The 57,146-nt window shown below is 60.4% G+C and carries 51 protein-coding genes, 2 rRNA genes and 2 pseudogenes (2 of these 55 cut by a window edge); 39 read left to right on the top strand and 16 right to left on the bottom strand.

Annotation, left to right across the window (positions count from 1 at the left end):
* From FXO12_RS23665 to FXO12_RS23700, 8 genes are all read left to right on the top strand, one after another.
* Window positions 1-479: ribosomal RNA gene (locus FXO12_RS23665) — 23S ribosomal RNA — on the top strand; it begins 2,413 nt to the left of the window's first position.
* Between the two features lie 151 nt (window positions 480-630).
* Window positions 631-746 (top strand): 5S ribosomal RNA (rrf, locus tag FXO12_RS23670).
* Window positions 747-906: 160 nt separating this feature from the next.
* Window positions 907-4,359, top strand: coding sequence for an exodeoxyribonuclease V subunit gamma (gene recC, locus FXO12_RS23675; protein WP_057975031.1), 3,453 nt, complete (start codon window positions 907-909; stop codon window positions 4,357-4,359).
* Complete coding sequence (gene recB / locus FXO12_RS23680; protein ID WP_060772713.1) at window positions 4,356-8,027, top strand: exodeoxyribonuclease V subunit beta; 3,672 nt, start codon at window positions 4,356-4,358, stop codon at window positions 8,025-8,027. The genes recC and recB overlap by 4 nt, the downstream gene beginning before the upstream one ends.
* Window positions 8,024-10,096: an exodeoxyribonuclease V subunit alpha gene (recD, locus tag FXO12_RS23685; RefSeq protein WP_057975033.1), complete on the top strand. Its 2,073-nt coding sequence runs from the start codon at window positions 8,024-8,026 to the stop codon at window positions 10,094-10,096. Before recB ends, recD begins: the two co-directional genes overlap by 4 nt.
* Before the next feature lie 139 nt (window positions 10,097-10,235).
* Window positions 10,236-10,802 (top strand): YfiR family protein, encoded by a 567-nt coding sequence (locus FXO12_RS23690; RefSeq protein WP_034128794.1) that lies wholly within the window; start codon window positions 10,236-10,238, stop codon window positions 10,800-10,802.
* On the top strand, window positions 10,799-12,061 hold the full coding sequence (locus FXO12_RS23695; protein ID WP_034128793.1) for a diguanylate cyclase domain-containing protein: 1,263 nt from the start codon (window positions 10,799-10,801) through the stop codon (window positions 12,059-12,061). The genes FXO12_RS23690 and FXO12_RS23695 overlap by 4 nt, the downstream gene beginning before the upstream one ends.
* A 5-nt stretch (window positions 12,062-12,066) precedes the next feature.
* The gene (locus FXO12_RS23700) at window positions 12,067-12,555 is read left to right on the top strand and encodes an OmpA family protein (protein ID WP_034128792.1); all 489 of its coding nucleotides are present in this window, start codon (window positions 12,067-12,069) and stop codon (window positions 12,553-12,555) included.
* A gap of 96 nt (window positions 12,556-12,651) precedes the next feature.
* Here FXO12_RS23700 and FXO12_RS23705 read toward each other — a convergent pair.
* Window positions 12,652-12,747, bottom strand: a pseudogene (locus FXO12_RS23705) (DUF3077 domain-containing protein); the annotation flags it as partial.
* Between the two features lie 148 nt (window positions 12,748-12,895).
* On the opposite strand from FXO12_RS23705, the gene FXO12_RS29160 reads away from it, so the two are divergent.
* The 4 genes from FXO12_RS29160 to FXO12_RS23720 are packed head-to-tail and all read left to right on the top strand — an operon-like array spanning window position 12,896 to window position 15,692.
* Complete coding sequence (locus tag FXO12_RS29160) at window positions 12,896-13,267, top strand: hypothetical protein (RefSeq protein ID WP_229999938.1); 372 nt, start codon at window positions 12,896-12,898, stop codon at window positions 13,265-13,267.
* Between the two features lie 51 nt (window positions 13,268-13,318).
* A complete protein-coding gene (locus FXO12_RS29165; protein WP_232458718.1) occupies window positions 13,319-13,843 on the top strand; it encodes a TauD/TfdA family dioxygenase in 525 nt (174 codons plus the stop codon).
* Between the two features lie 53 nt (window positions 13,844-13,896).
* Complete coding sequence (locus FXO12_RS23715; RefSeq protein ID WP_054897000.1) at window positions 13,897-14,745, top strand: EamA family transporter; 849 nt, start codon at window positions 13,897-13,899, stop codon at window positions 14,743-14,745.
* Complete coding sequence (locus FXO12_RS23720; protein ID WP_060764178.1) at window positions 14,745-15,692, top strand: LysR substrate-binding domain-containing protein; 948 nt, start codon at window positions 14,745-14,747, stop codon at window positions 15,690-15,692. The genes FXO12_RS23715 and FXO12_RS23720 overlap by 1 nt, the downstream gene beginning before the upstream one ends.
* 33 nt (window positions 15,693-15,725) lie before the next feature.
* Here the strand turns inward: FXO12_RS23720 and FXO12_RS23725 are convergent, their stop codons facing one another.
* Window positions 15,726-16,673: a LysR family transcriptional regulator gene (locus tag FXO12_RS23725; protein WP_034128788.1), complete on the bottom strand. Its 948-nt coding sequence runs from the start codon at window positions 16,671-16,673 to the stop codon at window positions 15,726-15,728.
* Between the two features lie 133 nt (window positions 16,674-16,806).
* Between FXO12_RS23725 and FXO12_RS23730 the strand changes: the two genes are divergently transcribed.
* Together FXO12_RS23730 and mmsB are read left to right on the top strand one after the other, a co-directional pair.
* Window positions 16,807-18,324 carry a CoA-acylating methylmalonate-semialdehyde dehydrogenase gene (locus FXO12_RS23730; protein ID WP_054921501.1) on the top strand — a complete coding sequence of 506 codons (1,518 nt, stop codon included), beginning with the start codon at window positions 16,807-16,809 and terminating at the stop codon, window positions 18,322-18,324.
* A gap of 15 nt (window positions 18,325-18,339) precedes the next feature.
* Complete coding sequence (mmsB, locus tag FXO12_RS23735; RefSeq protein ID WP_060772714.1) at window positions 18,340-19,224, top strand: 3-hydroxyisobutyrate dehydrogenase; 885 nt, start codon at window positions 18,340-18,342, stop codon at window positions 19,222-19,224.
* A 105-nt stretch (window positions 19,225-19,329) separates the two neighbouring features.
* Here the strand turns inward: mmsB and FXO12_RS23740 are convergent, their stop codons facing one another.
* On the bottom strand, window positions 19,330-19,674 hold the full coding sequence (locus tag FXO12_RS23740) for a cupin domain-containing protein (protein WP_003230905.1): 345 nt from the start codon (window positions 19,672-19,674) through the stop codon (window positions 19,330-19,332).
* A gap of 364 nt (window positions 19,675-20,038) precedes the next feature.
* Here FXO12_RS23740 and kynB point away from each other — a divergent pair, with 364 nt between their 5' ends.
* The gene (gene kynB / locus FXO12_RS23745) at window positions 20,039-20,689 is read left to right on the top strand and encodes an arylformamidase (protein ID WP_054896995.1); all 651 of its coding nucleotides are present in this window, start codon (window positions 20,039-20,041) and stop codon (window positions 20,687-20,689) included.
* Window positions 20,686-21,543: a tryptophan 2,3-dioxygenase gene (kynA, locus tag FXO12_RS23750; protein ID WP_014719914.1), complete on the top strand. Its 858-nt coding sequence runs from the start codon at window positions 20,686-20,688 to the stop codon at window positions 21,541-21,543. The genes kynB and kynA overlap by 4 nt, the downstream gene beginning before the upstream one ends.
* A 146-nt stretch (window positions 21,544-21,689) precedes the next feature.
* On the opposite strand, the gene FXO12_RS23755 is transcribed toward kynA, so the two are convergent.
* The 4 genes from FXO12_RS23755 to antA form a co-directional block, all read right to left on the bottom strand.
* Entirely contained in the window at window positions 21,690-23,090 is a 1,401-nt protein-coding gene (locus FXO12_RS23755) for an amino acid permease (RefSeq protein ID WP_034128783.1), read from the bottom strand.
* Between the two features lie 71 nt (window positions 23,091-23,161).
* Window positions 23,162-24,169: an anthranilate 1,2-dioxygenase electron transfer component AntC gene (gene antC, locus FXO12_RS23760; RefSeq protein ID WP_057975035.1), complete on the bottom strand. Its 1,008-nt coding sequence runs from the start codon at window positions 24,167-24,169 to the stop codon at window positions 23,162-23,164.
* Window positions 24,170-24,301: 132 nt separating this feature from the next.
* The gene (gene antB, locus FXO12_RS23765) at window positions 24,302-24,793 is read right to left on the bottom strand and encodes an anthranilate 1,2-dioxygenase small subunit (protein ID WP_057975036.1); all 492 of its coding nucleotides are present in this window, start codon (window positions 24,791-24,793) and stop codon (window positions 24,302-24,304) included.
* Window positions 24,793-26,184 carry an anthranilate 1,2-dioxygenase large subunit gene (gene antA, locus FXO12_RS23770; protein ID WP_054896991.1) on the bottom strand — a complete coding sequence of 464 codons (1,392 nt, stop codon included), beginning with the start codon at window positions 26,182-26,184 and terminating at the stop codon, window positions 24,793-24,795. The genes antB and antA overlap by 1 nt, the downstream gene beginning before the upstream one ends.
* Window positions 26,185-26,495: 311 nt before the next feature.
* On the opposite strand from antA, the gene FXO12_RS23775 reads away from it, so the two are divergent.
* On the top strand, window positions 26,496-27,488 hold the full coding sequence (locus tag FXO12_RS23775; protein WP_014719909.1) for an AraC family transcriptional regulator: 993 nt from the start codon (window positions 26,496-26,498) through the stop codon (window positions 27,486-27,488).
* Between the two features lie 133 nt (window positions 27,489-27,621).
* Here the strand turns inward: FXO12_RS23775 and FXO12_RS23780 are convergent, their stop codons facing one another.
* Window positions 27,622-28,497, bottom strand: a complete 876-nt coding sequence (locus FXO12_RS23780; RefSeq protein ID WP_057975037.1) for a LysR family transcriptional regulator — start codon at window positions 28,495-28,497, stop codon at window positions 27,622-27,624.
* A gap of 114 nt (window positions 28,498-28,611) precedes the next feature.
* Here FXO12_RS23780 and FXO12_RS23785 point away from each other — a divergent pair, with 114 nt between their 5' ends.
* The 3 genes from FXO12_RS23785 to catA are packed head-to-tail and all read left to right on the top strand — an operon-like array spanning window position 28,612 to window position 31,011.
* Window positions 28,612-29,739 carry a muconate cycloisomerase family protein gene (locus FXO12_RS23785; RefSeq protein WP_054897005.1) on the top strand — a complete coding sequence of 376 codons (1,128 nt, stop codon included), beginning with the start codon at window positions 28,612-28,614 and terminating at the stop codon, window positions 29,737-29,739.
* A gap of 12 nt (window positions 29,740-29,751) precedes the next feature.
* Window positions 29,752-30,042 (top strand): muconolactone Delta-isomerase, encoded by a 291-nt coding sequence (gene catC, locus FXO12_RS23790; protein WP_054921514.1) that lies wholly within the window; start codon window positions 29,752-29,754, stop codon window positions 30,040-30,042.
* 39 nt (window positions 30,043-30,081) lie between these two features.
* On the top strand, window positions 30,082-31,011 hold the full coding sequence (catA, locus tag FXO12_RS23795) for a catechol 1,2-dioxygenase (RefSeq protein ID WP_034128778.1): 930 nt from the start codon (window positions 30,082-30,084) through the stop codon (window positions 31,009-31,011).
* A 150-nt stretch (window positions 31,012-31,161) separates the two neighbouring features.
* On the opposite strand, the gene FXO12_RS23800 is transcribed toward catA, so the two are convergent.
* Window positions 31,162-31,635: an Lrp/AsnC family transcriptional regulator gene (locus tag FXO12_RS23800; RefSeq protein ID WP_003176072.1), complete on the bottom strand. Its 474-nt coding sequence runs from the start codon at window positions 31,633-31,635 to the stop codon at window positions 31,162-31,164.
* 144 nt (window positions 31,636-31,779) lie between these two features.
* On the opposite strand from FXO12_RS23800, the gene kynU reads away from it, so the two are divergent.
* Both kynU and FXO12_RS23810 read left to right on the top strand, forming a co-directional pair.
* Entirely contained in the window at window positions 31,780-33,030 is a 1,251-nt protein-coding gene (gene kynU, locus FXO12_RS23805; RefSeq protein WP_054896989.1) for a kynureninase, read from the top strand.
* A gap of 132 nt (window positions 33,031-33,162) precedes the next feature.
* Entirely contained in the window at window positions 33,163-34,590 is a 1,428-nt protein-coding gene (locus FXO12_RS23810; RefSeq protein ID WP_034128766.1) for an amino acid permease, read from the top strand.
* A 15-nt stretch (window positions 34,591-34,605) separates the two neighbouring features.
* Here FXO12_RS23810 and FXO12_RS23815 read toward each other — a convergent pair whose 3' ends face one another.
* On the bottom strand, window positions 34,606-35,520 hold the full coding sequence (locus FXO12_RS23815) for a LysR substrate-binding domain-containing protein (protein WP_054896988.1): 915 nt from the start codon (window positions 35,518-35,520) through the stop codon (window positions 34,606-34,608).
* Between the two features lie 185 nt (window positions 35,521-35,705).
* Here FXO12_RS23815 and FXO12_RS23820 point away from each other — a divergent pair, with 185 nt between their 5' ends.
* From FXO12_RS23820 to FXO12_RS23835, 4 genes are all read left to right on the top strand, one after another.
* Window positions 35,706-36,470, top strand: a complete 765-nt coding sequence (locus FXO12_RS23820; RefSeq protein ID WP_054896987.1) for a sulfite exporter TauE/SafE family protein — start codon at window positions 35,706-35,708, stop codon at window positions 36,468-36,470.
* Window positions 36,471-36,512: 42 nt separating this feature from the next.
* Complete coding sequence (locus tag FXO12_RS23825; protein ID WP_057975038.1) at window positions 36,513-37,409, top strand: LysR family transcriptional regulator; 897 nt, start codon at window positions 36,513-36,515, stop codon at window positions 37,407-37,409.
* A 103-nt stretch (window positions 37,410-37,512) separates the two neighbouring features.
* Window positions 37,513-38,406: an NAD-dependent epimerase/dehydratase family protein gene (locus FXO12_RS23830; protein ID WP_057975039.1), complete on the top strand. Its 894-nt coding sequence runs from the start codon at window positions 37,513-37,515 to the stop codon at window positions 38,404-38,406.
* Window positions 38,407-38,604: 198 nt separating this feature from the next.
* Complete coding sequence (locus FXO12_RS23835) at window positions 38,605-40,050, top strand: SulP family inorganic anion transporter (RefSeq protein WP_057975040.1); 1,446 nt, start codon at window positions 38,605-38,607, stop codon at window positions 40,048-40,050.
* A 121-nt stretch (window positions 40,051-40,171) separates the two neighbouring features.
* Here the strand turns inward: FXO12_RS23835 and FXO12_RS23840 are convergent, their stop codons facing one another.
* Window positions 40,172-40,546 (bottom strand): lysozyme inhibitor LprI family protein, encoded by a 375-nt coding sequence (locus FXO12_RS23840; protein WP_054896984.1) that lies wholly within the window; start codon window positions 40,544-40,546, stop codon window positions 40,172-40,174.
* Window positions 40,547-40,735: 189 nt separating this feature from the next.
* On the opposite strand from FXO12_RS23840, the gene FXO12_RS23845 reads away from it, so the two are divergent.
* From FXO12_RS23845 to FXO12_RS23865, 5 genes are all read left to right on the top strand, one after another.
* Entirely contained in the window at window positions 40,736-42,139 is a 1,404-nt protein-coding gene (locus FXO12_RS23845) for a gluconate:H+ symporter (RefSeq protein ID WP_057975041.1), read from the top strand.
* 20 nt (window positions 42,140-42,159) lie between these two features.
* Window positions 42,160-43,020, top strand: a complete 861-nt coding sequence (locus FXO12_RS23850) for a MurR/RpiR family transcriptional regulator (RefSeq protein WP_057975042.1) — start codon at window positions 42,160-42,162, stop codon at window positions 43,018-43,020.
* A gap of 1 nt (window position 43,021) precedes the next feature.
* A complete protein-coding gene (locus FXO12_RS23855; protein ID WP_160049771.1) occupies window positions 43,022-44,500 on the top strand; it encodes an amidohydrolase family protein in 1,479 nt (492 codons plus the stop codon).
* Between the two features lie 113 nt (window positions 44,501-44,613).
* Window positions 44,614-47,061, top strand: a complete 2,448-nt coding sequence (locus FXO12_RS23860; protein ID WP_057975043.1) for a dermonecrotic toxin domain-containing protein — start codon at window positions 44,614-44,616, stop codon at window positions 47,059-47,061.
* Between the two features lie 75 nt (window positions 47,062-47,136).
* Window positions 47,137-47,505: a glyoxalase superfamily protein gene (locus FXO12_RS23865; RefSeq protein ID WP_057975044.1), complete on the top strand. Its 369-nt coding sequence runs from the start codon at window positions 47,137-47,139 to the stop codon at window positions 47,503-47,505.
* Window positions 47,506-47,580: 75 nt separating this feature from the next.
* Here the strand turns inward: FXO12_RS23865 and FXO12_RS29465 are convergent, their stop codons facing one another.
* Together FXO12_RS29465 and FXO12_RS29470 are read right to left on the bottom strand one after the other, a co-directional pair.
* The gene (locus FXO12_RS29465) at window positions 47,581-48,444 is read right to left on the bottom strand and encodes a methyl-accepting chemotaxis protein (protein WP_370706066.1); all 864 of its coding nucleotides are present in this window, start codon (window positions 48,442-48,444) and stop codon (window positions 47,581-47,583) included.
* A 39-nt stretch (window positions 48,445-48,483) separates the two neighbouring features.
* A pseudogene (locus tag FXO12_RS29470) lies at window positions 48,484-49,500 on the bottom strand (methyl-accepting chemotaxis protein); the annotation flags it as partial.
* Window positions 49,501-49,755: 255 nt separating this feature from the next.
* Between FXO12_RS29470 and FXO12_RS23875 the strand changes: the two are divergent.
* Window positions 49,756-50,373 (top strand): FKBP-type peptidyl-prolyl cis-trans isomerase, encoded by a 618-nt coding sequence (locus FXO12_RS23875; protein ID WP_034128752.1) that lies wholly within the window; start codon window positions 49,756-49,758, stop codon window positions 50,371-50,373.
* Between the two features lie 60 nt (window positions 50,374-50,433).
* Here the strand turns inward: FXO12_RS23875 and FXO12_RS23880 are convergent, their stop codons facing one another.
* The 3 genes from FXO12_RS23880 to FXO12_RS23890 all read right to left on the bottom strand — a co-directional run bounded on the left by FXO12_RS23880 (window position 50,434) and on the right by FXO12_RS23890 (window position 52,332).
* Window positions 50,434-50,691, bottom strand: coding sequence for a hypothetical protein (locus FXO12_RS23880; RefSeq protein WP_005791321.1), 258 nt, complete (start codon window positions 50,689-50,691; stop codon window positions 50,434-50,436).
* 160 nt (window positions 50,692-50,851) lie between these two features.
* Window positions 50,852-51,193 carry a zinc ribbon domain-containing protein YjdM gene (locus FXO12_RS23885; protein WP_034128750.1) on the bottom strand — a complete coding sequence of 114 codons (342 nt, stop codon included), beginning with the start codon at window positions 51,191-51,193 and terminating at the stop codon, window positions 50,852-50,854.
* Between the two features lie 170 nt (window positions 51,194-51,363).
* Entirely contained in the window at window positions 51,364-52,332 is a 969-nt protein-coding gene (locus tag FXO12_RS23890) for a polyprenyl synthetase family protein (protein ID WP_003194086.1), read from the bottom strand.
* Window positions 52,333-52,571: 239 nt separating this feature from the next.
* Here FXO12_RS23890 and rplU point away from each other — a divergent pair, with 239 nt between their 5' ends.
* The 7 genes from rplU to FXO12_RS23925 form a co-directional block, all read left to right on the top strand.
* Window positions 52,572-52,886 carry a 50S ribosomal protein L21 gene (gene rplU / locus FXO12_RS23895; RefSeq protein ID WP_007950961.1) on the top strand — a complete coding sequence of 105 codons (315 nt, stop codon included), beginning with the start codon at window positions 52,572-52,574 and terminating at the stop codon, window positions 52,884-52,886.
* 34 nt (window positions 52,887-52,920) lie between these two features.
* Window positions 52,921-53,178, top strand: coding sequence for a 50S ribosomal protein L27 (gene rpmA / locus FXO12_RS23900; protein WP_003176049.1), 258 nt, complete (start codon window positions 52,921-52,923; stop codon window positions 53,176-53,178).
* Window positions 53,179-53,370: 192 nt separating this feature from the next.
* Window positions 53,371-54,594, top strand: a complete 1,224-nt coding sequence (gene cgtA, locus FXO12_RS23905; protein WP_003194084.1) for an Obg family GTPase CgtA — start codon at window positions 53,371-53,373, stop codon at window positions 54,592-54,594.
* 109 nt (window positions 54,595-54,703) lie between these two features.
* Window positions 54,704-55,822: a glutamate 5-kinase gene (gene proB / locus FXO12_RS23910; protein WP_057975045.1), complete on the top strand. Its 1,119-nt coding sequence runs from the start codon at window positions 54,704-54,706 to the stop codon at window positions 55,820-55,822.
* A gap of 16 nt (window positions 55,823-55,838) precedes the next feature.
* Entirely contained in the window at window positions 55,839-56,303 is a 465-nt protein-coding gene (locus tag FXO12_RS23915; RefSeq protein WP_003194082.1) for a CreA family protein, read from the top strand.
* A gap of 102 nt (window positions 56,304-56,405) precedes the next feature.
* Window positions 56,406-56,888 carry a glutathione peroxidase gene (locus tag FXO12_RS23920; protein WP_054896977.1) on the top strand — a complete coding sequence of 161 codons (483 nt, stop codon included), beginning with the start codon at window positions 56,406-56,408 and terminating at the stop codon, window positions 56,886-56,888.
* 193 nt (window positions 56,889-57,081) lie between these two features.
* Window positions 57,082-57,146: the 5' end (the start) of an NADH:flavin oxidoreductase gene (locus FXO12_RS23925; protein WP_034128747.1), read on the top strand. It continues 1,039 nt past the right edge of the window; only the first 65 of its 1,104 coding nucleotides appear in the window; it begins with the start codon at window positions 57,082-57,084; the stop codon falls past the right edge of the window.

Genomic DNA, 57,146 nt, shown 5'->3' on the forward strand with positions numbered 1-57,146 from the left:
ACGGATAAAAGGTACTCCGGGGATAACAGGCTGATACCGCCCAAGAGTTCATATCGACGGCGGTGTTTGGCACCTCGATGTCGGCTCATCACATCCTGGGGCTGAAGCCGGTCCCAAGGGTATGGCTGTTCGCCATTTAAAGTGGTACGCGAGCTGGGTTTAGAACGTCGTGAGACAGTTCGGTCCCTATCTGCCGTGGACGTTTGAGATTTGAGAGGGGCTGCTCCTAGTACGAGAGGACCGGAGTGGACGAACCTCTGGTGTTCCGGTTGTCACGCCAGTGGCATTGCCGGGTAGCTATGTTCGGAATAGATAACCGCTGAAAGCATCTAAGCGGGAAACTAGCCTCAAGATGAGATCTCACTGGAACCTTGAGTTCCCTGAAGGGCCGTCGAAGACTACGACGTTGATAGGTTGGGTGTGTAAGCGCTGTGAGGCGTTGAGCTAACCAATACTAATTGCCCGTGAGGCTTGACCATATAACACCCAAGCAATTTGAGTCGAAAGGCCAGATTGCGGTGTGTGAAGACGCAATGAACCGAAAGTTCGACGCTCACAAAACACCACGATCTATCACATACCCAATTTGCTGAAGCGAGGCCAGCTGGCCACGACTCAGTACCCGAATTTCTTGACGACCATAGAGCATTGGAACCACCTGATCCCATCCCGAACTCAGCAGTGAAACGATGCATCGCCGATGGTAGTGTGGGGTTTCCCCATGTGAGAGTAGGTCATCGTCAAGATTAAATTCCGAAACCCCAATTGCGAAAGCAGTTGGGGTTTTGTTTTGGGCGCTCGAAAAGTGTCCGCCTTGTCGCCGTACACTTGTTCGCCTTGTGTTCGCCCCGTGCACCACAGTGCTAAAGTCCATCCCTCGATTTTGCTTTTCCCAAGGAAGCCGTTATGCCGGACGCGACGTCCCTCAGTCCTGGATTCATGGTGGTTCATGGCAACCGCCTGGACGAGCTGCGAAGCCTGGTGGTCAGTTGGATGCGCCGTTACCCACTGGCGCCTTTGGAAAACGAAATCGCCCTGGTACAAAGCAACGGCATCGCCCAATGGCTCAAGCTGGCCTTGGCCGAAGACCCGCAAGCCGATGATATGGGCGGCTGTGGCATTGCCGCAGCCATCGACGTGCAACTGCCTGGCAGCTTTATGTGGCAGCTTTATCGTATGGTTTTGGGCCGTGACGAAATCCCGCCCAAGTCCCTGCTTGATAAAGCCCCGCTGACCTGGCGCCTCATGCGGCTGTTACCCGAGCTGATCGACCAACCGCACTTCGAGCCTCTGCAACGCTTCCTGACGCAAGACACCGACCTGCGCAAACGCTACCAACTCGCCGAGCGCCTGGCTGACCTCTTCGACCAATACCAGGTCTACCGTGCCGACTGGCTGGAAGATTGGGCCGCAGGCCGGCACCAACTGCGCAATGGTCGAGGCGAGTCCAAACCGCTCAACCCAGCCAACTGCTGGCAAGCCGAGCTGTGGCGCGCGCTCCTGCTGGATGTAGGTGAAGCAGGCATGGCCGAAAGCCGGGCCGGCGTACATCAGCGCTTCATCGAGCGCATCAACAGCCTTGAACAAGCACCGCCCGGCTTGCCTCCCCGGGTGATCGTCTTCGGCATCTCATCGCTGCCGGCCCAGGCGCTGGAAGCCTTGGCGGGTCTGGCCCGTTTCAGCCAGGTCCTGCTCTGCGTGCATAACCCCTGCCGCCATCATTGGTCGGACATCGTCGCCGACAAGGACTTGCTGCGTAACGAATACAAACGCCAGGCGCGCAAAACGGGCATGCCCGTCACTATCGACCCTCAAACTTTGCACCAGCACGCCCATCCGCTGCTCGCTGCCTGGGGCAAGCAGGGCCGTGATTACATCAGTCTGCTGGACATCTACGATGACCCCAACAGCTACCGCGCCGCATTTCGCGACGGCCGTATTGACCTGTTCAGCGACAGCGAACCCACCACGCTCCTCAACCAACTCCAGGACGATATCCTCGAACTGCGCCCGTTGAATGAAACCCGTGAGCTCTGGCCCGCTGTCGACTTGCAACGCGATACGTCGATCCGTTTCCATATCGCCCACAGCGCCCAACGCGAAGTGGAAATCCTCCACGACCAATTACTTCATCGCTTCAGCGCTGACCCCTCCCTGCGCCCTCGGGACATCATCGTCATGGTCCCCGACGTCGACAGCTATGCACCGCATATTCGCGCGGTCTTCGGCCAGCTCGAACGGCATGACCCACGCTTCATCCCCTTCACCCTTACAGACCAAGGCCAACGTGGTCGCGACCCGCTGTTGATCGCCGTCGAGCACTTGCTCAAACTTCCCGACAGCCGCTTCCCTGTCAGCGAAATCCTCGACATGCTCGACGTCCCGGCCCTGCGCGAACGCTTCGCCATCAAAGAGCGTGATCTGCCCACCTTGCATCGCTGGATCGAAGGCGCCGGCATCCGCTGGGGCTTGAATGCCGAGCAACGCGCCGGTTTGGGCCTGCCCGCGGAACTGGAGCAAAACAGTTGGCGATTCGGCCTGCGCCGTATGCTGCTGGGCTATGCCGTCGGTACCGGCACGGCCTGCGACGGTATTGAACCTTATGACGAAATCGGTGGCCTCGATGCGGCCTTGATTGGCCCACTGGTCGCCTTGCTTGACGCCTTGAACGATGCCCATCAAGCGCTATCGGAACCCGCGTCCCCACAAACCTGGGGCGAGCGTCTACAACGGTTGATGCAGCTGTTTTTCCTACCCAGCAGCGAGCACGATGACTACCTGCTGGGCCAGCTCGAACAATTAAGAGAAACCTGGCTGGAAACCTGCGAATCCGTCGGCTTGCAAGACGAGTTACCTCTTACGGTAGTACGTGAGGCATGGCTGGCCGGATTGGATCAGGGGCGCCTGTCCCAGCGCTTCCTGGCGGGAGCGGTCAATTTCTGTACGCTGATGCCCATGCGTGCGATCCCGTTCAAGCTGGTCTGCCTGCTCGGCATGAACGACGGCGATTACCCGCGGGCCCAGCCACCCCTGGATTTTGACCTGATGGGCAGCGATTACCGCCCCGGCGACCGTTCTCGCCGCGAAGACGACCGCTACTTACTGCTCGAAGCGCTGCTGTCAGCCCGTGACCAGCTGTACATCAGCTGGGTAGGCCGCAGCATCCGTGACAACAGCGATCGCCCGGCCTCGGTGCTGATCGGCCAACTACGCGACCACCTCGCCAGCGGCTGGCAGCACGCCAGCAACGATCTGCCGCTGATCGACGCAATGACCCAGGAGCACCCGCTGCAACCCTTCAGCGCCCGCTATTTCCACGAAGGCGATTCGTTGTTCAGCTATGCGCGCGAATGGCAATTGCTGCATCAGGCACCGGCGGTCATCACCCAAGAGCAAGGCTTGACGCCTCACCAACAGGAAGAACCCCTGAGCCTTGGCCAGTTACAGGACTTCCTGCGCAATCCGGTCAAACACTTCTTCAGCCAGCGCCTGAAAGTATTCTTCGAAGCCGCTGAAGTGCCCCTGGCTGATGAAGAACCCTTCGTGCTGGACGCATTGCAACGCTACAGCTTGAGCGACAGCCTGCTGAACGCGGCACTCACCCAACCCGACCAACTCGATCAGGCTCTCACCGCCCAGGCCCTGCGGCTGCAAGGCAGCGGCCTGCTGCCGATGGTGGGTTTCGGTGAATGCCTGCGTAACGAACTGATCGAGCCGCTGCCGGACCTGGTGCAACGCTATCAACAGCTTCTGGCGTTGTGGCCCACCCCGCATACTGGCGCTGAACCGGTCAGCTTTGCGTACCAAGGCATCCAGCTGGAAGGTTGGATCAGCGGTCTGCACCGACGCAGTGATGGCGGACTTTTAAGCGTCACCACCATCCCCAACAGTATTGGTTCGATCAAGACACGTAAGTGGCACCGCCTCATCCGCCCCTGGGTCAATCACGTGGTGGCCTGCGCCTGTGGCCTGCCCTTGAGCACCGGCCTGGTAGCCAGTGACGACACCTTGTTGTTGGCCCCACTGGACAAGGCCGGCGCCGAGGACATTCTCGGTAACCTGCTGTTGGCCTGGCACACGGGAATGAGCGCGCCGCTTCCGGTCGCAGTGAAAACCGCGTTCGCCTGGCTCGGCCAGGCTGATCCCGCCAAGGCCCAAGCGGCTGCGAGCAAAGCCTATGAAGGCGATGGCATCACCACTGACGGCGAACGCCGCGAAACGCCTGCCCTTACGCGGCAATTTCCCGACTACGCAGCCCTGGTCGCCAGTGAAGAGTTCGAAGGCTGGTGCGAAACCCTGTATCGCCCGCTGATCAACGCCCCCTGGCGATCGCTTTCCAGCACGGAGGCTGACGCATGATCGGCAAACCCTTGGCCCTGGCGTTCCCGCTCAAAGGCAGCCAGTTGATTGAAGCCAGTGCTGGCACCGGCAAGACCTTCACCATCTCCGCCCTGTACCTGCGTCTGGTGCTCGGCCACGGCGGTGATGAATCCGGTTTCGGCCGCGAACTGCTGCCACCGCAAATTCTCGTGGTGACGTTCACCGACGCCGCCACCAAGGAACTGCGTGAACGTATCCGCATCCGCCTGGCCGAAGCCGCGCGCTTCTTCCGTGACGAAATCGAACAGCCTGATGCGCTGATTGCCGACCTGCGCGAGCAATATGATCCGCAGCAATGGCCCGCCTGTGCCAATCGCCTGGACATCGCCGCGCAATGGATGGATGAAGCCGCAGTCTCCACGATCCACAGTTGGTGCCAGCGCATGCTGCGCGAACATGCGTTCGACAGCGGCAGCCTGTTCACACAAACCCTGGAAACCGACCATAGCGACCTGCTGGGCGAAGTGCTGCGCGACTACTGGCGATTGTTCTGCTACCCAATGCACGACGATGCGCTCAACTGGGTGCGCAATAATTGGGGTGGCCCCGCGGCGCTGATGCCACGGGTGCGTGCGTTGTTCGGCAGCGAGCGGCCCACCGACGAAACCCGCGAGCCAGCCGAACTGATCAGTGCCTGCCTGCAAGAACGCCGCGCCGCGCTGGTTGCCCTCAAGGCACCCTGGCAACAATGGGCTGCCGAGCTGCGGGATATCTGCCTGCAAGCCGTCGCTGCCAAAGCGGTCGATGGGCGCAAGATGCAAGCACGTTACTTCGAGCCCTGGTTCGAAAAGATCAGCGCCTGGGCCGCTGACGAAACCCTGGAACAACTGGACATCGGCACCGGCTTCACCCGCCTGACGCCCGACGGAATGGCCGAAGCCTGGAAAGGCGAGCCGCCGCAGCACCCTGGCATCGAGGCTATGGCCAGCCTCAAAGCCAGCCTCGACGCCTTGCCAACGCCTGACGCGGCGGTGCTGCAACACGCTGCCGGCTGGGTCGGCAAACGTTTCGAGGAAGAGAAACGTCGCCGCGCCGAGATGGGGTTTGACGACATGCTGATCCGCCTCAACGCCGCCCTCCAGGCAGACGGTGGCGAGCGCCTGGCCAGTGTGATCCGCGAGCAATTCCCGGTGGCCCTGATCGATGAATTCCAGGACACCGACCCGGTGCAATACAGCATCTTCGACAGCATCTACCGCATCGAAGAAAACCACCTCGACAGCGGCCTGTTCCTGATCGGCGACCCCAAGCAGGCGATCTACGCCTTTCGCGGCGCCGACATCTACACCTACCTGCGCGCCCGGCAGGCCACCACCGGCCGCCATCACACCCTGGGCACCAACTTCCGCTCCAGCCATGCGATGGTCGAGGCGGTGAACCATGTGTTCCAGCGTGCGGAAACCGGCCGTGGTGCGTTCCTGTTTCGCCAGCCTGATGGCGATAACCCGGTGCCGTTCCATTCGGTACTGTCCCAAGGCCGCAGCGAGCAGTTGCAGGTCGACGGTCACACGCTACCGGCCATGAACCTTTGGCACCTGCCCACCGACCAGCCGATTTCCAACGCGGTTTATCGTCAACACCTGGCCGCCGCCTGCGCCACGCAAATCGTTGCGCTGCTCAATGGTGGGCAGCAAGGCACCGCGGGCTTTGTAAAAGAGGGCACCCTAAAGGGCGTGTTGCCGTCAGACATCGCCATCCTCGTGCGTGATGGCAAGGAAGCCCAAACCGTACGTGCCGAACTGGCCCGCCGTGGCGTGCGCAGTGTGTACCTGTCGGATAAAGACTCCGTGTTTGCCGCCCAGGAAGCCCATGACCTGTTGGCCTGGTTGAAGGCTTGCGCGGAACCGGATGTCGAACGCCCGCTGCGTGCAGCCCTGGCCTGCGTCACCCTGAACCTGTCCCTGTCGGAGCTGGAGCGTCTGAATCAGGACGAACTGGCGTGGGAATCGCGGGTGATGCAGTTCCGTGGCTACCGTGCCATCTGGCGTACCCAAGGCGTGTTGCCGATGCTGCGTCGTCTGCTCCACGACTTCAAGCTGCCGCAAACCCTCATCGCCCGCAGTGATGGCGAGCGTGTGCTGACCAACCTGTTGCACCTCAGTGAATTGTTGCAACAGGCCGCCTCGGAACTGGATGGCGAGCAGGCGTTGATCCGTCATTTGGCCGAGCATCTGGCGCTGTCGGGGCAGGCCGGTGAAGAACAGATCCTGCGCCTGGAAAGTGACGAGCAACTGGTCAAAGTGGTGACCATCCACAAATCCAAGGGCCTGGAATACGACTTGGTGTTCCTGCCGTTCATCTGTTCGGCCAAGCCCGTGGATGGCAGTCGCTTGCCGTTGCATTACCACGATGAACACGGCAAGTCCCACGTCAACCTGCGACCCACGGCCGAGTTGATCGCCCAAGCCGACGATGAGCGCCTGGCCGAAGACCTGCGTTTGTTGTACGTGGCCTTGACCCGCGCCAAACACGCCTGCTGGCTGGGCATCGCCGATCTCAAACGCGGCAATAACAGCAGCTCGGTCTTGCACCTTTCTGCATTGGGCTATTTGCTCGGTGCCGGCGCGTCGTTGAGCGAATCAGCGGGTCTGGCGCGCTGGTTGCTGGACTTGCAGCAAGGCTGCGCGGCCATCGGTTATGACCTTGTGCCGGACGCCCAAGACATCTTGTTCCACCCGCCGCGCAACCAAGCGACCCTGCTCGCGCCGTTGCTGCCTGCACGCAAGGCCGCAGAAAACTGGTGGATTGCCTCCTATAGCGCCTTGCGCATTGGCGACAGCATGAGCGCCGCCAACCTCGAAGCCCCCGAAAGCCCACAGGCCCAGAAGCTGTTCGATGACGAACGCCTCGACCCCGATGCCCCTCGGGAAACGGTCGCGGCCGGCGGGGATATTCACCGTTTCCCACGCGGTCCCAACCCAGGCACCTTCCTTCACGGCTTGTTGGAATGGGCCGGTGAAGAAGGTTTCAACGTGACCCCGGAGGCGATCGAAAAAGCCGTGGGCGCGCGCTGTAACCGCCGCAACTGGGAAGGCTGGATCGTCACCCTCAGCGGCTGGCTGGAGCACCTGCTGCACACGCCACTGCCCCTGTACAACGAGCGCTTCACCCTCAGTGGCCTGCAGCAGTACCAGATCGAGATGGAATTCTGGTTTGCCAGTCACACCGTCGACGTACTCGCCCTCGACAAACTGGTGTGCCAGCACACCCATGGCGGCGTGTCCCGTGTGGCCGCCGAACCGGTGCTGCTCAACGGCATGTTCAAAGGCTTTATCGATCTGACGTTTGAGCACGATGGCCGTTACTACGTGGCCGACTACAAATCCAATTGGCTCGGCCCTGACGACTCTGCCTACACCCATGACGCCATGGAACACTCGATCCTCGAGCATCGGTACGACCTGCAATACGTACTTTACCTGCTGGCCCTGCACCGCCAACTCAAGGCGCGCCTGCCGCATTACGATTATGACCAGCACGTCGGCGGTGCCCTGTACCTGTTCCTGCGCGGTAGCCAGTCGGTGAGCCAGGGCGCGTATTTTACCCGACCGCCTCGTGAGTTGATCGAGAGCCTGGACCTGTTGTTCCAGGGCAAGCCCATCCCACCCAAGGTTGAGCCCGCCTGGGAACAAGGAGTGCTCTTATGAGCCTGTCGCCGTTACCGCTGGAGGCGCTTTTGCCCCTCGATCGTGCCGCCGACCTGCTGCAGTTGCTTGCACGTTGGGTCGAGCGGGGTTGGCTGCGCGCCTTGGACAAAGCCTTTGTCGGTTTCCTGTACGAGCTGGACCCAAAGGCCGATCCCCTGGTGCTGCTGGCGGCGGCCTTGACCAGCCATCAACTGGGCCATGGCCACGTCTGCCTGGATGTGTTCGAAACCCTCAAGGCGCCGGATTTCGCCCTGTCATTGCCGCCCGAAGGCGACCTGCACACCGGCGCCATGCTGCTACCCTCACAGTTGCTGCACGGCCTGGATGGCGCGCATTGGTGCCATGCCCTGGCTTCAAGCCCGTTGGTTGCGCTGGCCGTCGATGGCAGCGAGGAGGCTCGTAGCCGCCCGTTGGTGTTGTCCGGCAAGCGCCTGTACCTGCGCCGCTACTGGGCCTACGAGCGGCGTATCGACCGCGCCCTGCGCCTGCGCCTTGCCAGCGTGGAAGACGCCGCCGCCGATCTGCCGCAACGGCTCAATCGCCTGTTCGACCAACCGGCGCCCGATGGGGTGATTGACTGGCAAAAGCTCGCCTGCGCCCTGGCGACCCGCGGCGCCTTCAGCATCGTCACCGGCGGCCCCGGTACCGGTAAAACCACCACCGTCGTGCGCCTGCTCGCGCTATTGCAGGCGCCCGCCGTGGAGTCCGGCAGCCCGTTGCGTATTCGCCTGGCTGCGCCCACCGGTAAAGCCGCTGCGCGCCTGACCGAATCCATCAGCCAGCAAGTGCTGTCACTGACAGTGCCCGACAACGTGCGGGAAAAAATCCCCACCCAGGTCACCACGGTCCACCGCTTGTTGGGCAGCCGTCCGGGCACCCGTCACTTCCGTCACCACCCGGGCAACCCGCTGCCTTTGGATGTGCTGGTGGTGGACGAAGCCTCGATGATCGACCTGGAAATGATGGCCAACCTGCTCGACGCCCTGCCGCCCCATGCACGCCTGGTATTGCTGGGCGACAAAGACCAACTGGCCTCGGTAGAAGCGGGGGCCGTACTCGGCGACTTGTGCCGCGATGCCGAAGCCGGCTGGTACAGCCCGCAGACTCGCCACTGGCTGCAAGCCGTTAGCGGTGAAGACCTCAGCAGCAGCGGCTTGCAAGAAGACCTCGATGGCAGCCATCCCCTGGCCCAGCAAGTGGTGATGCTGCGCTATTCGCGCCGCTTCGGCGAGGGCAGCGGTATTGGTCAACTGGCGCGTTGGGTCAACCAGCAAAACGCCGAAGAGGCCCGCCAGCTGTTAGCTGCAGGCCGTCACGACGACCTGTTCTGCGTCAGCCTCAAGGGTGAGCATGACCACGCCCTTGAGCGCCTGGTACTGGACGGGCAGGGCGATGGCGCCCAAGGTTATCGCTACTACCTGAACCTGCTGCAATCGGCGCGCCCCTCTGCGGACACACCGCGTGACGGTCCAGCCTGGACTGCTTGGGCGCAACAACTGCTGCACGCCTTCGACGCGTTTCAACTGCTTTGCGCCGTGCGGAAGGGCCCGTGGGGCGTCGAAGGGCTCAACCTGCGCATCACCGCGGCGTTGCGCAAGGTACGCCTGATCGAAGGTGACGAGCAGTGGTACGAAGGCCGACCGGTGCTGATGACCCGCAACGATTACGGGCTCGGCCTGATGAACGGCGACATCGGCATCGCCCTGAAATTGCCCGAAAGCGACGGTGGCCCCCACGTCCTGCGGGTGGCCTTTCCACGTAACGATGGCCAGGGCGGCGTGCGCTTTGTATTGCCCAGCCGCTTGAATGATGTGGAAACCGTGTACGCCATGACCGTGCACAAATCCCAGGGCTCGGAGTTCACTCACACCGCGCTGATCCTGCCGGATGCCCTTAACCCGGTGCTGACCAAAGAGCTGATCTATACCGGTATCACCCGTGCCAAACGTTGGTTCAGCCTGGTTGAGCCGCGCGGCGGCGTGTTTGAGGAAGCGGTGCGGCGCAAGGTCAAGCGTCTGAGCGGATTGATGTTGGAGTTGGACCTTCCGTCTGAAAAAAATGACTGGTAGGTCAGGCGATATTTCTTATTCAGATGTCTGATTTTTCTGAAAAAATAGCGAACCCCTCGAATGCTGTGCTTCGTGGGGATGTCCGCCGCTGTGCTATCGTTGCGGCATCATCCTGGAAAACACTTGAGAGTATCGCTGCATGAACGTGGCTGTCTCGCCCAAAGCGCGCAGTTTGAGTTGGAGACGCCTGTTACTGGTGACGGTGCTGTGCCTGCTTGCGCCGCGCCTATTTGCGCAGACGCCCAGCCTGGCCGAGCACCGTGCGCAGGCGGTCACCCAAGTGGTGCTCGGTATCCTCAGCTACGCCCGTTGGCCGGTTGAGCCTGCGCAATTGCGGCTGTGCATTGTCGGGCCGACTCAGTACACCGATGACCTGGTCAAAGGCACCACCCAGGCCACCGGTCGTCCGGTGCTGGTGCGGCGCCTGCTGGTCGATCATCCGGATATCGTCAATGCCTGTGATGCCGTCTACATCGGCAAAATCACCCCCGACGAACGCAACCGCCTGTTTACCTCATTGATCGGCCATCCCGTACTCAGCATCAGCGAAGGGGGCGACCAATGCACGGTGGGCAGCCTGTTCTGCCTGCGCGTCAGCGATGAGCAGGTGTCGTTCGAGGTCAACCTGGATTCCGTCGCCCGTAGCGGCGTGCGCATCCATCCCAGTGTGTTGCAGTTGTCCCGTCGTCGAGCGCCTGGCTCATGAGTCGCGATAAAGTGCGGCCGACCCTGCGCTCGGTAATTGCCCGCGGGCATATGATCCTGGCGCTGGTAGCCGTGACCCTGGCCAGTGTGTCCCTGACCCTGCTGGGCGTACTTGCCCTGCGGGTTTACGCCGAGCACAACCTGCACCTGATCGCCCGCTCGATCAACTACACCGTGGAAGCAGCCGTGGTGTTCAACGACAGTGCGGCGGCCACCGAAGCCCTGAGCCTGATTGCCTCTACCGAAGAAGTGGCCCAGGCAGAAGTATTCGATATCAACGGCAAGCTGCTGGCGCGCTGGGTTCGCCCGGAAACCGGCATGTTGTCACGGGTCGAGCTGCAAATAGCGCACGCCCTGCTCGAACAGCCCATCAGCCAGCCGATCCTGCGCCAGGGGCAAACCGTCGGCAGCATCCATCTGGTCGGCCACGGTGGCAGCCTGTTGCGCTTCTTGCTCAGTGGCTTGATCGGGATTCTGATCTGCACCGCCCTCAGCGCCTGGGTGGCGTTGCATCTGTCACGGCGTCTGTTAAATGGTATCACCGTGCCATTGCAACGCCTGGCTGCCGTCGCCCACGCCGCCCGCAGCGAGCGAGACTTCGACCGCCGCGTACCCTCGGCGCAGATCGCCGAACTCGACAGCCTGGGCAGCGACTTCAACGCCCTGCTCGGTGAGATGGAGGCCTGGCAAAGCCACCTGCAAAGCGAAAACGAAACCCTGGCCCACCAGGCCAGCCACGACAGCCTCACCGGCCTGCCCAACCGCGCGTTCTTCGAAGGCCGGCTGATCCGTGCCCTGCGCAGCGCGGCCAAGGTCAACGAGCGGGTGGCAGTGCTGTTCCTCGACAGCGATCGTTTCAAAGACATCAACGACAGCTTCGGTCACGCCGCTGGCGATGCCGTGCTGGTGGCCGTTGCCGACCGCGTGCGGGCGCAACTGCGCGAGGACGACCTGGTGGCGCGCCTGGGCGGTGATGAATTCGCGGTATTGCTGGCGCCCCTGCACAAGGCCGAAGACGCCCAGCGCATCGCCGACAAAATCATTGCCAGCATGGACATGCCGATTCCACTGCCTGGAGACACCCAGGTGTTGACCTCCCTCAGTATCGGCATTGCGATTTATCCCGAGCATGGTGCCACGCCAGGGACCTTGCTCAACGCTGCCGACGCGGCGATGTACCAGGCCAAACGATTGTCTTCGGGCGGCCAGCAAACGGCGGAGTCGGAGCACCCCGTCGCCAACGTTCAACACAGGAGTTGATTCCCTTGTTCGCTAACACACGCGTTTTATTTATTTCTTTGCTCGTGGCCTTCCTGGCCCTCAGCGGCTGCCAGACGCCACCCAAAGGCCTGACCCCGGCGCAAGTCGCCGTGCTCAAGCAGCAAGGCTTCGAGCTGACCGATGAAGGCTGGGCCTTCGGCCTGTCCGGCAAAGTGCTGTTTGGCAGCGACGTCGAAACCCTCAACAAACCCAGCACCGACATCGTCGAACGCATCGGCCAGGCCCTGGTAGGCGCGGGTATCGAGCGTGTGCGTGTCGACGGCCACACCGACGCCTCGGGCAAAGAGCCCTACAATGTTGCCCTGTCCCTGCGCCGCGCCAAAAGCGTGGGCAAGGTGCTGACCCGCGTGGGCATGAAAGAAGAAAACATCCAACTGCGCGGCCTGGGCAGCAGCGAGCCGGTAGCGCCGAATACGACCACAGCAGGCCGCACCGAGAATCGCCGGGTGTCGATCGTAGTGATCGCAGACTAAGCGGGTTCACCTTTCCCAAGCTGAAATGCAATCCAATGTGGGAGGGGGCAAGCCCCTCTCACAGTTGTTCTGCGATGTGCTAGCAAGAATGTTCGCTCAACGGCTCGGTGTCATCGCCCGCGTCAAGTCATCCACCACGGCCTTGCCCCTCTCATACATATAATGCGCGGCCCATGCGTATTGGTCGCCGCGAAAACCTACCAACGACCATTAGGAGTTTTCTCTGTAGGAAAGACCTGTCATGACGAATTTTAATGGCTGGGCTGATGAAGTTTCGCTTTTTCGCAAATGGTGGGCTTAGTTAAATGGACGCTATAAGTAACTACCGTAAAGGATTGCGATGACTATAAATGTCAGTCATTTTCGCCAGGAAGTATCTAAAGTCAGGCTTTCAAAAGATGCATTTGCTGAGCTATTGACGATAAGAGAGTTGTTCGAGACGGTAAGTCAAGGTGTTAGATTCGATACCAAGGTCGCTTACATTAATCCTTTACAGTCAAGCGTGCTGAGAGAGGAGCTGAATAGAATACGAAATATGATCGATCATGAAAGTCATGTCTTGATTCTCGATGGCTTTAAGGTGGATAAACTTTCAACGTTCAAATCTCTGGTGTGGACATTCGGTTCCTTACTCGGTGTCCCAATGGTACAGAATCATCTTGGTCATAAAGTGATTGAGGTTTATGACCGAGGTGGCAAAAGCATTGAGTAAGGTGCGAGATACCATCAGACCCGTCAAGGCGCCTATGTACATAACGATGGTGTGAGCGACCCGTTGCCTATCGATTACTTGATCCTGGCCTGTGGACAGAAAGCACTTTTAGGAGGTGAGAGCATTCTCATCGATGCAAGCGCGGTATACGCCGAGCTGATTGCGTTCCCAGAAGTATTGGAAGCGCTCAAATGCGACTTCTTTTTTGAGAATCGCGGCATGTCAGAGGATGAAAAACTGTTTAAAGCCCCCATCCTCAGCTTTTCCAGTGAAGGTATTCCACTGATCAGATACTTTCGAGTCTACATTGAGTCAGCTCACCTTAAGGCAGGAGTGCCTTTAACAGCAGCTCAAACCCAGGCACTGGACTTTCTGGATACCGTTCTCGATCAGTCATCGGTTCAGCATCGAGTACTGCTGGAGCCAGGGCAAGTGCTTATTTCAGCCGATAACAAGTTTCTGCATACGCGCACGCACTTCATTGATATGAACGCTCCACGTTCCGAAATCAATGATGCTGAGCCTTTGAGTGATCTTAATCGTTATATGCTACGGCTGTGGTTACGCAAACGATGATGCATCGGTATTCATAACGTAAGTCCTCCCATATCCGCCATAAGCCGAGCCCCATGGACAACTCCGATATCGCGATCACGTTGGTCTTGATTTCTGCCTTTATGCACGCCACTTGGAATGCCGTAGTTCGCGCCGGTAGCAGTCGCTTCATGACCTTGGCCATGGTCGACGGCACCGCGCTAGTGATATGCCTGCTGGCGTTGCCGTTTGTAAGTGTGCCTAGCCTGGAGGTATGGGGCTATATACTCGTCTCTGTGGTGCTCAATACGGTCTACCGGCTATTTTTGATTAAAGCGTACGAAACGGGTGACTTCGGTCAGGTTTACCCGGTGATGCGTGGGGTGCCGCCCGTATTGGTCGTGCTGTTTTCTTACTTTCTGCTGCATGAACAGTTGTCCTCCCAGGCGTTGACGGGAGTGTTGCTGATTTGTGTGGGGATTATCAGCTTGACCTTTGTGCGCAGGATGACGGCGCAGATGTTCAAGCCGATCCTGATGGCGGTGTGCGCCGGTGCGTTTATTGCGTCTTACACGGTGGTGGATGCTAAAGGTGTAAGAGCCAGTGAGACGGTGCTGCAGTACATTATTTACCTGACAGTATTCCAAAGTATCCCGATCCCGATGCTGGCGTTTTCCAAAGAACGTTCAACCTTGGCTCGTGCGATACGTGGGCACTGGCGAGTTGGGCTATTAGGCGGTGTTTTTTACCTGGCGTCTTACGGATTGGTGTTGTTTGCCTTGTCGCTGGACGCGGTGGCCAAGGTCTCAGCTCTGCGGGAAACCAGTGTTATTATCGGCGCCATTATTGCTGCGCTGTTCTTTCACGAACGGTTCGGTTGGCGACGGATGCTTTCGGCGTTCGTCATTGTTTGCGGGATCATTTTGATCAAAGTGAGCACCTGATGGCCCAGCGTCCGCCCCCCACACCTATGCTTCAGGCGTTCGTCAGCGCAGCGCAAACCGGTAGTTTCGCCCGTGCAGCGTCTGAGCTTAACCTCACCGCCAGTGCCATTAGCCATCAAATCGCGGGCTTGGAGGAATGGTGGGGCGTGTCGTTGTTTGAGCGGCACTCACGCGGCGTCAAGCTGACTGCAGCAGGGCAGGCTCTGTTGCCAGTTACCGATGAGTTTTTCAAGGCGCTGGATGGGGTATTGCATTCACTCAATCCCGGTAAGTCCCAACCGTTATACCTATCATGCACGTCTTCCCTCTGTTCGACGTGGCTAATCCCCAGGATGCACGGCTCTCACACGCAGGCTTCATTCAACCTGGATCTGGTGTTGACCAGCGCCGACATGAGCAGCACCAGCCTGGAGGCCCATCAATACGATGTCGCCGTGGTGATGGGGTACGGTGACTATCCGGATCATTATGTCGAACTGTTGATGCGCGACGCCGTATTCCCCGTGTGTTCGCCCGATTTTCTGCGGTTGAAGGGCGGCATTGTTCTGGAGGATGTCGCCCGCTATCCGCTGATTCATCGGGTGGACGATCAGGTATGTCCGGGGTGGGAAAGCTGGTTTGCGTTTCAGGGGCTGGCGCCGCCGCCTTATCACCACGGGCCGAGATTTCCGGATTCGAGCCTGGCGATCAGCTTGGCGGTGAAGGGCGGAGGGATTGCGCTGGGCAGGACTGCGTTGGTGTATGACCAACTGGAAGACGGTGCGTTAGTTGCGTTGAATAGCCCTGTGATGATGTCCCCTGCGGCCTACTACATCATTTGTCGAAACGGACGTCAGTCGGAGCCGGAGATTGCTCGGCTGATTGAATGGCTCAAGAACAGCGCGGGTGAGTTTCTGCGCGAAGTTCGGCTTCGGCATCCGCAAATTGCTGCAGCAGGAGCGGTCTAAATGTAGGAAGCCTCCGTTGCTCCTTTTAGCACCTCACTTCGCAAACCTGATCTCCCGCGTCTGCCCCATTAACAACCCCTGATTCTGCTCCGTCACTTCCCGAATGTAATCCCACAACAACGTAATCCGCTTCAACTTCCTCAAATCCTCTCGGCAATACATCCAGAACTGCCGCGTAATCGCAATCTGCTCTCCCAGCACCGGCAGCAAGCGCGGGTCCTGCGCGGCCAGAAAGCACGGCAATATCGCCATCGACCGGCCTTGCTGGGCCGCCACGTACTGTGCGATCACGCTGGTACTGCGCAGGCTGGCGCTGGCGCCGGGCACCACATTGGCCAGGTACAGCAACTCTGAGCTGAAGGCCAAGTCATCCACATAGCTGATAAACGGATGTTCGGCCAGATCCGCAGGTTTGCGGATTGGCGGGTGTTGGTCGAGGTAGTCCTGGGTGGCGTACAACTGCAATTTGTAGTCGCACAGTTTGCAGCACACATACGGCCCGTGTTCAGGGCGTTCCAGGGCGATGACGATGTCGGCTTCGCGCTTGGACAGGCTGATGAAGTGGGGCAGGGGCAGGATATCCACCGAGATCGCAGGATAAGTGTCGACGAAATGGCTCAGTTGCGGGGTGACGAAGAAGCTGCCGAAGCCTTCGGTGCAACCCATGCGCACATGGCCGGAAAGTGCCACGCCGGACCCGGACACCTGTTCGCAGGCCATGTGCAGCGTGCTTTCGATGGATTCGGCATAACCCAGCAACCGCTGGCCTTCGCTGGTGAGCACGAAGCCGTTGGTCCGTGATTTTTCGAACAGCAGCGTGCCGAGGGACACTTCCAGAGAGCTGATGCGCCGCGACACGGTGGTGTAGTCCACCGCCAGGCGCTTGGCGGCCACGCTAGCCTTGCGGGTGCGGGCTACTTCGAGGAAAAACTTCAGGTCATCCCAGTTCAGGGCGCCCAGGGAGGTGATGTTTTTTTGCATATTGGACCGGCTTTTATGTGCGTTCTTATTAGAGATTTGCACATCTATACTCCAAAAACAGTCCGAACGCCTCATTCTTCAAGGCGATTCAACGCCTTGGTTCTCTGCATAACTACAAGATTCTGGAGACCACATGAACGCATCTGCCGATATTTCCGTGCAACAGGTCAAGTTGCTGATCAACGGCGAGTGGGTCGAGTCCAAGACCACCGAGTGGCAAGACATCGTCAACCCGGCCACCCAGCAAGTGCTGGCCAAAGTCCCGTTTGCCACCGCCGATGAAGTCAACGCGGCCATCGACGCTGCCCATCAAGCGTTCCAGACCTGGAAACTCACGCCGATCGGCGCGCGCATGCGCATCATGCTTAAGCTGCAAGCCTTGATCCGCGAACATTCCAAGCGCATTGCTGTAGTCCTCAGCGCCGAGCAGGGCAAGACCATTGCCGATGCCGAGGGCGATATTTTTCGTGGCCTGGAAGTGGTGGAGCACGCTTGTTCCATTGGCACCCTGCAAATGGGTGAGTTCGCCGAGAACGTGGCCGGCGGCGTGGACACCTACACCCTGCGCCAGCCTATCGGCGTGTGCGCCGGCATCACCCCGTTCAACTTCCCGGCGATGATTCCGCTGTGGATGTTCCCGATGGCGATTGCCTGCGGGAACACCTTTGTACTCAAGCCTTCCGAGCAAGACCCGTTGTCGACCATGCTGCTGGTGGAGCTGGCGCTGGAAGCCGGTGTGCCAGCCGGCGTGCTCAACGTGGTGCATGGTGGCAAGGACGTGGTGGATGCACTCTGTACTCACAAAGACATCAAGGCAGTGTCCTTCGTCGGTTCGACGGCTGTGGGCACGCATGTCTACGACCTGGCCGGCAAACACGGCAAGCGTGTGCAGTCGATGATGGGCGCCAAGAACCACGCGGTGGTGCTGCCGGATGCTAACCGAGAACACACCCTCAACGCCCTGGTCGGTGCCGGTTTCGGCGCGGCTGGCCAGCGTTGCATGGCCACCTCGGTGGTGGTGCTGGTGGGCGCGGCCAAGCAGTGGCTGCCAGACCTCAAGGCCCTGGCACAAAAGCTCAAGGTCAACGCCGGCAGCGAAGCGGGCACGGATGTCGGCCCGGTGATCTCCAAGCGCGCCAAGGCACGCATCCTGGAGCTGATCGAAAGCGGCGTGAAACAAGGCGCCAAGCTGGAGCTGGACGGCCGCGACATCAAAGTGCCGGGCTTTGAGCAAGGCAACTTTGTCGGCCCCACCCTGTTCTCAGGCGTGACCACCGACATGCGCATCTACACCGAGGAAATCTTCGGCCCGGTGCTGGTGGTACTGGAAGTCGAGACACTCGATCAAGCCATCGCCCTGGTCAACGCCAATCCGTTTGGCAACGGTACAGGCCTGTTCACCCAGAGCGGCGCGGCGGCGCGTAAATTCCAGAGCGAAATCGATGTGGGCCAGGTCGGCATCAACATCCCCATCCCGGTGCCAGTGCCGTTCTTCAGCTTCACCGGCTCCCGCGGTTCCAAGCTCGGCGACCTGGGCCCTTACGGCAAGCAAGTGGTGCAGTTCTACACTCAGACCAAAACCGTCACCAGCCGCTGGTTTGATGACGACACGGTCAACGATGGCGTCAACACCACCATCAACCTGCGCTGAACTCGGGAGACGACCATGAAAATTGCATTCATCGGCCTGGGCAACATGGGTGCGCCCATGGCCCGCAACCTGATCAAGGCTGGGCACGCGCTTAACCTGTTCGACCTGAACCAGGCGGTACTCAAGGAACTTGCCGAACTGGGCGGCACCATCAGCAGCTCGCCGCGTGATGCGGCCCAAGGTGCCGAACTGGTGATTACCATGCTGCCGGCAGCCGCCCATGTGCGCAGCGTGTGGCTGAATGAAGACGGTGTACTCGCCGGCATCGGCGAAGGCATCCCCGCCGTGGATTGCAGCACCATTGACCCGCAAACCATCCGTGAAGTAGCGGCTGCGGCAGCCAAACAAGGCGTGGACGTGGCCGATGCGCCGGTCTCCGGTGGCACCGGCGGTGCCCAGGCCGGGACGCTGACCTTCATGGTCGGCGCCAACCCGGAATTGTTCGCCACCCTGCAACCGGTGCTGGCGCAGATGGGCCGCAACATCGTGCACTGCGGTGATGTCGGCACTGGGCAAATCGCCAAGATCTGCAACAACCTGCTGCTGGGTATCAGCATGGTCGGCGTCAGTGAAGCCATGGCCCTGGGCGATGCACTTGGCATTGATACACAAGTGCTGGCCGGCATCATCAACAGCTCCACGGGGCGCTGCTGGAGTTCCGATACCTACAATCCTTGGCCAGGCGTGATCGAGACCGCGCCATCATCGCGTGGCTATACCGGTGGTTTTGGTGCCGACCTGATGCTCAAGGATCTGGGCCTTGCGACTGAGGCTGCGCGCCAGGCGCATCAGCCGGTGATTCTCGGCGCAGTGGCCCAGCAGTTGTATCAATCCATGAGCCAGCGTGGGGAAGGGGGCAAGGACTTCTCGGCGATCATCAACAGCTATCGCAAGCTGTAGGAGCGAGCTTGCTCGCGAAAAATGTGAGAGCAACGCGTTCATCCTGGATGAGCGCGTTTTCGTTGACGATCTTCGCGAGCTCGCTCCTACAGGGACGGGGATGGGTCAGGCAAACACAAAATACTTACGCACAGTCTCGACCACTTCCCACGTCCCCTTCATCCCTGGCTCCACCACGAAGATATCCCCAGCGCGCAGATGGATCGGCTCCATGCCTTCAGGCGTGATCACGCAGTAGCCTTCCTGGAAATGGCAGTATTCCCACTTCACGTATTCCACGTACCACTTGCCCGGTGTGCAGATCCAGGTGCCCATGATCTTGCTGCCGTCTTCGCTGGTGTAGGCGTTGAGGTTGACAGTGTGCGGGTCACCTTCGAGCTTTTCCCATTTGCAGGCATCCAGGACCGGCAGTGGGTGGGTGTCGCGCAGTACGGTGATGGGCTTGGACATGATGACTCCGAGGCAGGGAAGGGAAAGCTCAACCCTAAGGCCTCGGGCGTTGCGCCAGTGGTCTGAACTCGACATTGGGATGCCCAGAAGCGCAGTCACCTGAACACCGCGGTCCCCTGTTGGAGCCGGGCTTGCCCGCGATGGCGGTGGCACAGCGAGCATCTCGATTGCCTGACACTCCGCTATCGTTGGCAAGCCAGGCTCCCACGAGAGGTCGTGGCGTATCTGAGCGACAGATCTGTGCATCAAACCGATGTTTCCTCGCAGTAACTGCGAAAGATTTCCCGTGTCGCGCCAGAATTCGCAAGAAAATTCACATCCCTCCCTCGTATCATTCACCTCAGTAACGAGTGAGAGCCTTGCAATGAACCCAATAAAAACGTGGTGGGATATCAGCCCGCCCTTGAGCACGGCCACCCCGACCTGGCCGGGTGATACGCCGTTCCAGGAGGAGCGCGTGTGGCAGTTCGGCCCCGAGTGTCCGGTAAATGTGGGGCGCGTCACCCTGTCGCCGCACACCGGTGCCCATGTGGATGCGCCGCTGCATTACAGCGCTGATGGCGCGCCGATTGGCGAGGTATCGCTGGATGTGTACATGGGCCCTTGCCGGGTATTGCATTGCCTGGGCAGCGGCGCGTTGGTTGAGCCCCATCAGTTGCAAGGGCGTTTGGATAACCTGCCCGAGCGCGTGCTGCTGCGTACTTATCCACAAGCGCCACTGACTGAATGGGATTCGAATTTCACTGCCATCGCCCCGCGAACCATTGAGCTGCTCGCCGGCCTGGGTGTGCGTCTGATCGGTATCGATACGCCGTCCCTGGACCCGCAGCAATCCAAGACCATGGATTCGCACAACGCCGTGGCGCGCCATGGCATGGCGATCCTCGAAGGCATCGTGCTCGATGACGTACCGGAGGGCGACTATGAACTGATCGCGCTGCCGCTGCGCTTCGCCAACCTGGACGCGAGCCCCGTGCGCGCCATTCTCCGCCCGCTCAAGGAGCCCACGCGATGAGCCAATGTCCTTTCTCAGCTGATTACCAACCGCCGGAAGAATGGCATAACGCCGAACTGAATTTTTCCGAGTCCATGAGCTATGGCGATTACCTGGACCTGGGCAAAGTCCTCAGCGCCCAGCACCCCCTGTCGCCAGACCACAACGAAATGCTCTTTATCATCCAGCACCAGACCTCTGAGCTGTGGATGAAACTGATGCTTCACGAACTCAAGGCCGCCCGCGAACATGTGCGCCTGGGTGAGCTGCCGCCGGCGTTCAAGATGCTGGCGCGGGTGTCGCGGATCTTCGATCAACTGGTGCACGCCTGGGCGGTGCTGGCGACCATGACACCGTCGGAGTACAAGGCGATTCGCCCGTTCCTGGGGCAGTCGTCGGGGTTCCAGTCGTTCCAGTACCGCGAGATCGAATTCATCCTCGGCAACAAAAGCCCGGCGCTGCTGCGGCCCCATGCTCATCGCCCGGAGTTGCTGCAGCAATTGCAGGTGGCGATTGCCACGCCGTCGTTGTATGACGAGGCCGTAAACCTGATGGTCAAGGCGGGGTTGGCGATTGACCCCAAACGCGCCGAGCGCGACCCGACCGCCGCCACGGTGCACGATGACTCGGTGGAAGCTGCCTGGCGCGAGGTATATCGCGACCCGAGCCGTTACTGGGATTTGTACCAGTTGGCCGAGAAGTTTATCGACCTGGAAGATTCGTTCCGCCAGTGGCGCTTCCGGCATGTCACCACGGTGGAACGCATCATCGGCTTCCAGCCGGGTACTGGTGGTACTGAAGGCGTGGGTTATCTGCGCAAGATGCTCGATACGGTACTGTTCCCTGAACTCTGGCGAGTACGTTCCACGCTCTAAACAAAAAAGCCCCGGATTACCGGGGCTTTTTTTATGTGAAATACAGTCAACTGTGGGAGCTGGCTTGCCAGCGATGGCGGTGTATCAGCCGGCCCACCCGTTGGCTGACACGCCGCCATCGCGGGCAAGCCCGGCTCCCACAGGTGTTACTGCGCCACAGCTACTTTCCCGTTTCTGATCCGAAACCGATAGGCAACGTAGATAATCCCCACCCACACCGGCATCGCGTACACCGACTCACGAATTCCCGGAATCGCCAGCATCACCCCGATGATCATCACCATGAAGGCCAGACACAGGTAGTTGCTGAACGGGAACCAGAAGGTCTTGAACGACGGCGTCACGCCTTGCTCGCCCATGGCCTTGCGGAACTTGATGTGGGTCAGGCTGATCAGCGCCCAGTTGATCATCAGCGAAGCAACCACCAAGGCAAACAGCAACTCCAGCGCACTGTGCGGCGCGACGTAGTTGACCACCACGCACAGCATCGTCACCAACGCCGAAATCGCCAACGCCCGTAGCGGCACGCCTTGCTTGTTGAGCTTCATCAGCGCCTTGGGCGCGTCACCTTGCTCGGCCAGGCCGAACAGCATGCGGCTGTTGCAGTACACGCCGCTGTTGTACACCGACAACGCCGCGGTCAGCACCACGAAGTTGAGGATGTGGGCGGCGGTGTCGTTGCCGATCAGCGAGAAGATCTGCACAAACGGGCTGCCGCTGTAGGCATCGCCTGACGCGCCGAGGGTTTGCAGCAGTTGATCCCACGGGTACAGCGACAACAGCACGGTCAGCGCACCGACATAGAAAATCAGGATGCGGTACACCACCTGATTGATTGCCTTGGGGATCACCTTGCGTGGTTCGCTGGCCTCGGCGGCGGTGATGCCGACCAGTTCCAGGCCACCGAACGAGAACATGATGAAGGCCATCGACATCAACAGCCCCATGCCGCCATTGGGGAAGAAACCACCGTGGCTCCACAGGTTGCTGACCGAGGCCTGGGGGCCGCCGGTGCCGCTGAACAGCAGGTAGCAGCCGAGCACGATCATGCCGACAATCGCCACCACCTTGATGATCGCAAACCAGAATTCGGCTTCACCGAAGAACTTCACGTTCAGGGTGTTGATCAGGTTCACCGCGACGAAGAACACCAGCGCGCTGACCCAGGTTGGGATCTCCGGCCACCAGAACTGGATGTACTTGCCCACCGCCGTCAACTCGGCCATGCCCACCAGCACGTAGAGCACCCAGTAGTTCCAGCCCGCCAGGAAGCCTGCGTAACCGCCCCAGTATTTATGTGCGAAGTGGCTGAAGGAACCGGCCACCGGCTCTTCGACGATCATCTCGCCTAGCTGGCGCATGATCAGGAACGCGATAAACCCGGCCACCGCATAGCCCAGGATCATCGACGGCCCCGCCGACTTGAGTACCCCGGCCGAGCCGAGGAACAAGCCTGTACCAATCGCACCTCCCAAGGCGATCAGCTGAATGTGCCGGTTCTTCAGGCCTCGCTTGAGGCCCACCGGGTTAACCATGTCATCCGCCATTAACATTCCCTTCTACTTGTTTTTCTCAAGGGTGATTGCACGCCGCATCGGCCCCTCAGAACTGCTGAGGGTCAGATATTACTCTGCGTAAACTTTTCGTAATACAGCTGAACGCCATCAAGTGCCTGATCCGCCAGCCATTGCTGGATGGATTCGACCATCGGAGGGGGGCCGCACACGTACATATCCGCCGATCTGTCCCGCAGTTCGGCCAGGTCGAAATGCTCGGTGAGGTAGCCGCGTTTGCCCGTCCACTCGGCTGAGGCGTCGCTCAGCACTTCGGTGTAGCGAAAGTTCGGGATTTTTGCCGCGTAGGCGTGGATACGCGCCGCTTCACATAAATCTTCGGCGCCGCGCACGCCGTAGTACAGGTGCACAGGTTGCGTGCAGCCGTTGACGGCCAGCTCATCAAGCATACCCAGCAACGCCGACAACCCGGTGCCGCCCGCCACCAGTACCAACGGTTGGGTGACGTGCCGCAGATAAAACGCACCCAAGGGCGCCTCCATCAACATTTCATCACCTACCTGGCAGCGTTCACGCAGGTAGTTGCTCATGACTCCATCGGGCAGCAGGCGTACCAGGAACTGCAACTGATTACCCGGCCGGTTGGCGAAGGAGTAGGAGCGCCAGCTATCGGTGCCGGGCACCGACAGACGCGCATATTGGCCCGGCAAAAAATCCAGTGGCTGGTCCAGTTGCACCTGCAAGATGGCGGTGCTGGTCGAGACCTGCTGCACCGCGCTCACCGTGCCGCGTACCTGCACGGGCCCGGGGGCGTTGCACAGGCTCGAATCGAAGTCGAAATAGAAGGTGGCGTCGGACTTCACCCGGGTCTGGCAACTGAGCATCTTGCGCTGTTGCAGGTCGAGGCTGGAAAGGGCTTCGTCGTCGACATAGTCCTGGGTGTACTCGCCGGATTCGCAACGCCCCTGGCAGGTTCCGCACACGCCTTCGCGGCAATCGAGCGGGATCTTGATGCCGTTGCGCAGGGCCGCGTCCAACAGGATTTCATGGGCGCCCACCGGGAAGAACAGGGTCTTGCCATCGGCAAAGCTGAAGGCCACTTTGTGATTCATTGATGAAACTCCAAGCGTGCCCCTGTGGCGAGGGAGCTTGCTCCCGCTGGGCTGCGAAGCTGCCCCAAAAAACTGGGAGCGCTGCGCACTCCAGCGGGAGCAAGCTCCCTCGCCACAGGGGGGGGCTGGTTTTTAAAGGTGATAGAAATCCAGCACCGAGTTGATGGTGTCGTTGAGCAGCAGGGCGTGCTTGCGCGTGATCAGCCAGCTGTCGCCCTCGGGCTTGAGGCGATAGGTTACGTGCCCATAGAACTGCTCGGAAGTAGCCAGCCGATAAAACAGCGTGTGCCAGTTCAAACGCACCTCCAACGTGCCGTCGGCCTGCTCGGCAATGCGCACGTTGTTGATCAGGTGCAAGGTGCGCGGCATCGGCGTGGCGGAGGCGGCTTTGCCGGTGCGCAGGCGGAACACGCGGTCTTCCAGGCCCGAGCGGTTGGCGTAGTAGATCAACGACATCTCGCGCTTGGGGTCTTGGGTGTAGACGTGTTCGGAATCCCATTGCGGCAGGTGGAATTCGCTCTGCGGGTCGAACAACTGCACGTAGGCGTCCCAGTCCTGGGCGTCGCACAGTTCGGACTTGCGGTAGAAGAACTGCTCGATCTGGTACTGCAATTGCGCATTCATCACTTCACCTCCCGCAGGCTCAGGGCCCGCTGGTCCAAACCCTTGAGCAGAAACCGTTGCCAATTGCGGTGCTGGTTGACGTACAAGCCTTCGTGGGTGAACTCAGTGCCGGTCATGGCTGGTTGAATGCCGATGGCCTCGCTGTTGGGCGTCGGCCCGGTCTCCCAGCGATGGCTGCCGCGAGAAATATCGCTCCAGCGCTCCAGGCGGCCCTGGAAACCGCGCTGGGCTTCGCGAAATTCCACCAGGTCGTCGGGCGTGCCCATGCCCGAGACGTTGAAGAAGTCCTCGAACTGGCGGATCCGGTTTTCGCGATCGGCGTCGGACTCACCTTTCACGCCCAGGCACTGGCTGATGATTTCGGTCTTGTTCCAGGCCACCGGGCGGATGATGCGCAGCTGCGAGCTGATCTGGTCGAGAAAGAACAGGCTGGGGTAGATGTTCAGGTTGCGCAGGCGGTGCATCATCCACTCGGCCTTCTGCTGGCCGTGTTCTTCTACCAGGCGCGGCATGATGGTGGCGTAGCCGGAGCGCACGCTGGGGTTGGGCATGTCGCTGAACAACACACTGTGGCCGTTATTGAAGGCGAACCAGCCGTCATCGGTATTCGCGTCGCCGGCGCCGAGCTTGCTGTAGTCCAGCGTCGTGCTGGAACCTGCGCCGTTCTCGGTGTTGACCTGCTGGCGATGCTGCACGGTGGCCACGTAGTTGTAGTGCACGGTGCTGACGTGATAACCGTCCAGGCCGTTTTCGTTTTGCAGCTTCCAGTTGCCGTCGTAGGTGTAGGCAGACTTGCCCGCAAGCACCTCCAACTCTCCGGTGGCCGATTGCGCCACCATCATGTCGAAGAACACTTTGGCGTCGCCGAGGAAATCTTCCAGGCTGTCGGTGCCGTTCACGTCCAGGCTGATAAACACAAAGCCCTTGTAGCTGTCGATGCGCGCTTTTTTCAGGCCGCGGGTGGCCTTGTCGAAACCTTCCGGGTATTCCCCTGGCGCCTTGACCTTCACCAGTCGGCCATCGCTCTTGTAGCACCAGGCGTGGAACGGGCAGGTGAAAGTGGATTGGTTGCCCTTGCCCACGCGGGTGAGGGTAGTGCCGCGATGCTGGCAGGCGTTGATCAGCGCGTTGAGCCGGCCTTCGCCGTCACGGGTGATGATCATCGGTTGGCGCCCGGCGCGCATCGTCACGAAGTCGTGGTTATTGGCCAGTTCGCTTTCGTGGCAGGCGTAGATCCAGTTTTTTTCGAAGATCAGCTCCATCTCCAGGTCGAACAGTTCGGGCTCGGTGAACATGTCGCGGGCGATGCGGAACACTTCATCTGCCGGGCGAAAGTCCAGGCAGCTTTCGATAAAGGTTTTCCACTGCTCGACGGTTCTTGCACCACTCATGGGAGGCACCTTTTGATCATGGCTAAACGGTGAGCCATTAAGCGGCTGCAATGCGGTAGCGGGCTATCCGCTTAATGGGGGAACGCAGGCCGCAAAGTTGGGCAACAAATACCCATGGCGGTGCGCGCAGGTGACGGCATGCGCTACTGTGATGGTGGGCGATGGTCGTAGAACCCTGGGATTTATCCACATAGTCGGCCCTTACTATCCACCCAGTGGCCACGCTGCTGGCGTGGCCTGGAACTTGCTGTCGAGGTTCAACGACGCGCCGCCAGAGCGCGCAAATGCCTAACCGCCGTGGGTGCACCCTGATGAGTAGCCAGACACGCGATATTCATATTCAACGCTTCGACCTGGAAGGCGCGCGCAGCTGGATGTCCGGCATCTGCGGGCCCCATCGCCTGGCGACGGCCACCCCCGAACGCCTGCGCTTTCACCACAGCGCCAACGTGTTCAAATCCCGCGCCACCACCCTGGGCGTGATCGAGTACGGTACCGATGTGACCATCGACATCGAAGACGCCGAGCACTTTCGCAGCTACAGCTTGAGCCTGCCGCTGGTGGGCGAGCAGGAGCTGAGCAAGAACGGTGAGCGCCTCAGTTCCAACCGCGATCAGGGCGTGATCATTTCACCCAATGAGCATCAGGTGCTGGCGATTTCCGGTGACTGCCGCAAGTTGCAGGTGGTGATCACCCGCGCGGCGATGAGCGAGTCACTGGAAGGTTTGCTGCAACGGCCCATCGATGCACCGCTGCGGTTTGAGTCGGTGATGGATGCTGTGGACGGAGCACCGGCCTCGTGGTGGCGCATGGCGCGATACTTCATCGCCGAACTGGAATGCAGCAGCGAGTTGTACGAGCAGGCGGCGTTTACCCGTGACCTGGAAAGCTCGCTGATCAAGGGGCTGATCCTGGCCCAACCCAATAACTACTCTGAAGAACTGCGCGAGGTTCTGGGGGTGAAACTGCCGCACTACTTGATCCGTGCGCGGCAATTCATCCACGACAACGCCCGTGAAGTGCTGCACCTGGAAGACCTGGAAGCGGCAGCGGGCGTGTCGCGGTTCAAACTGTTCGATGCGTTTCGCAAGTACTTCGCACTGTCGCCCATGGCGTATCTGAAGAAGCATCGGTTGGGGGCGGTGCGCCAGGAGATTCTGGAGCAGGGCTCAATGCGCACTATTTCTGAAATCGCCCTGGGCTGGGGGTTTACGCACCTGGGGCGGTTTTCGGCGGAATACCGCAAGCTGTTCGATGAGTCGCCCAGCCAGACATTACAACGCAAGCGCCTGCGCATTACTTGAACTCGGGTGAGGATCAACAGGTGGGAGCTGGCTTGCCTGCGATAGCGGCCGGCCGATCAACACGATGCCAACTGATCCGCCGCCATCGCAGGCAAGCCAGCTCCCACATGGAGTATGGGGTGCCTGGAGGATCTCAGATCAACTCCTCAACCAGTTGTAGGCAATGAGTCAGCCCCGGCGACCGGTCATTCACCCGCCGGCTGAGGATGATCGGCGAACTCGCCGTCGCCTCCACCACCGGCGTATAGCCAATATCCGCCCGATGCAGCACCTGCACCGACGCCGGCACCAGCGTCACCCCCATACCTGCGCCCACCAGGCCAATAGCGGTCTGCAATTCGTTGGTCCACTGCGCCACCTTCAGGCTCAAGCCATGGGCGTCGAACAGCGCGATCACATGGTCGGCATAACTGGGGCGCGGGTTGCCGGGGTAGAGCACAAAGGGTTCGCCGGCCAACTGGGCGAGGGTGGCCGGGGCGCCCAGCAACGGGTGACCACTGGGCAGCACTGCTACCAGGCGGTCCTCCACCAGTACGCGCTGGACGATGGCCGGATCGTCGATGCGAATCCGCCCGAAGCCTACGTCAATGCGGCCAGCCTTGAGCGCTTCGACCTGCTGCAAAGTGGTCATCTCCGACAAACCCAGCTCCAGCTCCAAGGCCTCGTGAGTGCGCAGGCGCCGAATCAGCTCCGGCAGCACGCCATACAAGGTCGACGGCGCAAAGCCGATGCCCAGCCAGGTTTTCTCGCCTTGGCCGATGCGCCGGGTGGTGTCGCAGACCTTGCCCAGTTGTTCGAGCAGCACACTGGCATGCTCATAGAAAAACCGTCCGGCCTCTGTCAGCCGCAAGGGCCGGCTGCGCTCCAGCAGCACCACCCCCAGTTGGTCCTCCAGTTGCTGGATCTGCCGGCTCAAAGGCGGCTGGGCGATATGCAAGCGTTCGGCAGCTCGGGTGAAGTTGAGGGTCTCGCCCAGCACCTGGAAATAGCGCAAGTGACGCAGTTCCATATCGACTCCTTTCATACCTTGAGGGTATCGCACGAGACCAATTCTATATTGGAAGCCCAAAAAAATGCGGAACAGAATCGACGTAAATTTATAAAGAACCCAATGGGTATTGCCATGCCGATTTGCACCATCGAGTCGATTGAAACTGTCATCGTCGACCTGCCCACCCTTCGCCCGCACAAGCTGGCGATGCACACGATGCAAAACCAGACCCTTGTCATCATTCGCCTGCGTTGCACCGACGGCATCGAAGGCATCGGTGAAGCCACCACCATCGGCGGCCTGAGCTACGGCAACGAGAGCCCCGACAGCATCAAGGTCAACATCGACTGTCACTTCGCGCCGCTGTTGATCGGCCAGGACGCGAGTAACGTCAACGCGGCGATGTTGCGCCTGGAGCGCAGTATTCGCGGCAACACCTTTGCCAAGTCCGGTATCGAAAGCGCCTTGCTCGACGCCCTTGGCAAACGCCTCGGGCTCCCGGTCAGCGAGCTGCTGGGCGGGCGTGTGCGTGATGCGTTGCCGGTGGCCTGGACCCTGGCCAGCGGTAATACCGAACAGGACATCAACGAGGCCGAGAAAATGCTCGACCTGCGCCGCCACCGTCTCTTCAAATTGAAGATCGGCGCGGGGGAGGTCAACCGCGACCTGGCCCATGTGATCGCGATCAAAAAAGCCCTGGGCGAGCGCGCCAGTGTGCGCGTCGACGTCAACCAGGCCTGGGATGAAGCCGTGGCCCTGCGGGCGTGCAAGGTGCTCGGCGACAACGGTATCGACCTGATCGAACAACCGATCTCGCGCAACAACCGTGGTGGTATGACTCGGCTCAACCTGTCGAGCCCGGTGCCGATCATGGCCGATGAGTCCATCGAGTGTGTCGAGGATGCATTCAACCTGGCCCGTGAAGGCTCGGCCACAGTGTTCGCCCTCAAGATCGCCAAGAATGGCGGCCCTCGCGCTGTATTGCGCACGGCGGCGATTGCCGAAGCGGCTGGCATCGGCCTGTACGGCGGCACCATGCTCGAAGGCGGCATTGGCACCCTGGCTTCGGCCCATGCCTTTCTCACGCTGAACACCCTGGCGTGGGGCACCGAATTGTTCGGCCCGCTGTTGCTCACCGAAGACATCCTCACCGAGCCACCGGTGTACCGCGATTTCCAGCTGCACGTTGCCAGCGCGCCGGGCCTGGGCCTGGCGCTCGATGAAGAGCGCCTGGCGTTCTTTCGCCGTGACAAACACTAAGAGGCCTCTGCCATGTTGTTCCACGTAAAAATGACCGTGAACCTTCCCCTCGATATGCACCCCGAGCGTGCCGCCAGCCTCAAGGCCGAGGAGAAAGCCTTGGCTCAGCGCCTGCAAGAGGAGGGCAAATGGCGCCACCTGTGGCGCATCGCCGGGCATTACGCCAACTACAGCGTGTTCGATGTCGACAGCGTGCAGGAGCTGCACGACCTGCTGATGCAACTGCCGTTGTTCCCCTACATGGCCATCGAAGTGAACGCGCTGTGCCGCCATCCGTCGTCGATCCATGCGGACGACCGCTGAGCCGGCTTCCACCTATAACTACAAGATGAGGAATGCACCATGTCCATCCGCCTGTCCCAGACTGCCCACGCCCAACAGTTTCTCGAAGAAGCCAGCGGTAACCTCAATGACGCGGGCAACCCGCGCACCAAGGCGCTGATTTACCGAATCCTGCGCGACACCGTGAACATCATCGAAGACTTGGAAGTGACCCCGGAAGAATTCTGGAAGGCGGTCAACTACCTCAATGAACTGGGCAAAAATCAAGAGGCCGGCCTGCTCGCCGCCGGTTTGGGCCTGGAGCATTACCTGGACCTGTTGATGGACGCCGCCGACGAGGAGGCCGGCAAGTCGGGCGGCACCCCGCGCACCATCGAAGGCCCGTTGTACGTGGCCGGTGCGCCGTTGTCCAAGTACGAGGCACGGCTGGATGACGGCAAGGACGACGCGGTGCCGTTGTTCATGCGCGGGCAAGTACGCGACACCGAGGGCAAGCCGTTGGCAGGGGCGATTGTCGATGTGTGGCAGGCCAACACGGGCGGGACCTATTCGTGGTTCGACCCGGCGCAATCGGAATTCAACCTGCGTCGGCGCATCGAGACCGACGCCCAGGGCAACTACCGTTTTCGCAGCATCGTGCCTTCAGGCTACGGCTGCCCACCGAGTGGGCCGACGCAACAGTTGCTCGACCAACTGGGGCGCCACGGGCAACGGCCGGCGCATATCCACTTCTTCATCTCGGCGCCGGGGCACCGGCACCTGACCACGCAGATCAACCTGTCGGATGACCCGTACCTGCATGATGACTTTGCCTATGCCACCCGGGATGAACTGATTGCCGAGATTCGCTTCAGCGACGATCCGCAACTGGCGCGCGAATTTGGCGTGCAAGGGCGGTTTGCGCAGATTGATTTTGACTTTGAGTTGCAGGTGGCGGATGCGCCAATAGAGCAGCAGCGCATGCAACGAGTCCGCGCCCTCGAAGACTGATCTGTGGGAGCTGGCTTGCTGTGGCGAGGGAGCTTGCTCCCGCTCGACAGCGAAGCTGGAGCCGGCTTTTGGGGGCGCTGCGCACCCCAGCGGGAGCAAGCTCCCTCGCCACAGCAAGCCAGCTTCCACATTGGTTTTTTGGTGATCTAGTTATTTGCGCACGACCAGGTCCAACACCTCATCCCGGTCTTTGATTTTCTGCAGCACAATCTCCGAGCGGATATCCATCACCCCCGCCGTGCGGTTCAGGTGGTTCACGATAAAGTCCGAAAAGTGCTTGAGGTTGCGCGCCTGCACCCGCAGCACATAGTTGCTGGCGCCAGTGATCACATAGGCGCTCGCCACCTCTGGCCAGCCTTGCACCTTCTTGATGAACGTCTCATGCCAGTCCTCCACATCCTGGCGCAGCGACAGGTGCACGATGGCTTCCAGCTCGATTCCCAGCTGTTCGGCGTTCAATACCGCGCGGTAACCGCTGATGATTCCCTCGCTCTCCAGCAGGCGCAAACGGCGCAGGCATGCAGACGGCGACAGCGCGACTTTTTCCGCCAATTCCTGGTTGCTGATGCGGCCATCCTGTTGCAGGAAATGCAGGAGGCGCAGGTCGGTAGCGTCGAGAATCATGCTTGGAAGATATCCGCGTGTTTGGAGGTTAAATTCGAATTTTCTACAGCTTAAATAGACGTTTGCCCACCACTTTGCACGAAAATTCTCTAAAAGTTCGTTCATTATTTGGTCCATCCTCACTTATAAAAACCAGGACGACCCATGACCACTCGAAGCCATTGCCAAGCCCTCGACGCCCAGGACCCGTTGGCCCACCTGCGTGCCCAATTCGCCTTGCCCGAAGGCGTGATCTACCTCGATGGCAACTCCCTTGGCGCTCGCCCGGTGGCGGCGCTGGAGCGGGCACAACAGGTGATCGCCGAGGAGTGGGGCAATGGCTTGATTCGTAGCTGGAACAGCGCCGGCTGGGCGGATTTGTCCCAGCGCCTGGGCAATCGCCTGGCGCCATTGATTGGTGCGCGTGAGGGCGAGGTGGTGATCACCGATACCACCTCGATCAACCTGTTCAAAGTGCTCAGCGCCGCCTTGAGTGTGCAGCGCCAACGTACACCTGCGCGCAAGGTCATCGTCAGCGAAGCGAGCAACTTTCCCACCGACTTGTACATCGCCGAAGGCTTGGCCGAATTGCTGCAACAAGGCTATTCCTTGCGCCTGGTGAACAGCCCGGCGGAACTTCCCCAGGCTATCGATGCGGACGTGGCGGTGGTGATGCTCACCCACGTCAACTACAAGACCGGCTATATGTACGACATGGCGGCCCTGACCGCGCTGAGCCACGAGTGCGGCGCGCTGAGCATCTGGGACCTGGCGCATTCGGCGGGCGCGGTGCCTGTCGACCTGCATCAGGCCAATGCGGATTATGCGATTGGCTGCACCTACAAATACCTCAACGGCGGACCGGGCTCCCAGGCGTTTGTGTGGGTCAACCCGGCGTTGGTGGATGTGGTGCGCCAGCCGTTATCGGGTTGGTTCGGGCATACCCGGCAGTTCGCCATGGAGTCCACCTACGCCCCCAGCGCCGGCATTGCCCGCTACCTCTGTGGTACGCAGCCGATTACCTCGTTGGCCATGGTGGAATGTGGCCTGGAGATTTTTGCCCAGACCGACATGGTGCGCCTGCGGACTAAGTCCCTGGCCTTGACTGACCTGTTCATTGCGTTGGTCGAAAGTCGTTGCGCCGCCCACGGCCTGGAGCTGATCACCCCGCGTGAACACACCCGGCGCGGCAGCCACGTCAGCTTTGAACACCCCGAAGGTTACGCGGTGATCCAGGCCTTGATCGCCCGAGACGTGATCGGCGATTACCGTGAGCCGCGGATCATGCGTTTTGGTTTCACGCCGTTGTACACCAGCTTTACCGAAGTGTGGGACGCCGTGGAAATTCTCGGTGAAATTCTCGATAACGCTACGTGGGACCAAGCGCAATTCAAAGTGCGCAACAGCGTTACTTAAGGGCAACACAGATCAAATGTGGGAGCTGGCTTGCCTGCGATAGCGTCGGTGCATTCACTACCGTTATCGCAGGCAAGCCAGCTCCCACAGGTTCAGCGTCAGCCACTATCACAATAATAAAGGGGCACACCAGTGACCACGCCAGACAACGGCTTTGCAGAAATTACCCACCGTGAACTGGGCCTGAGGCGCCAGCTCACTTCCGGCCAGATGAGCATGATCGCCATCGGTGGCGCCATCGGCACCGGGCTGTTCATGGGCAGCGCCTACGCCATCGGTTATGCCGGGCCGAGCGTGCTGGTGAGCTACGCCATCGGCGCGTTGATTACCTTGCTGCTGATGGGCTGCCTGGCGGAGATGACGGTGGCCCATTCCACCTCCGGCTCCTTTGGCGCTTACGCCGAGTTCTACATCAGCCCGTTGGCCGGGTTCCTGGTGCGCTATGCCTACTGGGCGGCGATTGTGCTGGCGGTGGGGGCCGAGGTCACGGCGGTGGCGATGTACATGAAGTACTGGTTCGCCAACGTGCCGGAGTGGGTGTGGATCGTGTCGTTTTCCAGTGTGCTGATCCTGCTCAATGCGATCAGCGTGAAGACCTTCGGCAACTTCGAATACTGGTTCTCGACGATCAAGATCAGCGCCATTGTCGGTTTCATCATCCTGGCGGTGTATGTGGTGTTCGGCTCCGGTAACCCTGACTACGGGGTGCAGAACTACACGGCCCACGACGGCTTTTTCCCCCATGGCTTGAGTGGCATGTGGATCGCGGTGATCGTGTCGATCTTCAGCTACCTCAGTGTCGAGATGATCGCCGTGGCCGCCGGTGAAGCCGCCGACCCGGAGCAGGCAGTGAAGAAAGCCTTCCGCGCTACCATCGTGCGGCTGGTGGTGTTCTATCTGCTGACCCTGGCGCTGATGCTCGCCATCGTGCCGTGGAACCAGGCCGGCCAGGCCCAGAGCCCGTTTGTCACAGTGATGCAGACCATCGGCATTCCCGGTGCCACCGGGGTGATGAATTTCGTGATCCTGATCGCGGCGCTGTCGGCCATGAACAGTCAGCTCTACATCACCACGCGCATGATGTTCAGCCTGTCGCGCGCTGGTTTTGCGCCCAAGTCCATGGGCGCGCTGAGCAAGAACGGCATCCCGCTCAACGCATTGCTGCTGTCCAGTTCGGGCATTGCCCTGGCGACGTTGCTCAACGTGGTGTACCCGGAAAGCTCGTTCACCCTGATGATGGCGATCTCGATGTTTGGCGCAATCTTCACCTGGTTCATGATCTTCCTCACTCACCTGTTTTTCCGCCGCTATCGCAAGCGTCATGGCGGGGCGAAGTTGTCGTTCCAGTTGCGCCTGTTTCCCTACAGCACGTTGCTGGGGTTGGTGCTGATGGGGGCGGTGATGATCACCACCTATTTCACCGACGCCTTCAAGATGACGTTGGTGTTTGGCGTGCCGTTCCTGCTGATCTTGTCGGCGGTTTACTACACCTTCTTCCACAAACGCGCATCATCTGTAGGAGCGAGCTTGCTCGCGAAGAACCCGAGAGCGCCGCGTTAAACCTGATAGCTCGCGTTATCGTTGGCGATCTTCGCGAGCGAGCTCGCTCCTACAAGGGGGGGCGGTGAGCGCAGCGAGTAATGTGCTGACGTAACCGGGCAGTTGCTCGAACGAGCGTGCGCATAACAACAGTTTGCGGCAGGCCCATTCTTCTTGCAGGGGGTGGGCTTTGAAGCGCCGTGCAGGTGGCCAACGGTCCAAGGCGGCCTGAGGCACGATGCCCAGGCCCGCGCCGCCGGCGACCATGCGAATCACCCCATCAAAACCGTCGGCGCGAATGCGCGTCTGCAAGCGAAAGCCCGCGTGCAGTGCCTGTTCTTCCAGGTAAACCGCCAACGCGCTGTTGGCCGCCAGGCCCACGTAGTCGTATTGCAAGCTCTCGATAAAACTCGCGCTGGTCAACGGGTGGTCCAGGGGCATGATCAGCACCAGCGGGTCGTCGCGAAACGCCAGGGTCTGCAAGCCGTGGGTGTCTACCGCATCGGAAATAATCCCCAGCTCGGCGGTGCCCTGGCGCAAGGCGTGGGTGATGCGCAGGCTGGGCAATTCTTGCAGGTCGATATCGAGGTTGGGGTGCTCGCGCAAAAACTGAGCGAGCAGTTCAGGCAGGTACTCGCTTAGAGCGGTGGTATTGCACAGCAGGCGTACCTGGCCTTTGACGCCATTGGCGTATTCGGCCAGGTCTTGCTGCAGATGGTCGGCCTGCTGCAACAGCAGGCGAGCATGCCGCGCCAGGGCTTTGCCCGCGGGTGTTGGGGTTACGCCACGGCGGCCGCGCTCGAGAAACGCGATGCCCAGTGAAGACTCCATGGCTCGGATGCGTGCGCTGGCGGCAGCCAGGGACAGGTGGCTGCGGGCCGCGCCGGCGGTGATATTGCCGGAGTCCAGGATGTGCAGGTAGAGGCGCAGGTCGATGAGGTCAAAGTGCATTAAGTTTTCCAGTGACTGGAAGGGCCTCATCGCAGGCAAGTCAGCTCCCACACTTGAATGTATTCACAATTCCAAATGTGGGAGCTGGCTTGCCTGCGATAGCGTCATCAGCCTCACACAAAACAAGAGGCTACCTCAGTATATGGCGAATTTTCAGCCACTCTCCAGCCCTGCACAATCGGTGCATGAATACCTTCCTCGCGTTCTACCAAAACCTCGGCCCCGCCCTGACAGCGCTGGTCATCACCACCTTCCTGCTGGCCGGTACGGTGAAGGGCGTCATCGGCCTGGGCTTGCCCACTGTAGCCATGGGTATGCTTGGCCTGGCTATGCTGCCGGCGCAGGCTGCGGTATTGCTGATCATTCCTTCGACGGTGACCAACCTCTGGCAACTGTCCTTTGGCGGGCACTTGGGTGCCTTGCTCAAACGCCTGTGGTCGATGCTGTTGCTGATCTTCCTCGGCACCGGGCTGGGCACCTTGTGGCTGGGCATGGGTAGCGGACCTTGGGTGGTGCGTGCCCTGGGCGCGGCTTTACTGGTGTATGCGCTGAGCGGGTTATTCCTGCCAACCTTCAAGGTCGCGCCCCGAACCGAGCGTTGGCTGGGCCCCTTGTGCGGGGTGATCACCGGCATCATTACCTCGGCCACCGGTGTCTTCGTGATCCCGGCGGTGCCGTACCTGCAGGCGCTGGGCTTGAGCCGTGATCAGTTGGTGCAGGCGCTGGGGCTGTCGTTCACCGTGTCGACGTTGGCACTTGCCGCCGGGCTGGCCTGGCGCGGGGCACTGGGCGGCGGTGAAATGGGCGCGTCATTGCTGGCGTTGGTGCCGGCATTGCTGGGGATGTGGCTGGGTCAGGTGGTGCGCCGACGCATCAGTGCGCTGTGGTTCAAACGTGGATTTTTCACCGGCATGGCGTTGCTGGGAGGCCATTTGTTGCTGGCTGGTTAATAATGGCCGTGCCTGTGTCAGCCGACAAATCAAGGACCGCCCGTGAAAGCCCGTTCCGATGAGCTACAGATCTTCGTCAGCGTGATTGAATGCGGCTCGATTTCCGCCGCCGCCGAAAAGGTCGGGCAAACGCCATCGGCAGTCAGCCGTACCTTGTCGCGCCTGGAAGCCAAACTCGACACCACCTTGATCAACCGCACCACGCGGCGCATGGACCTGACCGAAGAGGGCAAGTACTTCTTCGAGCAGGCCAAGCTGATCCTTGCGCAGATGGATGAGCTGGAAGAGCGCCTGTCATCGCGCCAGAAAAAACCGGCCGGCCGCCTGCGTATCAATGCCGCCGTGCCGTTCATGCTGCATGGGGTCGTGCCGTATATCGCCGAATTTCGCAGCCTCTACCCGGATATCCAGTTGGAGCTCAACAGCGATGATTTGATCATCGACCTGCTAGAGCAAAGCACCGACATCGCCATTCGCATCGGCGCCCTTGCCGACTCGACCCTGCATGCGCGTTTCCTGGGCAGCACGCCGCTGCATGTCCTGGCCAGCCCCGGCTACCTCAAGCAATACGGCACGCCGACGACCGTTGCCGAGTTGGCTGATCACACCTTGCTGGGCTTCACCCACACCGAGACCCTCAACCACTGGCCGCTGCGTCACGGTGAAGGTGACCGCTGGCTGATTCAGCCCAGCGTCAGCGCCTCCAGTGGCGAAACCGTGCGCCAGTTAGCGCTGCAGGGGCAGGGCATTTGTTGCCTGTCGAATTTCATGACCGTCGCTGACATCGACGCCGGCCGCCTGGTGCCCATGTTGGAGGTGTTCAACAGCGGTTATCGCCAGCCGATCCACGCGGTGTTCTATCGCAACTCGCAATTGGCGCTACGCATCCAGTGCTTCCTGGACTTTATTCAGGCCAAGCTGGCGCGGTATGCGCGCTGATTCGTGACCTGAGCGCAAGAGTGAATTGGGCCGCACGGGCTTATTCGGCAGCCGTGGGGGCTGGATACTGGGCGCATCACTTACCCAGTCAGGAGCAACCTCCATGAATGTATTCGTTACCGGTGCAGCAGGGTTTATCGGCGGTTCGATCGCCACCGGCCTGGTCAACGCCGGCCATCACGTCACCGGCCTGGTGCGCAGCGCCGAACAAGCCGCTGAACTGACCGCGCTGGGCATCACGCCGGTGGTCGGCACCCTCGACGACGCAGCGGTATTGACCGAGCAGGCGCAGAAGGCCGATGCGGTGATCAACGCCGCCAGCAGCGACCACCGCGGCGCCGTGCAAACTTTGCTGGCCGCCTTGAAAGGCTCGAACAAGCCGTTCCTGCATACCAGCGGTTCGAGCATCGTCGGCGATGCGTCGGGCGGTAAAGCCAGTGAAGTCATCTACTTTGAAGACAACCTGCCTGAGCCGACCGTCGACAAGGCTGCCCGCGTGGCCATCGACAACCTGATCCTCGCGGCGGCCAATGACGGCGTGAATTCGGCGGTGATCTGCAACACCCTGATCTACGGCCACAGCCTGGGCGTGAAGCGTGACAGCGTGCAATTGCCGCGCTTGCTCAAGCAGGCGCGCAAAAGCGGGGTAGTGCGCCATGTGGGCAGCGGGCAAAACATCTGGTCCAATGTGCATATTGAAGATGTGGTCGCCCTGTATCTGCTGGCGCTGACCAAAAACGTCCCGGGTACTTTCTACTTTGTGGAAAGCAGCGAAGCAGCATTCATCGACATGACCACGGCGATTGCCCAAGCGCTGAACCTGGGCAAACCACAGGATTGGCCATTGGCCGAGGCTGAGGCCGAGTGGGGCTATGAAATGGCCAACTATGGCTTGGGCTCCAATAGCCGAGTGCGCGGCAAGCACGCTCGTGAGCTGTTGGGTTGGGTGCCCAAGCGTACTTCGGTGGTGGAGTGGATTCGCGACGAGATGGTGTGATGTTCGCTTAGCACCGCGGTGCGGTCATCGCAGGCAAGCCAGCTCCCACATTTTTCAGGCGTGAACCCTGTCAAATGTGGGAGCTGGCTTGCTCGCGAAAGGGGCGACTCGGTATATCGGACCTGACACTTCACTAGCCCCACCCGCCGCAATTCCGTACCATTCCCCGCCTTATCCCCCGCAATTCCCTGGTACTCCATGAACCTCACCCGTCTGCGCGCCGACGCCCTGGCCGGCCTCACCACGTCTTTCGCCTTGCTGCCCGAATGCATCGCCTTTGCGCTGGTGGCTCATCTCAACCCGCTGATGGGCCTCTACGGTGCTTTCATCATTTGCACCCTCACCGCGTTGTTCGGCGGCCGCCCGGGCATGGTCTCGGGCGCCGCCGGTTCGATGGCGGTGGTGATCGTCGCGCTGGTGGTGCAACACGGCGTGGAGTATTTGCTGGCGACGGTACTGCTGGGCGGGTTGATCATGGTCGCTTTCGGCCTGCTGCGCCTGGGCAAGCTGGTGCGCATGGTGCCGCATTCGGTGATGCTCGGCTTCGTCAACGGCCTGGCGATCATCATTGCGCTGGCGCAACTGGAGCATTTCAAGAGCGGTGAAACCTGGCTCAGCGGCACGCCGTTGTACGTGATGGCCGGGTTGGTGGCGGCAACCATGGCCATTGTGTATCTGTTGCCTCGTCTGACCCGTGCTGTACCGCCCGCGCTGGTGGCGATTCTCGGTGTGGGCCTGGCGGTGTACCTGCTTGGCCTGCCGACCCGCACCTTGGGCGATATGGCGCACATCGCCGGTGGCTTGCCGACTTTCGCCCTGCCGCAGATCCCCTGGATCCTGGAAACCCTCGGTATCATTGCGCCCTACGCGTTTTTGATGGCGATGGTTGGCCTGTTGGAAACCTTGCTGACCCTCAACCTCACCGACGAAATCACCGAGACCCGTGGTTATCCTGACCGCGAAAGCGTGGCCCTGGGCGCGGCGAATATGGTCTCGGGCCTGTTTGGCGGCATGGGGGGTTGCGCGATGATCGGGCAAACCGTGATCAACCTCAGCTCCGGCGGGCGTGGGCGCTTCTCCGGGGTGTTTGCCGGGGTGATGATTCTATTGTTCATTCTGTTTCTGTCGCCACTGATCGAGCGGATCCCGCTGGCGGCGTTGGTGGGCGTGATGTTCGTGGTGTCGCAACAGACCTTCGCCTGGGCGTCGTTGCGGGTGATCAACAAGGTGCCGCTCAATGATGTGCTGGTGATCATGGCGGTTACGATCATTACGGTGTTCACCGACCTGGCCACCGCCGTGCTGTGCGGTATCGTCATCGCCGCGCTGAACTTCGCTTGGCAGCAGGCGCGGGAGCTGTACGCCGATGAACACCTGGAGGCCGATGGCAGCAAGCTCTATCGGCTGCATGGCACGTTGTTCTTCGCCTCGACCACGCCGTTTTTGAATCAGTTCGACCCGGCCAACGACCCGGCCCAGGTCACACTGGATTGCCGCCACCTGAGCTTTGTCGACTATTCGGCGATTGCCGCCCTGATGACCCTGCGCGAGCGCTACACCAAGGCTGGCAAGCACCTGCGGGTGCTGCATTTATCCGAGCGCTGCAAAAAACTGCTCAAGCGCGCCAAGGTTCATCACGACTGATTGAGCCCCTGTGGCGAGGGAGCTTGCTCCCGCTGGCGTGCGAAGCGCGCCCAGGATTTTGGGGCCGCTGCGCAGCCCAGCGGGAGCAAGCTCCCTCGCCACAGGGGGGGAGCTGTAGCAGTTACGGGCCGACCAGGTCTTCCAGCTCCTGGGCGCGGGTCTGGGTCATGTCCAGCACGCAGCCTGAGCCGTTTACCTGATCAATCGTGCCGCCGGTGGCGCTGCCTGCGAAGGCGCAGTTGGCGTCGCGGTATTTGATCCACAGGCGCTGCACGTCTTGCAGTTGCTGTTTGCGCGGCCCTTCCTGGGCGGCGAGGGCGGTCTTGTAGGCGCGGTTCAGGCGGTCGTCCTGCACCTTGGTTTGCCGGGCGTTGCAATTGACCATGTCGGCGGTGGTATTGGCGCTGTCCATGCATTTTTTCAAGGCAGGGTTGTCGGCGGCATAAGCGCTGCTGCACAAGAGCAGGACGCTGGCGGCAATTGTGGTGCGAATCATGAGCGGGTTCCTGGGCAATGGATGCGCATTCTATGACTCAAGGGCAGCGACTGAGTTTCCGCCTTCTCTGATCTTCATGTAAGAACACCCCCCGAATTTTCATCCACCCATGTCGGGCATATCCCCAAGCGACAGCGCTTATCCGTGGGCGAAAATTACTTTCATGAAAATTGAAAATGCTCCTCGGGAATGATTTATGAGTTTCACAACCAATTCGACGTGACCCTTTCCGAGGAGTACCGCATGGCCGCATCACCGGGCTTCGGGCTGTTGGCATACGCTGCCATCGCCATCATTGCATTGATCGTGCTGATCGCACGCTACCGACTCAACCCCTTTATCGTGATTACCCTGGTGTCCATCGGCCTGGCGCTGATGGCCGGGATGCCGGCGGACACCATCATGGGCTCGTACGAGGCGGGTGTCGGCAAGACCCTGGGGCATATCGCCCTGGTGGTGGCGCTGGGCACCATGCTCGGCAAGATGATGGCCGAGTCGGGCGGCGCCGAACAGGTGGCGCGCACGCTGATCAACCGCTTCGGTGAGCGCAATGCCCACTGGGCGATGGTGTGTATTGCGTTTCTGGTGGGGCTGCCGCTGTTTTTCGAGGTCGGCTTTGTGTTGCTGGTGCCGATTGCCTTTACCGTGGCGCGGCGCGTGGGCGTGTCGATCCTGATGGTCGGGCTGCCGATGGTCGCCGGCCTGTCGGTGGTGCATGCGTTGGTGCCGCCGCACCCGGCGGCAATGATGGCGGTGCTGGCCTATAACGCCTCGGTCGGGCAGACGGTGCTGTATGCGATTTTGATTGGTATCCCCACGGCGATCATCGCGGGTCCCGTCTACGCCAAGTTCATCGTGCCGCACATCCATTTGCCGGCGCAAAACCCGCTGGAGCGCCAGTTCATCGAGCGTGAACCGCGTACACGCCTGCCCAGCTTTACGCTGACCATGGGCACCATCCTGTTGCCGGTGGTGCTGATGATGATCGGCGGCTGGGCCAACGTGATTTCTACGCCGGGCAGCGGTTTCAACCAGTTCCTGTTGTTTATCGGCAACTCGGTGATCGCCCTGTTGGTGGCGACCCTGGTGAGTTTCTGGACCTTGGGCCTGGCCCAGGGCTTCAACCGCGAGTCGATCCTCAAGTTCACCAACGAATGCCTGGCGCCGACCGCCAGCATTACCTTGCTGGTGGGCGCGGGCGGTGGTTTGAATCGCATCCTGGTGGACGCTGGTGTTACTCATGAAATACTTGGCCTGGCCCATGCGTTCCAGTTGTCGCCGCTGGTGATGGGCTGGCTGTTCGCCGCGTTGATGCGTGTCGCCACCGGCTCGGCCACGGTGGCCATGACCACCGCGTCCGGGGTGGTCGCGCCGGTCGCCTTGGGCCTGGGTTATCCACACCCTGAATTGCTGGTGTTGGCGACCGGTGCAGGCTCGGTGATCTTTTCCCACGTGAACGACGGCGGCTTCTGGCTGATCAAGGAATACTTCAATATGACGGTCATCCAGACCTTCAAGACTTGGACCGTACTCGAGACCCTGATTTCGCTGGTCGCCTTCGGCCTGACCTACGGTCTGTCCCTTGTGTTATGAGCCTGTAACCCGGAGCCCCCATGGACATCCTCTATCAGATCCGCGCCCGCCAGGACACTTTCAGTGCCGGCGAAGGGCGTATTGCCAAGCTGATGCTTGAGGATGTGGGCTTTGCCGCGTCCGCCAGCCTGGAGGAACTGTCGCAACGGGCTGAGGTGAGTACCGCCACCTTGTCACGCTTCGCCCGCAGCGTGGGCTGCCGTGACTTGCGCGATTTGCGCCTGCAGTTGGCCCAGGCCAGCGGCGTGGGCAGCCGCTTCCTGGACCCGGCGGGCAAGCCAGAACAGTCAGCGTTTCATCGGCAGATTCTGGGGGATATCGAGGCGACGTTGCGTCAGCACCTTTCGGGCTTCAATCAGCGCAGCTTTGGCGATGCGGTCAAGCTGTTAGGCAAGGCGCGGATGATCCATGCGTTCGGCATGGGCGGGCCGTCGAGCCTGTGCAGCGATGAGTTGCAGGTGCGCCTGGTGCGTCTGGGCTATCCGATTGCCGCCAGCCACGACCCTGTGATGATGCGTGTCACGGCGGCGACCCTGGGGCCCGAACATGCCGTGATCGCCTGCTCACTCACGGGCTTGACCCCGGAGTTACTGGAGGTGGTGACGCTGGCGCGCAACTACGACGCGCGGATCATTGCCATCACCCTTGCCGATTCGCCGCTGGCGCAGTTGGCGGATGTCGTGCTGCCGCTGCAATCGGCGGAAACCAGTTTTATCTACAAGCCCACTGCGGCCCGCTACGGCATGCTGCTGGCTATCGACCTGCTCGCCACCGAGTTGGCGCTGGCCCTGCCGGACGACAACCAGGAACGCCTGCGCCGGATCAAACTGGCGCTGGACGATTACCGCGGCGGCTCTGGTAGCCTGCCGCTTGGAGATTGATATGAAGTACGACACGCTGATTCGCCAGGCGCTGATCATCGATGGCAGTAACACCCCAGGGTATGTCGCCGATGTGGGCGTGCAGGCAGGGCGCATCCGTACGATTGGCGACTTGTCCACAGCCCAGGCGGAGCAGATCATCGACGGCCATGGCCGGGTATTGGCACCGGGTTTTATCGACGTGCACACCCACGACGACACGGTAGTGATTCGCCAGCCGCAGATGCTGCCCAAGCTCAGCCAAGGCGTGACCACGGTGATTGTCGGCAACTGTGGCATCAGCGCTTCGCCGGTCAGTTTGCGCAGCGACCCGCCGGACCCGATGAACTTATTGGGCAACCGTGAGCAGTTCTGTTATCCGCGGTTCAGCGATTATCGCAACGCGGTGCAGGGCGCCCATCCGGCAGTGAACGTCGCGGCATTGATCGGTCACACGGCGCTGCGCAGCAACCATATGGACGACCTGCATCGCACCGCCACACCGTATGAAATCGCGGCCATGCGCGTGCAGTTGCAAGAGAGCCTGGAGGCCGGTGCCCTGGGGTTATCCACAGGCCTGGCCTACGCCAGCGCCTTCAACGCCAAGACCGATGAAGTGCTGCAGCTCGTTGAGGAGCTGACGGCCTACGGCGCGGTGTACACCACGCATTTGCGCAGTGAGTTCGAACCAGTGCTGGAAGCAATGGATGAGGCGTTTCTGATCGGTCGACACGCCAGGGTGCCGGTGATCATTTCCCACCTTAAATGCGCCGGTGCCGGTAACTGGGGGCGCAGCCCGCAGCTGTTGGCGGCCCTGGAAGCAGCGGCAAAAGATCATCCGGTGGGTTGTGATTGCTACCCCTATGCCGCCAGCTCCTCGACCCTGGACCTCAAGCAGGTGACTGACGCGTTTCGCATCACCATCACTTGGTCCACACCGCACCCGCAAATGGGCGGGCGTGATTTGCAGGAGATTGCCGCCGAGTGGGGCGTTTCGCTGATGGATGCCGCCCGCCGTTTGCAACCTGCGGGGGCGGTGTACTACGGCATGGATGAGGCGGATGTACGGCGCATTCTTGCGCACCCATTGTCGATGGTGGGGTCGGATGGGTTGCCTGAAGATCCGTTTCCTCATCCGCGCTTGTGGGGCGCTTTCCCACGGGTGCTAGGGCATTTCAGCCGGGATGTCGGATTGCTCCCGTTGTACACGGCGATACACAAAATGACCGGGCTGTCGGCGGCGCGTTTCGGCTTGGCCCAAAGAGGAGAAATTCGCGAGGGGCACTGGGCTGACCTGGTGCTCTTCGACCCTGCGCGGGTGCGTGACATGGCGGATTTCAAGACGCCTCAGCGTGCGGCCGAAGGGATTGAGCGAGTGTGGGTAAACGGCGTCTTGAGCTACAGCGAAGGGCAGTCGAACACACGGCGTGCGGGTCGTTTTCTGGCGCGCAGCGGTGATTTGCGCCGAGGTTTTCAGCTTGGTGCGCGGGATGCGATCTGACAGTGCTCGGCCCGATAGCGTGTCTGAATATGGCCAATCAGCGCTTACAAAAAGCTAATTGATTGCAAAGGACGGCTCTCTAGCATGTGCAGGTCTTATTACGGAGAGCCTGTATGAACACTCAGCCTGTAAGCCCCAGCCAACTCGCTAACCGGGCCGGCAACGCCGTCATTTCATCTACCGTCACGTCGCCTGACGCCGCGGTGAATGAGGGCGTCGATGCGATGTCGGCGTTCCCTTTTCCGCGTGACACGATCAAAGGCTGGATCCAGGAAAAAGTCTGGAACCTGACCAATCAATGGATCGACCCCGACAAGGTATACCTGCATCAGTTTTCTCCTGCCAACAGTACCCACACTGGCAGCGCCGTGACCGGGTGGGAACATCGCGGAGTTCCCGAGTCGTCCATGACGCTGACCGATGCCGTGGCCAGTGATTTTTTCTCGGCGGAACGCTACGGCACGGCCGGCAAGGCTCAGGCGCTGGCGCATTTCGTGTCTTCGAATACCAGCCCGTTTTCGTTGCTGGACAGCGAAAGTGTGCCGGATTTTTTCAGCCGGCTGGGCAAGTTCATTTTCGACCGGACGGGGCCGGGATACCTCTACTCGAAAATTCACGATGACGTGCCCAACGCCGTGGAGACCTGGCGTGATCTGGACGCCGCCTATGGCCTGTACCTGGATGGGCCGGGAAAGGGCACCTACGACGCCGGCAACCAACTGCGCATGAAGCCCAGCGAGCTGTTGAACCTGGTGCGTGAGGGGGACCTGCAGAAAAAGGTAATGACCAGGCTGGACGATTTTTGGATGCAGCACGGCGACGAGTGGCGGATGCTGGCCAAGCAACAGTTTGTGATGGAGGCCCGTGCCGCGCGCGCCCTCAACCAACAAGACTCCAGCCAGGGCCTGAGCCCGCAGGCTTATGCCGAGGTGATGAAAGCGGCGGCGTCAGGTGTACCGCTCGAGGGGCCGATGTCCAAGGCCCAGTTACAGGCGCAGACGACGCCGGGTCCGGACACCAGGGTGTTTTGCTTCGATATCAATGGTTATAAGTCCAATGACATCCTGCGCTTCATCTCCAAGAGTGGTACCGAAACCCTCTATGTCCCCGGCGCAAAACCCGCGATCCAGACTTTCAAGGACCGAGCCGCCGTGGACCAGTGGGTGCTCGAACAAAGCAAGGACCCCGCCAAAGCCAAGGTGCTGGAGGAACATTTCTCGCTGCGTGATCGTCAGCAGGGCGTGTTTGGCGCCCTGAGTGCCAACGGCGTGGACGTCACCCTGGCCAAGCTGGGTGCAGGCACCCAGGCAGCGAATGACAGTGTTATCGATACTTTGAATTATCCAATCGGCGGGGACGTGTTTTCCTTCATGGCCAGCCAGACACGCCAACGCATCGACAATGATGCAGACACCGAAATGAAATCCAACGCCGAAGTGCGCAAGGACGACGCACTGGCTCTGTTGCAAGCCGGCAACGCAATATTCTCCATCCCCATGGCCTTGCTCGGGCCTATTGGTCTGGCGCTTGGCGCCGTCTCTTATACGGCACAGGTAGGAATGGAAATCGACCAGGCCGTGGAGGGTGACACTCAGGCCGAGCGCAAGAACGGGCTGCATTCGGCGGTGATGGACGTCGCGACGATGGCTTTTTTTCACGCCCTCGGCAAGGCCGGTCCTTCCACGGCCGACCCTTCTGTCGAGTCCGGCGCTCAACCGGCGACGGCGCAAAAACCGTTTTTCAACTATCGCCGCGTGAACGGGCAGATCGGTGTGCTGATGAGTCCGACCGAACCTGCGCGGCTACCCGAAAAACCAGCAAACGGGTTGAATCCTGCGTGGGACCCATCCATGGAGATTTACCTGCAAGGGGGGGCCAAGCGTCCCTCAGTGCAGCCCCGTTATGAGATCGTCGAGGAGGGCCCGTCTACGGCGAAGAAGCCCAAACTCGAGGACTCGGAAAACGAACTGTCGGAGAATGAGGAGTCGCCGTCTTCGGTGGTTTCCGATGCCACGTCCTCCGGGGATTACGAGCCGTACGACGATAGCAACGTGTTCAAGGTCAATCCGTTCAAGGCCGGCGTCCAGGTGCCTGATGGTGGGTATTTCAACAGTCGAGGCATGATTGAACGTACCGATATACCCAAGTTGTACCGCGTCGAAAAGGCGGATCGCGTAGAGCGTCGCGGTGATCCGGCAAATTATGGTTTCCGGGACTCAAACTTCTTTTCCGGGCCTGCAAAAATGATGGACGGCAATGTCGTGATGGCGTCTCGCTCAAAGGCGGCGGCGATACATTTTGGTGATGCTGCACTCGGCGGCAAGTACCACCTTTACGAAATCGACAGTCGCGGTGTTCCCGTCGTCTCTTTCAACGAAAATATCGAGGTAAACCCGCAGTTCGTCGAGGCTCGCCAGTGTGTGGCGCCCGGCACCATCGAGCGGATGCGCAAGTCGGGCCACTTGAATCAGTTTGAAGAAAGTTCCTATGAGTTCGATGAAGTGCATGTGGACAATGATCACCTGTCGAGCGCAAGGATCAGGGAAATTCACAACCATTGAGCGTGTTCACTTTGAGCGCTTGCTGAGCTAGGGTGGTCGCTCGCCAGCAACGAGCGACCGCACTTGGAGAGTTATATGCAGTTTGGAAAAGTCACCCCCATCCTGCGGATTTTCGACGAGGCCAAGGCGTTGGAGTTCTACGTCGATTTCCTGGGGTTCAAGGTCGATTGGCAGCATCGCTTCGAGGCGAATTTTCCGTTGTACGTGCAAGTGTCGCTGGGGGAGTGTGTGCTGCACTTATCCGAGCATCATGGCGATGCTTCGCCAGGGGCGGCTGTGCGGGTCCAGGCCCAAGGGGTCGATGCGTATCAGCAGCAATTGCTGGGCAAGGAATACCGGTATGCCAAGCCTGGGGTGGAAGACACGCCGTGGGGGACGCGGGAGATGAGCATCAGAGACCCGTTTGGGAATCGATTGGTGTTTGTTGAGGAGAGCGAGGGCTGATTCTCCCATTGGCCTGTTCGCAGGTAAGGCCCTTGTGGCGAGGGAGCAAGCTCCCTCGCCACCATGGTTGTGGTGCTACACCCGGAAATGACTGACCATCTGCTGCAACTGGCTACCCAGGCGTGCCAGTTCAACACTCGACTTGGCTGTCTCATCACTGGCCGTAGCGGTCTGCTCAGACACGTCACGCACGTTCACGATACTGCGGCTGATCTCTTCCGCCACGGCGCTCTGTTGTTCGGCGGCTGCGGCAATCTGCTGGTTCATCGACTGGATATTCGACACGGTGCGGGTGATGTTTTCCAAGGATACCCCGGCCTTGCGCGTCAGTTCGACGCTGCTGTCGGTGAGGCTGCGGCTGTTGTTCATCACGCTGGCGACTTGTTGGGTGCCGTTCTGTAAGCCGGCCACCAGGCCTTCGATTTCCTCGGTGGACTTCTGTGTACGCTGCGCCAGGCCACGCACTTCGTCGGCGACCACGGCAAAGCCTCGACCAGCTTCCCCGGCACGCGCAGCTTCAATGGCGGCGTTAAGTGCCAGCAGGTTGGTCTGTTCGGCCACGGCCTTGATCACGTCCATCACGCTGCCGATCTTGTTGCTCTCTTGTTGCAGGTGCGTCATGGCGTCGGTGGAGCGCGCCACTTCGGCCGCCAGGCGTTCGATCTGGGCGATGGCTTCAGCCACCACTTTATCGCCTTCGCGGGCCTGGCCGTCAGCGTCGGAAGCGGCTTGGGAAGCCTGTTCGGCATTGCGCGCAACTTCCTGCACGGTGGCGGTCATTTCATGCATGGCGGTGGCGACCTGATCGGTCTCGATCTTCTGGCTGTTCACGCCGGCGCTGGTCTGCTCGGTCACGGCTGACAATTCTTCGGCGGCGCTGGCGATCTGAGTGACGCCGTCGCGAATGCCGCTGATCAGCTCGCGCAGGGTGGTGCCCATGCGCTGGATGCCTTGCTGCAACACGCCCAGTTCGTCACGACGGGTCACCTGGATATTGTGGCTCAAGTCGCCCGAAGCGATGCGCTCCACCACGGCCAGGGTGTCCTGGATCGGGCGGGTGATCTGGCGGGTGATTACCCACGCGGCAATCACGCCGACCAACAGGGCCAGCAAGGTGCTGATCAGTTGCAGGCTGCGGGCCTGGGTGCTTTCGGCGTCGCGACGTTCCAGTTGGATGTCGTACAGCTTGTCGCTGATTGTCACGATGTCGGCGCCCTGGGTGGTCATTTCGGCACGGGCGGTGACGATATTGGCATTGGCCGCCTTGTAGCTCTGCACGGCGCTGCGGTAGGCGCCTAGCGCGGTTTCCAGTGCGGACAATGCGCTTTGCTGGCCAGTACCGAAGGCAACGCTGAGGCCTTTCAAACCGGCGACAGCTTTTTCCAGCTGTGTAGCCGCGCGGGCTTCGGTTTCTGCGTTGGGGCTATTGGTATAGCCGCGCACTTCGTAGCGAGCCTGCATGAATTCGTTCTTGGCCTGGGTCACGGCCAGGAACTGCGTGAAGCGTTCCGGGCTGTCGGATGACTGCTGCACACTGGTTTCCAGCGCATTGATTTGCGCGTTGGCAATGTCGGCCTTGGCGCCCATGACATCGCGCGCAGCGTTGCCATTGCGGTAGGCCTCGCGCATTTTGTTCAGGGACTGGCGGTAAGCGGTAATGACGGCTTTCTGCTCATTGAGCAGCTTGAGGTTTTCCGGGCTCTTGAAGCTGTCGAGCAGCTTCTGTTGCTGGGCGGCGAAGGCATCGAGGCTGGTCTGCACGTTCTGCGCCACAGCTTCGTCGCCATTGGCCAGCATGTATTGCAAGCGCACGATACGCAGCTTGGTCAGCGAGGCATTGAGCTGGGTGATGTCGCTCATCCAATTGCTACGGTCGATCAAGCCGCCCAGGCTGGTCCAGCCAGTGAGTGCCAGGATCGAGGTGAGGACCAGCACCAGGCCGAAGCCCAGGCCGAGTTTGAGATTGACGCTGATGTTACCGAACCAGCTGTTCATCGAAAGCTCCTTGAAGAGTGATGTCTGTCTGCTGGACGGTGTGTTTTTGTTTGAGCCAGCCAAGATGTGTAGGGCTGTATCGGCGGGAAAGGATGATTCTGAAATACTTTTATTGTCCGTCGACGAAGGGTCGCCGGCGCGCAACGGCGATGCCGGGGTGGGGCTGATCACGGCCCGCTCATGTGTGCTAGTCTGCGGGCCCTTTTAGTTCTGGGCGGCGCGGGAAACCGTGGCGTCCTACAGCGGAGCCTCTTCATGTCCGAAGTTAATCTGTCCACCGACGAAACCCGCGTCAGCTACGGTATCGGCCGTCAGTTGGGCGACCAACTGCGCGACAACCCGCCACCGGGCGTCAGCCTGGACGCGATCCTGGCCGGCCTGACCGACGCATTCGCAGGCTCGCCAAGCCGTGTTGACCAAGAACAAATGGCGGCCAGCTTCAAGGTGATCCGCGAAATCATGCAAGCCGAAGCCGCTGCCAAGGCCGAAGCTGCAGCGGGCGCTGGCCTGGCTTTCCTGGCGGAAAACGCCAAGCGTGATGGCATCACCACCCTGGCTTCCGGCCTGCAATTTGAAGTGCTGACGGCCGGTACCGGCGCCAAGCCGACCCGTGAAGACCAAGTGCGTACTCACTACCACGGCACCCTGATCGACGGCACTGTGTTCGACAGCTCCTACGAGCGCGGCCAGCCTGCAGAATTCCCGGTGGGTGGCGTGATCGCCGGCTGGACCGAAGCCCTGCAACTGATGAATGCCGGCAGCAAATGGCGCCTGTACGTGCCGAGCGAACTGGCTTACGGCGCTCAAGGCGTTGGCAGCATCCCGCCGCACAGCGTTCTGGTATTCGACGTCGAGCTGCTCGACGTTCTGTAAGGCCTGCTGGTTACCTGTTGGGACGAACGCGTTCGCCCCAACAGGTATTTGCCAGTTTCTTCATGGATGGAACTTGCCATTCAAGTCGGTCGCCGGGCGCAACGCTCGTGCATAGCAGAACAGAAACAGATTCCTCACCACTTCCTTCAGCACACCAGGCTCACTGGAACTCAGGCCATTCACGTCCAGATCGCCTTGGTCCTGCAGCTCGTTCAGCGCTTCTTCCTCAAGCACCGCACAGACTTCACCGGTTTCCCGATGCAGGATTCGCAGGTAAGGGTGGGGGCGATCCAGCCAGGCATCTATCAAATAAGTCATGGTCGTTCTCCTTGATGGGTTTCAATGAGAATAATTCTTATTCGTAGAATAGCAAGCGTCTATTGGCAATTTCTGGGTTTTTCTGTGTGGGTATTGCGTTCGATCAACGCAGAGGGCGAAACGCCATCCCGCGGCGGGCGCGGGATGGAATGCAGCAGGTTCAGACTTTGCGCACGAACTCGGACTTGAGTTTCATCGGGCCGATCCCGTCGATCTTGCAGTCGATATCGTGGTCGCCGTCGCACAGGCGGATGTTCTTGACTTTGGTGCCGACCTTGACCACCAGGGAAGTGCCCTTGACCTTGAGGTCCTTGATCACGGTGATGGTGTCGCCATCCTGCAGGACGTTGCCCACAGAGTCTTTCTTCACGGTCTCATCGCCGACCACTTCGGCCTCGCCGTTGGCGGACCACTCATGGGCGCATTCCGGGCAGACCAGTTGGGCGCCGTCTTCGTAGGTGTATTCGGAATTGCATTTTGGGCAGGGTGGCAACGTGCTCACTAAAGCTCCTAGAAAGTCAGGGATGGCTAAAAGTCGCACATTATATAGGGTTTTAAACGCGGGTGGGGCTGGACTCGTCCTAATGTGGGAGCTGGCTTGCCTGCGATAGCGGCAGTGAATTCACTCCCGTCATCGCAGGCAAGCCAGCTCCCACATTAAACAGCGCGGAATCAGTGAGTACGGGCGACCGCAAACTCACTCAGCTCAACCAGGGCATCCCGGTATTCACTGGCCGGCAGCGCTTCCAGGCATGTGATCGCCCGCGCCACGTAGTCACGCGCCAGTTGCGCGGTGTACTCCAGGGAGCCCGAGGCTTCTACGGCGGCACGGATGGCTTCCAGGTCTTCGATCCCGCCTTTCTGGATCGCCTTGCGCACCAGGGCAGCCTGTTCCGGCGTGCCTTCGCGCATGGTGTAGATCAGCGGCAAGGTCGGCTTGCCCTCGGCCAGGTCGTCACCGACGTTCTTGCCCAGGGTTTCAGCGTCGCCCTTGTAGTCGAGCAGGTCATCCACCAGTTGGAACGCCACGCCCAGGTGATCACCGAACGTGCGCAGGGCCTCGGCCTGTTCGGCGGTGGCGCCACACAGCGCGGCTGCACTGTGGGTAGAGGCTTCGAAGAGCATCGCGGTTTTGCCGCGAATCACTTCCATATAGGTTTCTTCAGTGGTGCTGGCATCGCGGACTTTGGACAGTTGCAACACTTCGCCTTCGGCGATGATGCGTGTGGCCTGTGAAAGAATCTTCATCACGGGCATCGAGCCCAGTTCCACCATCATTTCGAACGAGCGCGAATACAGGAAGTCGCCCACCAACACGCTGGGCGCATTGCCCCACATCGCGTTTGCGGTCTCGCGACCACGGCGCATGCCGGACATGTCGACCACGTCGTCATGCAGCAGGGTGGCGGTGTGCAGGAATTCGATCGTGGCGGCCAGCAGGCGAAGGTCATCGCCTTGACGGCCCAGGGCCTTGCCGCACAGCAACACTAATAAAGGACGCAGGCGTTTGCCGCCCGCCGACGTAATGTAGTCGCCAATTTTGGAGACCAGCGGCACTTTAGACGTCAGCTGCTGCTTGATGATGCCGTCGACGGCGCTAAAATCGTCCGCGACCGCGCGGTAGAAAGCTTGGGGTTGCATCAGCGACAGTCGCTCCAGAAGGGTTGCGCGGCATGCTAGGACCCTCACCCCCGGGTGTCAAGGCGCGATAGACGGCCCCTTGCAAGCCTCCCATAGCTTGCGTACAATCGCGCACCCTGAACTTCCTGGGCAGCACCTGCCTTACGCAATTGCATTCGGGACGTCCATCCCATGCAGCCATGCCAGCCAATACCTCTTCTTATAAAGCGCTGGGTGAGCAGGATTATCGGAGAAATACCATGTCGTACGCAGTAATTGTTACTGGTGGCAAGCAATACAAAGTCGCCCCAGGTGAATACCTGAAGATCGAGAAACTGGAAGTCGCTACTGGCGAATCCGTTACTTTTGATCGCGTTCTGTTGGTCGCCAATGGCGATGACGTGAACATCGGCGCTCCAGTTGTTGCTGGCGCTACCGTTGTGGCTGAAGTGATCTCCCAAGGTCGTCACGATAAAGTCCGCATCATCAAGTTCCGTCGTCGTAAGCACCACATGAAGCGTATGGGCCACCGCCAGTGGTACACCGAGATCAAAATCACCGGTATTCAGGCTTAATTTCAGCCTAATTCCTCACTAGGAGAATTGACTCATGGCACACAAAAAAGCTGGTGGTAGTACCCGTAACGGTCGCGACTCAGAAGCCAAACGCCTTGGCGTGAAGATGTATGGCGGCCAGAAAATCATTCCGGGCAACATCATCGTGCGTCAGCGCGGCACCCAATTCCACGCCGGTTACGGTGTTGGCATGGGTAAAGATCACACCCTCTTCGCTAAAATCGAAGGCGTGATCAAGTTCGAAGTAAAGGGCGCGTTCAACCGCCGTTACGTGAGCGTTGTCGCAGCTTAATTGCGAGATCGCTGGAAAAGCCCTGTCTTGCGACGGGGCTTTTTCGTTTGTGGAGTGAGTCTCTTGCAAAGCTGTTTGTGATGAGCTCAGGCGCAGGTTTGCGGTCGCTGATTGAGGTCGCTGCGCTCATTTTTGCAAGAGTCTTATGTCTTGGTTTCTTAAGCTCGTCCATGCGGCGAGAGGCGTTTTGTTATGAAGTTCGTTGATGAAGTTTCCATCCGAGTAAAAGCAGGCGACGGCGGTAACGGTTGCATGAGTTTCCGTCGCGAAAAATTCATCGAAAACGGTGGTCCAAACGGCGGTGACGGCGGTGACGGCGGTTCCATCTACATGATGGCCGACGAAAACCTCAACACCCTGGTCGACTACCGTTACACCCGGCACTTCGATGCCGAGCGTGGCTCCAACGGCGGCAGCACCGACTGCACCGGTAAAAAAGGTGAAGATCTGGTACTGCGCGTACCGGTCGGCACCACGATCATCGACTCTGCGACCCAGGAAGTGATTGGCGACCTGACCAAGGCCGGCCAGAAGCTGATGGTTGTGCAGGGCGGTTGGCACGGTCTGGGTAACACCCGATTCAAGTCCAGTACCAACCGTGCACCGCGCCAGACCACGCCGGGCAAACCGGGCGAGCAGCGCGACCTGAAGCTGGAAATGAAAGTACTGGCGGACGTGGGCCTGCTGGGTCTGCCGAACGCGGGTAAAAGTACCTTCATTCGCTCGGTATCGGCCGCCAAGCCGAAAGTCGCCGACTACCCGTTCACCACCCTGGTGCCAAACCTGGGCGTGGTCAGCGTCGACCGCTGGAAAAGCTTCGTGGTTGCCGACATTCCCGGCTTGATCGAAGGCGCTTCCGACGGTGCTGGCCTGGGCATCCGCTTCCTCAAGCACTTGTCCCGCACCCGTTTGCTGCTGCACCTCGTCGACATGGCGCCGCTGGATGACACCAGCGCCGCAGACGCCGCCGAAGTCATCGTCAGCGAACTGACCAAGTTCAGCCCGGCCCTGGCCGAGCGCGATCGCTGGTTGGTACTGAACAAGTGCGACCAGATTCTTGAAGAAGAGCACGAAGAGCGCGTCAAGGAGATCGTTGATCGCCTGGAGTGGGAAGGTCCGGTCTACGTCATCTCGGCCATCGCCAAAGAAGGCACCGAGCGCCTGACCCGCGACATCATGCGTTACCTGGAAGACCGTGCCGACCGCCTGGCGGCCGACCCGGTGTACAAGGCCGAACTCGCCGAACTCGACCAGCAGATCGAAGACGAAGCCCGCGCCCAGTTGCAGGCCCTGGACGACCAGCGTGCTCTGCGCCGCAGCGGCGTGAAGTCGGTCCACGACATCGGCGACGATGATTGGGACGAAGAAGACGTGGATGATGAAGACGGTCCGGAAATCATTTACGTGCGTGACTGATCCGTTGCGATAAACTTGAACGCCGCTCCCTGGAGCGGCGTTTTGGTATCCGGGTATAACGTTATGGGCAGCGCTGGGTCGCGCGGCCCTCACTCTAAGGTTGAAGATGATGCGGAGCAAAGTGACAGGTGCGCAGCGCTGGGTCGTGAAAATCGGCAGTGCGCTGTTGACGGCGGATGGCAAAGGTCTGGATCGCGCAGCCATGAGCGTCTGGGTCGAGCAGATGGTGGCCTTGCATGAGGCAGGCGTTGAGTTGGTGCTGGTGTCGTCCGGAGCGGTTGCCGCCGGGATGAGCCGCCTCGGCTGGACCGCGCGACCCAGCGCGATGCACGAGCTGCAAGCCGCCGCTGCCATCGGCCAGATGGGCCTGGTGCAAGCCTGGGAGTCCAGCTTTGCCGAGCACGGCCGCCACACGGCGCAGGTGCTGCTGACCCACGACGACCTGTCCGACCGCAAGCGCTACCTCAACGCCCGCAGCACTTTGCGCGCGCTGGTGGAGCTCAAGGTCATCCCGGTCATCAACGAGAACGACACCGTGGTCACCGACGAAATCCGCTTCGGTGACAACGACACCCTGGCCGCCCTGGTGGCCAATCTGGTAGAGGCCGACCTGCTGGTGATCCTCACCGACCGCGATGGCATGTTCGACGCCGACCCGCGCAACAACCCCGATGCCCAGCTTATCTATGAAGCCCGCGCCGACGACCCGGCGCTGGATGCGGTCGCCGGCAGTGTCGGTGGTGCCCTGGGCCGTGGCGGCATGCAGACCAAACTGCGCGCCGCACGCCTGGCGGCGCGTTCGGGGGCCCACACCATCATCGTCGGCGGGCGCCTGGAGCGCGTGCTTGATCGCCTCAAGACCGGTGAGCGCATCGGCACGCTGCTGTCGCCGGAGCGCGGCATGCTGGCGGCGCGCAAGCAATGGCTGGCCGGTCACCTGCAAACCCGTGGCACGCTGGTGCTGGACGCGGGGGCCGTATCGGCCTTGTCCCAAGGCAACAAGAGCTTGCTGCCGGTGGGTGTGAAGTTGGTGCAGGGCAGCTTCCGCCGTGGCGAGATGGTGGTGTGCGTTGCGCCAGACGGTCGCGAGATTGCGCGCGGCCTGGCCAATTACAGCGCCCTGGAAGCACAGAAGATTATTGGACAATCTTCCGACGCCATTGTCGGACTCTTGGGCTATATGGCGGAACCGGAACTGGTTCACCGCGACAACCTGATCCTGGTTTAACCATAGGAAATACACGATGCGCGTGATGAAGGGATTGCTCGGCCTGCTGTTGGCCATGCCGCTGCTGGCTTCGGCCGAAGAAGTCGGCCAGGTGTCGACGGTGTTCAAGTTCGTCGGCCCCAACGACCGGATTGTGGTTGAAGCGTTTGACGACCCCAAGGTCGATGGCGTGACCTGCTACTTGTCGCGTGCCAAGACCGGCGGGGTAAAGGGCGGCCTGGGCCTGGCTGAAGACCGTGCCGAAGCCTCGATCGCTTGCCGCCAGGTGGGCCCGATCCACTTCAAGGGTGAGCTCAAGGACGGCGACGAAGTGTTCAAGGAGCGCACCTCGCTGGTATTCAAGACCATGCAGGTGGTGCGTTTCCTCGACAAGAAGCGCAACACCCTGGTGTATCTGGTCTATAGCGACCGTTTGATCGAAGGCAGCCCGCAGAATGCGGTGACGGCAATTCCGATTCTGCCATGGCCGACCGCTCAGTAACCTGCAGGCGAGTTTTGTCACCGGCGTCTATGATTGCAGCTTTGCCGGTTGTAAGCTCCGAAGGGCTGCAATGCAAAGAACATGGGATATCTGGAGTTCGTCATGAGTGCTTTCCACGATCTGAAACTCAAAGCCCTGGACGGACAAGCGCTACCGCTGGCGCCTTTCAAGGGCCAAGTTGTGCTGGTGGTCAATGTTGCGTCCAAATGTGGTTTGACCCCGCAATACGCGGCGTTGGAAAACCTCTATCAGCAGTACAAGGACCAAGGGTTCACAGTGCTCGGCTTGCCATGCAACCAGTTTGCAGGCCAGGAGCCGGGCACCGAGGAACAGATTCAGCAGTTCTGCAGCCTGAACTACGGCGTGACCTTTCCACTGGGCAGCAAGATCGAGGTCAACGGGCCTGATCGGCACCAGTTGTACCGTTTGCTGGCGGGCGAGGGCGCTGAATTCCCCGGGGATATCACCTGGAACTTCGAGAAATTCCTGTTGGGTAAGGATGGCCGTGTACTTGCGCGCTTCTCACCACGCACGCCCCCGGAAGACCCCTCCATCATCCAGGCCATCGAAAAAGCCTTGAGCTGACGTCAGTGAAGGCCTGATCGTTCCTACGCTCTGCGTTGATCGTTGATCGTTCCCACGCTCTGCGTGGGAATGCCACCCTGGGCGCTCCGCGTCCCGCTTTTACTCCTTAATCATTTAGATCAATAGTGCTACTCAGCGCTGCAGGCTCTCCATATTATCCGCATCATAAATTCACTCTCCCGTGGAGCGTTCCATGCCCGTCCAAGCCTTGTTCAAACCCTTCCAGCTCGGTGCATTGCAACTGTCGACCCGCGTGGT

This window comes from Pseudomonas sp. J380 (assembly GCF_009827115.1).
Classification (GTDB): Bacteria; Pseudomonadota; Gammaproteobacteria; order Pseudomonadales; family Pseudomonadaceae; genus Aquipseudomonas; species Aquipseudomonas paracarnis.

Coding starts and splice junctions, on each gene's coding strand:
- kynU (WP_054896989.1), top strand. CDS start 31,780: ATGACCACTCGAAGCCATTGCCAAGCCCTCGACGCCCAGGACCCGTTG.
- catA (WP_034128778.1), top strand. CDS start 30,082: ATGTCCATCCGCCTGTCCCAGACTGCCCACGCCCAACAGTTTCTCGAA.
- antA (WP_054896991.1), bottom strand. CDS start 26,184: ATGAGTGGTGCAAGAACCGTCGAGCAGTGGAAAACCTTTATCGAAAGC.
- FXO12_RS23845 (WP_057975041.1), top strand. CDS start 40,736: ATGATTTATGAGTTTCACAACCAATTCGACGTGACCCTTTCCGAGGAG.
- FXO12_RS23720 (WP_060764178.1), top strand. CDS start 14,745: ATGGCCCAGCGTCCGCCCCCCACACCTATGCTTCAGGCGTTCGTCAGC.
- FXO12_RS23875 (WP_034128752.1), top strand. CDS start 49,756: ATGTCCGAAGTTAATCTGTCCACCGACGAAACCCGCGTCAGCTACGGT.
- recB (WP_060772713.1), top strand. CDS start 4,356: ATGATCGGCAAACCCTTGGCCCTGGCGTTCCCGCTCAAAGGCAGCCAG.
- FXO12_RS23695 (WP_034128793.1), top strand. CDS start 10,799: ATGAGTCGCGATAAAGTGCGGCCGACCCTGCGCTCGGTAATTGCCCGC.
- FXO12_RS23830 (WP_057975039.1), top strand. CDS start 37,513: ATGAATGTATTCGTTACCGGTGCAGCAGGGTTTATCGGCGGTTCGATC.
- FXO12_RS23800 (WP_003176072.1), bottom strand. CDS start 31,635: ATGATTCTCGACGCTACCGACCTGCGCCTCCTGCATTTCCTGCAACAG.
- proB (WP_057975045.1), top strand. CDS start 54,704: ATGCGGAGCAAAGTGACAGGTGCGCAGCGCTGGGTCGTGAAAATCGGC.
- antC (WP_057975035.1), bottom strand. CDS start 24,169: ATGAATCACAAAGTGGCCTTCAGCTTTGCCGATGGCAAGACCCTGTTC.
- catC (WP_054921514.1), top strand. CDS start 29,752: ATGTTGTTCCACGTAAAAATGACCGTGAACCTTCCCCTCGATATGCAC.
- FXO12_RS23775 (WP_014719909.1), top strand. CDS start 26,496: ATGAGTAGCCAGACACGCGATATTCATATTCAACGCTTCGACCTGGAA.
- FXO12_RS23850 (WP_057975042.1), top strand. CDS start 42,160: ATGGACATCCTCTATCAGATCCGCGCCCGCCAGGACACTTTCAGTGCC.
- cgtA (WP_003194084.1), top strand. CDS start 53,371: ATGAAGTTCGTTGATGAAGTTTCCATCCGAGTAAAAGCAGGCGACGGC.
- FXO12_RS23865 (WP_057975044.1), top strand. CDS start 47,137: ATGCAGTTTGGAAAAGTCACCCCCATCCTGCGGATTTTCGACGAGGCC.
- FXO12_RS23890 (WP_003194086.1), bottom strand. CDS start 52,332: ATGCAACCCCAAGCTTTCTACCGCGCGGTCGCGGACGATTTTAGCGCC.
- FXO12_RS23755 (WP_034128783.1), bottom strand. CDS start 23,090: ATGGCGGATGACATGGTTAACCCGGTGGGCCTCAAGCGAGGCCTGAAG.
- FXO12_RS23780 (WP_057975037.1), bottom strand. CDS start 28,497: ATGGAACTGCGTCACTTGCGCTATTTCCAGGTGCTGGGCGAGACCCTC.
- FXO12_RS23730 (WP_054921501.1), top strand. CDS start 16,807: ATGAACGCATCTGCCGATATTTCCGTGCAACAGGTCAAGTTGCTGATC.
- rplU (WP_007950961.1), top strand. CDS start 52,572: ATGTCGTACGCAGTAATTGTTACTGGTGGCAAGCAATACAAAGTCGCC.
- FXO12_RS23840 (WP_054896984.1), bottom strand. CDS start 40,546: ATGATTCGCACCACAATTGCCGCCAGCGTCCTGCTCTTGTGCAGCAGC.
- FXO12_RS23880 (WP_005791321.1), bottom strand. CDS start 50,691: ATGACTTATTTGATAGATGCCTGGCTGGATCGCCCCCACCCTTACCTG.
- FXO12_RS29465 (WP_370706066.1), bottom strand. CDS start 48,444: ATGGGCACCACCCTGCGCGAGCTGATCAGCGGCATTCGCGACGGCGTC.
- FXO12_RS29160 (WP_229999938.1), top strand. CDS start 12,896: ATGACTATAAATGTCAGTCATTTTCGCCAGGAAGTATCTAAAGTCAGG.
- rpmA (WP_003176049.1), top strand. CDS start 52,921: ATGGCACACAAAAAAGCTGGTGGTAGTACCCGTAACGGTCGCGACTCA.
- FXO12_RS23820 (WP_054896987.1), top strand. CDS start 35,706: ATGAATACCTTCCTCGCGTTCTACCAAAACCTCGGCCCCGCCCTGACA.
- FXO12_RS23785 (WP_054897005.1), top strand. CDS start 28,612: ATGCCGATTTGCACCATCGAGTCGATTGAAACTGTCATCGTCGACCTG.
- FXO12_RS23715 (WP_054897000.1), top strand. CDS start 13,897: ATGGACAACTCCGATATCGCGATCACGTTGGTCTTGATTTCTGCCTTT.
- FXO12_RS23690 (WP_034128794.1), top strand. CDS start 10,236: ATGAACGTGGCTGTCTCGCCCAAAGCGCGCAGTTTGAGTTGGAGACGC.
- antB (WP_057975036.1), bottom strand. CDS start 24,793: ATGAATGCGCAATTGCAGTACCAGATCGAGCAGTTCTTCTACCGCAAG.
- mmsB (WP_060772714.1), top strand. CDS start 18,340: ATGAAAATTGCATTCATCGGCCTGGGCAACATGGGTGCGCCCATGGCC.
- FXO12_RS23915 (WP_003194082.1), top strand. CDS start 55,839: ATGCGCGTGATGAAGGGATTGCTCGGCCTGCTGTTGGCCATGCCGCTG.
- kynA (WP_014719914.1), top strand. CDS start 20,686: ATGAGCCAATGTCCTTTCTCAGCTGATTACCAACCGCCGGAAGAATGG.
- recC (WP_057975031.1), top strand. CDS start 907: ATGCCGGACGCGACGTCCCTCAGTCCTGGATTCATGGTGGTTCATGGC.
- recD (WP_057975033.1), top strand. CDS start 8,024: ATGAGCCTGTCGCCGTTACCGCTGGAGGCGCTTTTGCCCCTCGATCGT.
- FXO12_RS23920 (WP_054896977.1), top strand. CDS start 56,406: ATGAGTGCTTTCCACGATCTGAAACTCAAAGCCCTGGACGGACAAGCG.
- FXO12_RS23860 (WP_057975043.1), top strand. CDS start 44,614: ATGAACACTCAGCCTGTAAGCCCCAGCCAACTCGCTAACCGGGCCGGC.
- kynB (WP_054896995.1), top strand. CDS start 20,039: ATGAACCCAATAAAAACGTGGTGGGATATCAGCCCGCCCTTGAGCACG.
- FXO12_RS23815 (WP_054896988.1), bottom strand. CDS start 35,520: ATGCACTTTGACCTCATCGACCTGCGCCTCTACCTGCACATCCTGGAC.
- FXO12_RS23855 (WP_160049771.1), top strand. CDS start 43,022: ATGAAGTACGACACGCTGATTCGCCAGGCGCTGATCATCGATGGCAGT.
- FXO12_RS23725 (WP_034128788.1), bottom strand. CDS start 16,673: ATGCAAAAAAACATCACCTCCCTGGGCGCCCTGAACTGGGATGACCTG.
- FXO12_RS23835 (WP_057975040.1), top strand. CDS start 38,605: ATGAACCTCACCCGTCTGCGCGCCGACGCCCTGGCCGGCCTCACCACG.
- FXO12_RS23740 (WP_003230905.1), bottom strand. CDS start 19,674: ATGTCCAAGCCCATCACCGTACTGCGCGACACCCACCCACTGCCGGTC.